54 protein-coding genes (1 of these 54 running past the window's edge) are annotated in these 57671 nt (G+C 29.4%); 47 read left to right on the top strand and 7 right to left on the bottom strand.

All coding sequences use genetic code 11. The features are described from left to right. Together KGF50_RS01790 and KGF50_RS01785 are read right to left on the bottom strand one after the other, a co-directional pair. A protein-coding gene (locus KGF50_RS01790) for a PucR family transcriptional regulator (RefSeq protein ID WP_227846537.1) crosses the window boundary here: on the bottom strand, positions 1-617 show its 5' portion. Its footprint begins 151 nt before the window's first position; the window shows 617 of its 768 coding nt (coding positions 1-617); its start codon is at positions 615-617; its stop codon lies beyond the left edge, outside the window. Between the two features lie 29 nt (positions 618-646). Further along, positions 647-1756, bottom strand: coding sequence for a sn-glycerol-3-phosphate ABC transporter ATP-binding protein UgpC (locus KGF50_RS01785; protein ID WP_227846536.1), 1110 nt, complete (start codon positions 1754-1756; stop codon positions 647-649). 339 nt (positions 1757-2095) lie between these two features. On the opposite strand from KGF50_RS01785, the gene prmA reads away from it, so the two are divergent. The 21 genes from prmA to glyS all read left to right on the top strand — a co-directional run bounded on the left by prmA (position 2096) and on the right by glyS (position 19330). Continuing rightward, complete coding sequence (gene prmA / locus KGF50_RS01780) at positions 2096-3043, top strand: 50S ribosomal protein L11 methyltransferase (protein WP_227846535.1); 948 nt, start codon at positions 2096-2098, stop codon at positions 3041-3043. Between the two features lie 18 nt (positions 3044-3061). Further along, complete coding sequence (locus tag KGF50_RS01775; protein WP_227846534.1) at positions 3062-3817, top strand: 16S rRNA (uracil(1498)-N(3))-methyltransferase; 756 nt, start codon at positions 3062-3064, stop codon at positions 3815-3817. A gap of 4 nt (positions 3818-3821) precedes the next feature. Beyond that, positions 3822-5120, top strand: a complete 1299-nt coding sequence (gene mtaB / locus KGF50_RS01770) for a tRNA (N(6)-L-threonylcarbamoyladenosine(37)-C(2))-methylthiotransferase MtaB (RefSeq protein WP_227846533.1) — start codon at positions 3822-3824, stop codon at positions 5118-5120. Between the two features lie 43 nt (positions 5121-5163). Then, positions 5164-5514: a histidine triad nucleotide-binding protein gene (locus KGF50_RS01765; RefSeq protein WP_227432586.1), complete on the top strand. Its 351-nt coding sequence runs from the start codon at positions 5164-5166 to the stop codon at positions 5512-5514. Between the two features lie 162 nt (positions 5515-5676). Continuing rightward, positions 5677-5856: a 30S ribosomal protein S21 gene (rpsU, locus tag KGF50_RS01760; protein ID WP_003416618.1), complete on the top strand. Its 180-nt coding sequence runs from the start codon at positions 5677-5679 to the stop codon at positions 5854-5856. Positions 5857-5885: 29 nt separating this feature from the next. Next, positions 5886-6329, top strand: a complete 444-nt coding sequence (locus KGF50_RS01755; protein ID WP_227828215.1) for a GatB/YqeY domain-containing protein — start codon at positions 5886-5888, stop codon at positions 6327-6329. Between the two features lie 110 nt (positions 6330-6439). Next, positions 6440-6937: a TspO/MBR family protein gene (locus tag KGF50_RS01750; protein ID WP_227846532.1), complete on the top strand. Its 498-nt coding sequence runs from the start codon at positions 6440-6442 to the stop codon at positions 6935-6937. Positions 6938-7129: 192 nt separating this feature from the next. Then, positions 7130-7693 (top strand): ribosome hibernation-promoting factor, HPF/YfiA family, encoded by a 564-nt coding sequence (gene hpf / locus KGF50_RS01745; protein ID WP_227846531.1) that lies wholly within the window; start codon positions 7130-7132, stop codon positions 7691-7693. Between the two features lie 215 nt (positions 7694-7908). Beyond that, positions 7909-8145 (top strand): YabP/YqfC family sporulation protein, encoded by a 237-nt coding sequence (locus KGF50_RS01740; protein WP_227432590.1) that lies wholly within the window; start codon positions 7909-7911, stop codon positions 8143-8145. A 12-nt stretch (positions 8146-8157) separates the two neighbouring features. Next, a complete protein-coding gene (gene yqfD / locus KGF50_RS01735) occupies positions 8158-9501 on the top strand; it encodes a sporulation protein YqfD (RefSeq protein WP_227846530.1) in 1344 nt (447 codons plus the stop codon). A 37-nt stretch (positions 9502-9538) separates the two neighbouring features. Then, positions 9539-10555: a PhoH family protein gene (locus tag KGF50_RS01730; protein WP_227482837.1), complete on the top strand. Its 1017-nt coding sequence runs from the start codon at positions 9539-9541 to the stop codon at positions 10553-10555. Between the two features lie 56 nt (positions 10556-10611). Continuing rightward, positions 10612-11073, top strand: a complete 462-nt coding sequence (ybeY, locus tag KGF50_RS01725) for an rRNA maturation RNase YbeY (RefSeq protein ID WP_227432593.1) — start codon at positions 10612-10614, stop codon at positions 11071-11073. 5 nt (positions 11074-11078) lie between these two features. Next, complete coding sequence (locus KGF50_RS01720) at positions 11079-11798, top strand: diacylglycerol kinase (RefSeq protein ID WP_227846529.1); 720 nt, start codon at positions 11079-11081, stop codon at positions 11796-11798. Between the two features lie 118 nt (positions 11799-11916). Beyond that, positions 11917-12318, top strand: coding sequence for a cytidine deaminase (locus tag KGF50_RS01715; RefSeq protein WP_227846528.1), 402 nt, complete (start codon positions 11917-11919; stop codon positions 12316-12318). 64 nt (positions 12319-12382) lie between these two features. Beyond that, entirely contained in the window at positions 12383-13276 is an 894-nt protein-coding gene (gene era, locus KGF50_RS01710) for a GTPase Era (protein ID WP_227846527.1), read from the top strand. Positions 13277-13287: 11 nt separating this feature from the next. Next, on the top strand, positions 13288-14667 hold the full coding sequence (gene mgtE, locus KGF50_RS01705) for a magnesium transporter (protein ID WP_227846526.1): 1380 nt from the start codon (positions 13288-13290) through the stop codon (positions 14665-14667). A gap of 72 nt (positions 14668-14739) precedes the next feature. Then, on the top strand, positions 14740-14895 hold the full coding sequence (locus KGF50_RS01700; RefSeq protein WP_227432598.1) for a YqzL family protein: 156 nt from the start codon (positions 14740-14742) through the stop codon (positions 14893-14895). Continuing rightward, positions 14861-15634: a DNA repair protein RecO gene (gene recO, locus KGF50_RS01695; protein ID WP_227846525.1), complete on the top strand. Its 774-nt coding sequence runs from the start codon at positions 14861-14863 to the stop codon at positions 15632-15634. Before KGF50_RS01700 ends, recO begins: the two co-directional genes overlap by 35 nt. Beyond that, entirely contained in the window at positions 15627-16226 is a 600-nt protein-coding gene (locus KGF50_RS01690) for a DUF4342 domain-containing protein (RefSeq protein WP_227846524.1), read from the top strand. Before recO ends, KGF50_RS01690 begins: the two co-directional genes overlap by 8 nt. Positions 16227-16385: 159 nt before the next feature. Continuing rightward, the gene (gene glyQ, locus KGF50_RS01685) at positions 16386-17264 is read left to right on the top strand and encodes a glycine--tRNA ligase subunit alpha (protein ID WP_227846523.1); all 879 of its coding nucleotides are present in this window, start codon (positions 16386-16388) and stop codon (positions 17262-17264) included. Continuing rightward, positions 17264-19330 (top strand): glycine--tRNA ligase subunit beta, encoded by a 2067-nt coding sequence (glyS, locus tag KGF50_RS01680; protein WP_227846522.1) that lies wholly within the window; start codon positions 17264-17266, stop codon positions 19328-19330. Before glyQ ends, glyS begins: the two co-directional genes overlap by 1 nt. 71 nt (positions 19331-19401) lie before the next feature. Here glyS and KGF50_RS01675 read toward each other — a convergent pair whose 3' ends face one another. Next, entirely contained in the window at positions 19402-20964 is a 1563-nt protein-coding gene (locus tag KGF50_RS01675) for a nitrite/sulfite reductase (RefSeq protein WP_227846521.1), read from the bottom strand. Between the two features lie 277 nt (positions 20965-21241). Here KGF50_RS01675 and KGF50_RS01670 point away from each other — a divergent pair, with 277 nt between their 5' ends. The 24 genes from KGF50_RS01670 to KGF50_RS01555 all read left to right on the top strand — a co-directional run bounded on the left by KGF50_RS01670 (position 21242) and on the right by KGF50_RS01555 (position 48466). Next, positions 21242-22009, top strand: a complete 768-nt coding sequence (locus KGF50_RS01670) for an IclR family transcriptional regulator (RefSeq protein ID WP_227846520.1) — start codon at positions 21242-21244, stop codon at positions 22007-22009. Between the two features lie 302 nt (positions 22010-22311). Then, a complete protein-coding gene (locus KGF50_RS01665; RefSeq protein ID WP_227432605.1) occupies positions 22312-22509 on the top strand; it encodes a 4Fe-4S dicluster domain-containing protein in 198 nt (65 codons plus the stop codon). A gap of 29 nt (positions 22510-22538) precedes the next feature. Beyond that, a complete protein-coding gene (gene vorB, locus KGF50_RS01660) occupies positions 22539-23615 on the top strand; it encodes a 3-methyl-2-oxobutanoate dehydrogenase subunit VorB (protein ID WP_227828227.1) in 1077 nt (358 codons plus the stop codon). Positions 23616-23617: 2 nt separating this feature from the next. Next, on the top strand, positions 23618-24337 hold the full coding sequence (locus tag KGF50_RS01655) for a thiamine pyrophosphate-dependent enzyme (RefSeq protein WP_227846519.1): 720 nt from the start codon (positions 23618-23620) through the stop codon (positions 24335-24337). Between the two features lie 12 nt (positions 24338-24349). Beyond that, positions 24350-24889, top strand: a complete 540-nt coding sequence (locus KGF50_RS01650; RefSeq protein WP_227846518.1) for a 2-oxoacid:acceptor oxidoreductase family protein — start codon at positions 24350-24352, stop codon at positions 24887-24889. Between the two features lie 158 nt (positions 24890-25047). Beyond that, positions 25048-26106 (top strand): butyrate kinase, encoded by a 1059-nt coding sequence (buk, locus tag KGF50_RS01645; protein ID WP_227846517.1) that lies wholly within the window; start codon positions 25048-25050, stop codon positions 26104-26106. A 17-nt stretch (positions 26107-26123) separates the two neighbouring features. Next, positions 26124-27017 carry a bifunctional enoyl-CoA hydratase/phosphate acetyltransferase gene (locus KGF50_RS01640; protein WP_227846516.1) on the top strand — a complete coding sequence of 298 codons (894 nt, stop codon included), beginning with the start codon at positions 26124-26126 and terminating at the stop codon, positions 27015-27017. A 29-nt stretch (positions 27018-27046) separates the two neighbouring features. Beyond that, positions 27047-28255 (top strand): PLP-dependent aminotransferase family protein, encoded by a 1209-nt coding sequence (locus tag KGF50_RS01635; RefSeq protein ID WP_227846515.1) that lies wholly within the window; start codon positions 27047-27049, stop codon positions 28253-28255. 23 nt (positions 28256-28278) lie between these two features. Beyond that, positions 28279-29541: an MFS transporter gene (locus tag KGF50_RS01630; protein ID WP_227846514.1), complete on the top strand. Its 1263-nt coding sequence runs from the start codon at positions 28279-28281 to the stop codon at positions 29539-29541. 660 nt (positions 29542-30201) lie between these two features. After that, positions 30202-31665, top strand: coding sequence for an alanine/glycine:cation symporter family protein (locus KGF50_RS01625; RefSeq protein ID WP_227846513.1), 1464 nt, complete (start codon positions 30202-30204; stop codon positions 31663-31665). A gap of 377 nt (positions 31666-32042) precedes the next feature. Next, complete coding sequence (locus KGF50_RS01620; RefSeq protein WP_227846512.1) at positions 32043-33179, top strand: M20 family metallopeptidase; 1137 nt, start codon at positions 32043-32045, stop codon at positions 33177-33179. A gap of 24 nt (positions 33180-33203) precedes the next feature. Next, complete coding sequence (locus KGF50_RS01615; protein WP_227846511.1) at positions 33204-34622, top strand: YfcC family protein; 1419 nt, start codon at positions 33204-33206, stop codon at positions 34620-34622. Positions 34623-34937: 315 nt separating this feature from the next. Next, on the top strand, positions 34938-36056 hold the full coding sequence (locus tag KGF50_RS01610; RefSeq protein WP_227846510.1) for a C45 family peptidase: 1119 nt from the start codon (positions 34938-34940) through the stop codon (positions 36054-36056). A gap of 158 nt (positions 36057-36214) precedes the next feature. Next, on the top strand, positions 36215-37084 hold the full coding sequence (locus KGF50_RS01605) for an AraC family transcriptional regulator (RefSeq protein WP_227846509.1): 870 nt from the start codon (positions 36215-36217) through the stop codon (positions 37082-37084). Between the two features lie 379 nt (positions 37085-37463). Next, positions 37464-38009 carry a PTS glucitol/sorbitol transporter subunit IIC gene (locus KGF50_RS01600; RefSeq protein ID WP_227846508.1) on the top strand — a complete coding sequence of 182 codons (546 nt, stop codon included), beginning with the start codon at positions 37464-37466 and terminating at the stop codon, positions 38007-38009. A gap of 12 nt (positions 38010-38021) precedes the next feature. Further along, a complete protein-coding gene (locus tag KGF50_RS01595; protein WP_227846507.1) occupies positions 38022-39035 on the top strand; it encodes a PTS glucitol/sorbitol transporter subunit IIB in 1014 nt (337 codons plus the stop codon). A 220-nt stretch (positions 39036-39255) separates the two neighbouring features. Next, positions 39256-41229, top strand: coding sequence for a BglG family transcription antiterminator (locus KGF50_RS01590; RefSeq protein ID WP_227846506.1), 1974 nt, complete (start codon positions 39256-39258; stop codon positions 41227-41229). Positions 41230-41280: 51 nt separating this feature from the next. Then, entirely contained in the window at positions 41281-41640 is a 360-nt protein-coding gene (locus tag KGF50_RS01585; RefSeq protein WP_227846505.1) for a transcriptional regulator GutM, read from the top strand. Positions 41641-41668: 28 nt separating this feature from the next. Further along, on the top strand, positions 41669-42025 hold the full coding sequence (locus tag KGF50_RS01580; RefSeq protein WP_227432624.1) for a PTS glucitol/sorbitol transporter subunit IIA: 357 nt from the start codon (positions 41669-41671) through the stop codon (positions 42023-42025). A 38-nt stretch (positions 42026-42063) separates the two neighbouring features. Continuing rightward, positions 42064-43356 (top strand): NAD(P)-dependent oxidoreductase, encoded by a 1293-nt coding sequence (locus KGF50_RS01575; RefSeq protein WP_227846504.1) that lies wholly within the window; start codon positions 42064-42066, stop codon positions 43354-43356. 457 nt (positions 43357-43813) lie between these two features. Next, a complete protein-coding gene (locus tag KGF50_RS01570; protein ID WP_227432626.1) occupies positions 43814-44452 on the top strand; it encodes a helix-turn-helix transcriptional regulator in 639 nt (212 codons plus the stop codon). A 6-nt stretch (positions 44453-44458) separates the two neighbouring features. Next, on the top strand, positions 44459-45301 hold the full coding sequence (locus tag KGF50_RS01565) for a pyruvate, water dikinase regulatory protein (protein ID WP_227432627.1): 843 nt from the start codon (positions 44459-44461) through the stop codon (positions 45299-45301). 63 nt (positions 45302-45364) lie between these two features. Then, positions 45365-47992 carry a pyruvate, phosphate dikinase gene (ppdK, locus tag KGF50_RS01560; RefSeq protein WP_227846503.1) on the top strand — a complete coding sequence of 876 codons (2628 nt, stop codon included), beginning with the start codon at positions 45365-45367 and terminating at the stop codon, positions 47990-47992. Between the two features lie 228 nt (positions 47993-48220). Next, the gene (locus tag KGF50_RS01555) at positions 48221-48466 is read left to right on the top strand and encodes a hypothetical protein (protein WP_227432629.1); all 246 of its coding nucleotides are present in this window, start codon (positions 48221-48223) and stop codon (positions 48464-48466) included. 67 nt (positions 48467-48533) lie between these two features. Here KGF50_RS01555 and KGF50_RS01550 read toward each other — a convergent pair whose 3' ends face one another. Continuing rightward, positions 48534-49763, bottom strand: a complete 1230-nt coding sequence (locus tag KGF50_RS01550; protein ID WP_227846552.1) for an ROK family transcriptional regulator — start codon at positions 49761-49763, stop codon at positions 48534-48536. Positions 49764-49969: 206 nt separating this feature from the next. Between KGF50_RS01550 and KGF50_RS01545 the strand changes: the two genes are divergently transcribed. After that, complete coding sequence (locus KGF50_RS01545; RefSeq protein WP_227846502.1) at positions 49970-51001, top strand: proline racemase family protein; 1032 nt, start codon at positions 49970-49972, stop codon at positions 50999-51001. A gap of 150 nt (positions 51002-51151) precedes the next feature. Here KGF50_RS01545 and KGF50_RS01540 read toward each other — a convergent pair whose 3' ends face one another. From KGF50_RS01540 to KGF50_RS01530, 3 genes are read right to left on the bottom strand one after another with little or no spacing between them, the layout of a single operon-like run. Continuing rightward, entirely contained in the window at positions 51152-52468 is a 1317-nt protein-coding gene (locus KGF50_RS01540) for a TolC family protein (RefSeq protein WP_227846501.1), read from the bottom strand. A 22-nt stretch (positions 52469-52490) separates the two neighbouring features. Then, positions 52491-55622, bottom strand: coding sequence for an efflux RND transporter permease subunit (locus KGF50_RS01535; protein WP_227846500.1), 3132 nt, complete (start codon positions 55620-55622; stop codon positions 52491-52493). A gap of 4 nt (positions 55623-55626) precedes the next feature. Continuing rightward, on the bottom strand, positions 55627-56850 hold the full coding sequence (locus KGF50_RS01530) for an efflux RND transporter periplasmic adaptor subunit (protein WP_227846499.1): 1224 nt from the start codon (positions 56848-56850) through the stop codon (positions 55627-55629). A gap of 250 nt (positions 56851-57100) precedes the next feature. On the opposite strand from KGF50_RS01530, the gene KGF50_RS01525 reads away from it, so the two are divergent. Continuing rightward, the gene (locus KGF50_RS01525) at positions 57101-57586 is read left to right on the top strand and encodes a MarR family winged helix-turn-helix transcriptional regulator (RefSeq protein ID WP_227432633.1); all 486 of its coding nucleotides are present in this window, start codon (positions 57101-57103) and stop codon (positions 57584-57586) included. The last annotated feature ends 85 nt before the right edge of the window (positions 57587-57671 follow it).

Raw genomic sequence — 57671 nt, 5'->3', positions numbered from 1 at the left:
TTAGAGATGTTTAAGTCATTATTTATAAATTTTATTCCTGTAGATAGAAGCTCTTCATCAATAGATTTTATCTTATTGAAGTCTATCAGTCTATTAAGTACATCGTCTTTGTTAATTAGGTCTAAAGTTTTATACCTAATGAGGTCAAATAAATTTAAAAATTTATCTTTAGCATTATCTTTTACAATATGAGGTAGTAAATCAGAGCATAACTGCACTCTAAAATTAAAATCAGATTTGTTATCCAACTCACCAAGATAAAAAATATAAGTACTTTGATAGGTTTCAGTTTCAATTATATTTTGTGTAGTTACATTAATATCTAAGTTATATTTAGAGTTTACTACAAAAAAACTACTTTGTTGCATTATATTTATATCATCATATAAGTTATAAAAAATACCTTTTAGATATTCAAAATCTATATGTGGCTGATAAATTAAATAAAAGTGACCATTTAGATTATCTAAGTTATTTTCATCTAAAAAATCAATAACATAAACAGTATCATTAAAAGTAACTAAATGACTATTGGCATCTAAACTTTGATTTTTATAAGGGTAAATATTTATTTTTTTATTGAGTTGTTTTTCAAAAAAACTTTTCAAGTCTTCCATAAAGTCTCCTTAGAAATAAGATTATACTATTATCTTATAGCTAAGTCAGTTTCTTTGTCAAATAAGTGTATTCTATTATTATCAACTGAAAGAGTTAAACTATCACCAACATCAACTCTATTTTTGCTGTCAAATCGAATTGTTATTGTATTTACATCTAATTTTAAATGAGCATAAGTCTCTGCACCCATAAGTTCTTTTATTTCAACTGTTGATTTAAAGCAAGTATCTTGATTAGCTTTAACAAAAGTATCTTCTATATGTATATCTTCTGGTCTAATACCCATAATAACTTCTTTTCCAATATAGTTGTCTTTTATTAAATCATAGTGTTTTTCTCTATTTAATTTTATCTTAATGTATTCGTTTTTAGCATATATTTCTTCATTCTCTTCTATTAATGTAACATTAATAAAGTTCATTTGTGGAGCTCCAATAAATCCTGCAACAAACACATTAGCTGGATAGTTGTATACATCTTGTGGAGTTGCAATCTGTTGTACCACACCATCTTTCATTACCACTATTCTATCGGCCATAGTCATAGCTTCAACTTGGTCATGTGTTACATAAATAAATGTAGTTCCAAGTTGTTGATGTAACTTAGTTATTTCTGTTCTCATGGCAGTTCTCAGTTTTGCATCTAAGTTAGATAGAGGTTCATCCATTAAGAATACCTTAGGGTTTCTAACTATTGCACGTCCTAAAGCAACTCTTTGTCTCTGACCTCCAGATAATGTTTTAGGTTTTTTATCTAAAAGAGAGACTAAATCCAATATTTTAGCGGCTTCTTTAACTTTTTTATCTATCTCATCTTTTGGCATTTTTCTAAGTTTAAGTGCAAATGCCATATTTTCATAAACAGATAAGTGAGGGTATAAAGCATAATTTTGAAAAACCATTGCTATATCTCTATCTTTTGGTTCTATATCATTTACAAGCTTATCTCCTATATATAATTCTCCAGAAGATATTTCTTCAAGACCAGCAATCATTCTAAGTGTTGTTGATTTACCACAACCAGATGGTCCTACTAAAACGATGAACTCTTTATCATTGATATCTATATTTATATTTTTTACTGCATTAAATCCATTAGAATAAAGTTTTGATATATCTTTTAATATTACTTCTGACATTGTAATTCTCCTTAATAATTTAAATTTTAATTATATAATATCAGATGATTTTATTGTAGGGAACATATAAAATAACCAAAACTTTTTGTTTAAAATGTATATCTTGGCGGATTATATATAATAAATATAATGTGCAATATTTAAAATGTATTATATGGAAAAGTATAATCAAGTAAAGAGCTAAAAATAAGTTAGACAATTTATTATAAAGTAAGTAAATTTACTATAATATAGATGTAGACCAATAAAAAATTTATAAAACAAAAAAGTATGATATTTATGATATAATAAAAGTTATGGAAAAATAGGAAAATTAATATAGAAAAGAGAGGTAAACTTATGAATAATTGGATAGAAGTAACTATAAAAACAACAACAGAAGCAGTTGAACCAATAACAAATATACTATATGAACAAGGAGCTGGAGGAGCTGTAATAGAAGACCCAAAAGATTTCTTATTCCAAAAGAAAAATGAATTAGATTGGGATTATGTAGAAGAAGAAGTATTTAAAAAGAACGAAGAAGAGGATGTGCTAATAAAGACTTATGTATCCGAAGAAAAAAATGTAATGGAATTTGTCGAAATTATAAAGCAAAAAGTTTTAGGACTAAGAGATTTTGGTATAGATATAGGTGAAGGAAGTGTTTCATTAGACCAAGTAAATGAAGCTGATTGGGCAAATGCATGGAAAGCATACTATAAACCAACAAAAGTAGGACAAAGGGTAGTAGTAAAACCTACATGGGAAGATTATGATATGCAAGAAGGCGATTTGATAATAGAGCTTGACCCTGGTATGGCCTTTGGTACAGGAACACATGAGACTACTAGTATGTGTATTAGAGAATTAGAGAAATATGTAAATAAAGATTCTAAAGTATTTGATATTGGTTGTGGTAGTGGAATTCTTGCAATAGCAGCAGCTAAATTAGGAGCAAAAGAAGTTGTAGCTGTAGATTTAGACGAAGTTGCAGTAAAAGTTGCAAAAGAAAATGTGATTGAAAATAAAGTTGAAGAAAATGTATCTGTAATGCATGGTAATTTAACAGATGTAATAAAAGATAAAGCTGATGTTATAGTTGCAAATATAATAGCTGATATAATAAAAATACTTGCAAAAGATGTGCAAAATTTTATGAAAGAGGATGCTATATTTATATCTTCAGGTATAATTTTGGATAAAGTAGAGGAAGTTAAAGAAAGTTTAATCGAAAATGGATTTGAAATAGTTGAGGTTCAAAAACTAGGGGAATGGTCGGCAATAGTTTCTAAACTTAAAAAGTAAAAGGCAGGGTGGAATGTAATGGATAGATTCTTTGTTGAAAAAAATAATATAAATTCACAAGACAAAGCCTGCATTATAGAAGGTGAAGATGTAAAACATATTTCAAAAGTTTTAAGATGTAAACTAGGAGAAAAACTTGAGATATGTGATAAAGATAATAATGAGTACATTTGTGAGATAACAAATATAGAAAAAAATATGGTTAATTTAAAAATTTTAGAAGAAGTTGATGTAAATAGAGAATCTAAACTTAAGATAAAGTTATATCAAGGTCTTCCAAAAGCTCCAAAAATGGAAATGATACTTCAAAAATTAACTGAAGTAGGTGTAGATGAAATAATATTAGTTCAAACTAAGAGAAGTGTTGCTAAAGTTGATGATAAAAAAGAAGATAAAAAATTTGAACGTTGGGAAAGAATAATTTATGAAGCTGCAAAGCAAAGTAAAAGAGGCAAAATCCCAAAATTAAGAGGTGTTTTAAGTTTCAAAGAAGCTTTAGAAGATATGAAAAAAAATGATGTAAATATCTGCCCTTATGAAAATGAAAGAACTGTCTCAATAAAACAGGCACTTAAAAATTGTGATTCTAATATAGATAGGGTTGGAATTTTTGTAGGGCCAGAGGGTGGTTTTGCTGAGGAAGAAATAGAACAAGTTCAAAAAGATAATTGCAGTATTGTATCATTAGGACCTAGAATATTGAGAACTGAGACAGCTTCTGTTGTAGCATCAACAATAGCTTTGTATGAGCTAAGTGATTTAGGAGGAGAATAATAAATTGAAAAAAGTAGCTTTTTATACACTTGGGTGTAAAGTCAATCAATACGAAACTGAAGCTATGCTAGAACTATTTGAAAAAGATGGATATGAACAAGTTAATAGTGAAGAATATGCAGACGTTTATGTTATAAATACATGTACCGTAACTCATATGAGTGATAGAAAATCTCGTCAATATATAAGACGAGTTAAAAAGAAAAATCCAGATGCAATAATAGCTGTTGTGGGATGCTATTCACAAGTATCTCCAGAAGAAATTTTGGATATAGAAGAAGTAAACCTAGTCATGGGTACAAATGATAGAAGAAAGATTGTTGAAGAGATTAGAAAGATAGATGCAAGTAAAAAAGTTAGCACAGTTGACGATATAATGAAGGTAAAAGCCTTTGAAGAAATAGAAATCAGCCAGACTAATGGAAAGACTAGAGCATTTATGAAAATTCAAGATGGATGTGACAGATTTTGTACCTATTGTATCATTCCTTATGCCCGAGGACGTGTTAGAAGTAGGGATATTGATAGTATAGTTGATGAAGTGAAAAAATTGGCTAAAAATGGCTATAAAGAGGTCGTATTAACAGGAATACATGTAGCCTCTTATGGAAAAGATTTAAAAGATAAGGATATTAAACTTCTTGATGTAATAAAACAAATAAATGAAATAGAGGCAATAGAGAGAATTAGACTTAGCTCTGTTGAACCAATTTTATTTACTGATGAGTTTGTGAATGAAGTTTTAAAGATGGAGAAGGTTTGTCCTCATTACCATCTATCACTTCAAAGTGGATGTGATGAAACTCTAAAAAGAATGAACAGAAGATATACAACTTCAGAGTATAAGACTATTGTGGATAGATTAAGAGATAAAATGCCAAACGTAGCAATAACTACAGATGTAATAGTAGGTTTTCCAGGAGAAACAAATGAGGAATTTAAACAAACATACGAGTTCTTAAAAGATATAGAGCTTTCACAAATGCATATTTTTAAATATTCTCCAAGAAAAGGAACTCCAGCTGCAACTATGGAAAATCAGATTGACCCTCAAATAAAACACTTTAGAAGTGAACAACTTTTAAATTTAAGCAAAGAAAACTTTAGTAAATTTGCAACTAAATTTATTGGTAGTGAATTAGAAGTCTTATTTGAACAAAATATAGAGGGCAATAAGTTTGAGGGACTAACTTCAAATTATATAAGAGTTGTTGTTGAAAGTGACAAAAACATACAAGGTCAGATATTAAAAGTAAAAATAAATGATGTAAAAAATGAATATGTAGAAGGAATTTTGCTATAACGTGTAGAAATTATAATATTTATAAGATAGGAGGTGGAAGGAAATGGATTGTATATTTTGTAAAATAGCGAACGGAGAAATACCTTCAACTAAAGTTTATGAAGATGAAAGAGTATTGGCATTTAATGATTTGAACCCAGTTGCTCCATATCATATATTAGTTGTACCTAAAAAACATTATGATAGTGTAATTGATATTCCTGATATAGAAATGGATATTGTGTCACATATTCATGTTGTTATTAATAAAATAGCTAAAGAGAAAGGTTTTGACCAAACTGGATTCAGAATCATAAATAATTGTGGAAGCGATGGAGGGCAAGAAGTTAAACATTTGCACTATCATATTTTAGCAGGTAAAAAGCTTCCTAATTACGAAGCAGAACAAAACTAAACTAAATTATTGAAAAATTGAGTTCCTTCTTGATAAAAATACTTGATAAAAGTAAAAATTTAGTTTATAATAAACAAAGTGTTAGGTTGTAATGCATATTATGCAAAAAGAACATAGTTACAGTCCCAGCATAATTGCGCTATTGGAGGGAGGGAAAAAGAAATGTCAGAAGTAAGAGTTAGAGAAAATGAAACATTAGACAGCGCTTTAAGAAGATTTAAGCGTCAATGTGCAATGTCTGGCATCATGTCAGAAGTAAGAAAAAGAGAGCACTATGATAAGCCAAGCGTTAAGCGTAAGAAAAAAGCTGAAGCAGCAAGAAGAAAAAACGCTAAAAAATAGTAGTAAATAAGAATAAAGAGGTGAAGGGGATGTCCCTTAAGCAAAAGTTACAAGAGGATTTGAAATCTTCGATGAAAAACAAAGATACAGTGAGAAAATCTGTAGTAACTTTAATAAGAGCTTCCATAAAGCAGTATGAAGTTGATAATAGAACTGAACTTAATGAAGATGGAATTATCGATGTAATAGCAAAACAATTAAAGCAACGTAGAGATGCATTAGTTGAGTTTGAAAAAGCTGGAAGAGAAGACTTAATAAAAGAAACAGAAGCTGAAATTGAAGTTTTAAAAGAGTACCTACCTCAACAATTAAGCGAAGAAGAGTTAGAAGAAATTGTAAAATGTACTATATCTGAAGTAGGAGCAACATCTATGAAAGATATGGGAAAAATAATGTCAGTTATTCAACCAAAAGTTAAGGGTAGAGCTGACGGAAAACTTATAAATAAGTTGGTAAAACAAAACTTACAATAGATTGATATAGCCTAGAGAGAAATCTCTAGGCTTTTTATAATTTTTGAGAATAACAAGTCATATCTGAGCATATCTATAATCAAAGAAAATTTTGAAAGAAGGGGAAAAATTTGATTATATCGGTAAAGGAAATTAGAAATTTTTTGATAAACATATCAATACCATTAATAATAGGTTATTTAAGTAGTATTTTGACCATGTTGATTAGTGGAACAGATATTTCAACGTACTATTTACAACTTACAAAACCAAGTTTTGCACCACCAGCTTTTATCTTCCCTATTGTTTGGACTATATTGTACATATTGATGGGTATATCTTCATACCTAATATTAAAAAAAGGTTACAACTTGCCTAAAGTAAGAGATGCAGTATTTTATTATGGATTGCAACTTGCATTAAATTTTGTCTGGAGTATATTATTTTTCGGATTTGGACTTAGATTTACAGCTTTAATAGACATAATAATAATGATTATGGTTTCTATAATAGTTATTTTAAAATTTTCTAAAATAGATAAGAGAGCTGGATATATAAATTTGGTTTATCTGCTGTGGTTGGTTTATGCTGGATTTTTGAATTATTTTATATGGTTTATTAATAGATAGAATGTAAAGGTTTTGTAAATTACCCCGTACTTTTAATAATATCATATCAAATAAAAAATAAATAGACTATTAAAAATAATCATTTTCATATACAATTATATTAATTTAAATATAATAAATGTATCAAAAATATATTTAAAGATTAACATATTAAAGTATTAGAATTGGAAAGGCTCGAAGGGAGAGGTTTTTATGCAAATAATAGTATCTGGGAGACAAATGAAATTAACTGACGGAATAAAAGGATACGTAGATGGAAAATTAAGTAGGTTAGAAAAATACCTTGATCCTGAATCAGAAGTGAAAGTAACAGTAAGTGCGAAAAAGGATAGACAGAAAGTGGAGGTTACAATAATTCCTATTAATGGTCAAATAATAAGGGCAGAAGACGTAGAAGAGGACTTATATGCAGCAATTGACATTGTTTGTGACAAATTAAGTAGACAAGTTGTAAAGTATAAGACTAAGGTTAAAGACAAAATTCAAAATAATAAGAGTATAAGATTTGAAAATATTGACTTTATAGATAATAGTAGCGAATTTAATGATTATGATTATGATGATGAGGAAGATGAAAATATAGTTATAGAAAGAAGAAAGAAATTTAATGTAAAACCTATGAGTTCAGAAGAGGCAATTCTTCAAATGGAGTTGGTAGGACACAACTTCTATATGTTTAGAAATCAAGATAATTTTGAAATAAATATAGTATATAAGCGTAAAGCAGGTGGATATGGTTTAATAGAGCAAGACTAATAAAAAAATTGTATACTTTTTAGATTTTATATAAAAAAAAGTAAAAAGGTAATCATGTTGATTTTTATCAATATGATTACCTTTTTCTTGTTTAAATAATATATTAAATATTAGGTATTTACTGTCTAAAAAAATTTAAAACTACTTCATGATAGTATCAATAAAGTGCATAAATACCTATTTTAAGCATAAAATTAATTAAGGGGGTAATGCTTATGTTAGAAATATCCACTGATTTACAAGTAAATCAACCAGTTGTTACTGTTACAAGTAATACTTTTATGAGTATAGAAAATTATCTATCAATACTAGAATATGAAGTTGATTTAATAAAAATAAAGACTAAGGTAAAAACAATTAAAATATCTGGGGATAAACTTTCACTTAAGTATATTACTGACAGTGAGATAGGTATAAAGGGAATTATATACAATGTGGAGTATGTTGATTAGGAGGAGATACACTTGATAAGTTTTATAAGGGGATACTATGTTATAGTTGTGGAAGGAGTAGGACTTGAACAATTTTTAAATCATCTTATAAGAAATGGGATAAATGTTTACAATGTAACTAGAATAAAAAATACTAAAATCGAGTTTAATATAAATAGACAAGATATAAAAGAATTTAAGAATATTTATAGAGGGAGTAAATTTGATATTAAGGTAAAACAAAAAACAGGAGTTCCTTTTATTATTAAAAGAATTTATAAGCACAAAGGTATGTGGATTTGTGCTATTGTTTCTTTACTTTTATTGATGTCAACATCACAATTTGTAACGGATGTGTATATACAATCTCCAGAAGGTATAAAAAAAGAAGTTCTTAGAAGTGAACTTTATAAAGTTGGAGTAAGACCAGGAGTATATAAAAAGAGTATTGATAGAAAAGAAGTTAGAGACCATATGATGTCAAAATTTAATGATGTTGCATATTTATCTATTAATGTAAAAGGGACCAATATATTTGTTACTGTTACAAAAAAAGCTGAATCCTTAAAATCTACAGACCAATCAAATTATTGTAATGTAATTGCTTTAAAAAATGGTATAATAGAAAAGGTAATCCCTAGAAGTGGTAAGTCTGTTGTTAAATCTGGAGATATAGTCCAAAAGGGTGATGTTTTACTAAATGGTGCTAATACAAAATCAATACCAGAAGTATGGGCAAGTACTTTTTATGAATCTACTAAAAAGGCAAGCTATGTAGATACTGTAAATAAAAAAACTGGAGAAAAGAAAAAAGTACACACAATAAGTTTTTATGATAAAGAATTTACAATTAGAAAAAATATAAAATATAAGAATTATGTTGTTGAAAATAAAGAAAAAAGACTTTCAATAGGAGATTATACTTTTCCTATAAAAATAAAGACGAGTACTTTTTATGAAACCAAAAAAGTTGAAGTGAAAAAGAATAAAGAAGAGTTGAAAAAAGAATTATCTGAAAAAGCTTTAAAAGAATTAGAATACATAATACCAGCTTCGGCTAGAATAATAGATGTAAAACATAGCTATAAAGTTAATAAAAATATGTTAGAATATTTAATAACAGTTCAAACTAGTGAAAATATTGCTAAAATTTATCCTCTTAGTAAATCAGAGGCAGAAAGATTTATAAAGGAAGATAGTAAACCAAAAGAAGGAGAAGAGGAAGTTCCTTCTAATCCACAAAAAAGACCAATAAATGATATAAGAAATGAATTTAATGAGGATAATAAAGATAATAACGACCAAAATAATTCTGATGGAAATAATAGTAATCAAAATAGTAACAATAGTCAAAATAATAATAGTAACAACAATTAATAAAATTTAACCTAAAACTTGAGGAGGATTAATTCAATTGATAATACAAAAAAAATTTACGATAGCAGATGGCAATTTTGAAAGAGAGTTATTTGGCAATTTTGATGAAAATGTAAAATTGATAGAGAAAACTTTAAATATAGATGTAATACTTAGAGAAGGTAATATAATTTTAATAGGAGAAGAAAAAAATGTAGATTCTGCATTAAAACTTATGAATGAATTGCATCAAACTGTATCAAATGGTAAGCATTTAGATAAACAAAGCATTTCTTATTCATTATCTCTTTTACTTGAAGGTAGTGAGCAAAAAATAAAAGAACTTGAAGGTACAATTGTTATAACTCAAAGAGGGAAAGCTGTCCAACCTAAAACTTTAGGGCAAAAAGAGTATATAAAGCTTATAGAAAATAATGATATAACTTTTGGTGTTGGACCTGCTGGAACAGGAAAGACTTATCTTGCTGTGGCTATGGCAGTGAAAGCTTTTAAAAGAGATGAAGTTAGTAGAATTATACTTACAAGACCAGCAGTGGAAGCTGGAGAAAGTTTAGGATTTTTACCAGGAGATTTAAAAGATAAAGTTGACCCATATTTAAGACCATTATATGATGCGTTATTTGAAATGTTGGGTGCTGATAAGTTTAATAAATATTTAGAAAGAGGTACTATAGAAGTTGCACCACTTGCATTTATGAGAGGGAGAACTCTTGATAATTCTTTTATAATATTAGATGAAGCTCAAAATACAACTTCTGAGCAAATGAAAATGTTTTTAACTAGATTAGGATTTGGTTCTAAAGCTGTAGTTACAGGTGATATAACACAAACAGATTTGCCACAAAATAAAAAAAGTGGTCTTATACAAGCTACAGAGATTCTTAAGGGAGTTCAAGGGATAGGTTCTATAATGTTAACAGACAGAGACGTTGTCAGACATGAGCTAGTGCAGAGAATAATAAGAGCTTATGAGAAGCATGATAAAAAAGAAGAATTCAAAAAAGAAGAGCGCAAAAAAATGAAAATACAGGAAAAGACTTTCAAAAGAAAGTAAAAGTGTAGTAATATAGATGTATAGTATTATTAATGAATAAAAAGTAGGTGTAATTAATGGATTTGATATTAGATGATAGACAAGATAAATTAGAAGTGAATGAAGAGCTAATAGAAAAAATAAAAGATATAATTTTAGAGTGTTTGGATTATGAAGGATATGATGATAATTATGAAGTGAGTCTTTCTTTTGTAGATAATAAAGAGATTCATGAATTAAATAGAGAATATAGAGGAGTTGATAGACCAACTGACGTTTTATCATTTCCTCTTTTAAGTGATGATTTTGAAGATGTTGAATTGGAAGAAGAATCTTTAGGAGATATAGTAGTGTCTCTTGAAAGAGCTTTAGAGCAAAGCATAGAATATAATCATAGCTTTGAAAGAGAAGTATGTTTTTTAATATGTCATAGTATGTTTCATCTTTTAGGGTATGACCATGATACAGATGAAAATACAAAGGAAATGAGAGAAAAAGAAGAATACATATTAAATAAGTTAAACATAACAAGGGAGTAATTTTTATGAAACCAGGAAAAACTCGTCAAGGTATAATTAAAGCTTTTAATGCGGCCATAGAAGGAATATTATATACATTTAAATTTGAAAGGAATATGAAAATACATTACTTAGGCTCAGTTGCTGTGCTTATAATAAGTTTATTTTTTAACTTTTCAAAACTGGAAATGATAATGTTGTTAATGTCTATATGTTTAGTTGTAGTTGCTGAGATGTTTAATACAGCTATAGAAAAAGCAGTAGACTTGGTAACCGATGAATATCATGTACTTGCAAAAATAGCAAAAGATGTTGCAGCAGGGGGTGTACTAGTAGCAGCATTAAATTCAGTAGTGGTTGGATATATTTTATTTTATGATAAATTGACAGATATATCTGGGATGCTAATTTATAAGATAAGAGAATCAGAATTGCATATAACCTTGATATGTATATTGTTGGTTCTTATAGCTGTTGTAGTAGTAAAAGCGTTGACTTCAACAGGGACACCTTTAAAAGGAGGTATGCCAAGTGGTCATGCTGCTTTAGCATTTGCTATAGCAACTGCAATTACACTTATGACAGAAAGAGTAGTTGCATCTACTCTTGCATATATAATGGCTGTATTAGTTGCTCAAAGTAGGATTGAGGGAAAAATACATACATTCTGGGAAACCATAGCAGGAGCTTTGTTAGGCGTGTTAATAGCAATATTAGTATTTCAGCTTGGAATGTTTTATAATTAAAATGAATGTACATAAAATATTTAAAATGAAACAAATCTGTGATAATTAAATTTTTATGATATAATGTAGAGTATTAAATAAAAATAAATTCTAATAAGTGTATGCAGGAGGAGATGTTGTGGACAACAGAGAATTGTTAAAGTTGGCAGAAGATGCTAGACAACATTCTTATGCTCCTTACTCAAGTTTTAGAGTGGGTGCAGCTCTTTTAACTAAGAGTGGAAAAGTTTATACTGGATGTAATATAGAATGTGCATCATTAGGTGGAACAAATTGTGCAGAAAGAACAGCTATTTTTAAGGCTATTTCAGAAGGTGATAAAGATATATATAAAATAGCTATAGCAAGTGATAACTCAGAGAATAATGAGCAAACATATCCTTGTGGAATATGTAGACAAGTAATTATAGAGTTTGGTTCTGATATAAAAATAATAACAGGATATACTAAAGGAGAGGTGTTTGAGCATGATATAAAAGATTTGCTACCAAACTATTTCTCTGAAAATGATTTAAAATAAATTAAAAAACTAAAATGAATTTAAAATAGTTAAATACAAGAAGATAAAAGTTAGGAGACAGTTAATGTTCAAATCAGGATTTGTCAGTATAGTAGGTAGACCAAATGTAGGGAAATCTACTTTAATGAATAATGTAGTAGGGGAAAAGATAGCTATAATGAGTGATAAACCTCAGACTACAAGAAATACAATACAAGCAGTTTATACAGATAAAGAAACTCAAATAGTATTTTTAGATACACCAGGTATTCACAAACCTAAAAATAAATTAGGTGAATTTATGGTAAAGGCAGCAACAGAAGCTTTTAAAAATGTAGACCTAATATTATTTGTAGTTGATGACTCTAAAAAAATAGGTCCTGGAGATAGAAAAATAATAGAGGATTTAAAATCTGTTAAGACACCAATAATTCTAGTTGTAAATAAAATAGACCAACTAGGCCAAAAAGATGAATTATTTGATATAATAAAAATGTATGATAGAGAAGGTATTTTCAAAGAGATAGTACCAATATCAGCATTAAAAGGAAAAAATACAGATACTCTAATAAAAGTTATACAAAATTACTTAGAAGAAGGACCAAAGTATTTTCCAGATTATATGATTACAGACCAACCAGAGAGAGTATTAATAGCAGAACTTATAAGAGAAAAAGTTCTTCATTATCTTAATGATGAAATACCTCATGGTGTAGCTGTTGAAATTGAAAAAATGAAAGCAAGAAATGATAAAGAAATAGTAGATGTATCTGCTGTAATATATTGCGAAAGAGATTCACATAAGGGAATAATAATAGGAAAGAATGGTAGGAAGCTAAAAGGAATAGGTAAATCAGCAAGACAAGATATAGAATTACTTTTAGGTTCACAAATAAATCTTCAATTATGGGTTAAGGTTAAAGAGAATTGGAGAAATTTACAAAATTATATAAATAATTTTGGATATAATGATAAATAAAGGTGGGTTATATGGATAGGAAACTGGATGCTTCCCAAGATTTATTATATGAAGTAAAATCATTAATTGATAATAATAAAGTATTGGAGTTAAGAGAATTAATAGAGGAATATCATATAATTGATATATTCGATATAATGGAAAATTTAGAGGAAGACATGAAAATTCAATTATTTGAAGTTCTTCCTTTGGATATGGCATCTTCTATATTAGAAGAAGGTAGTGTAGAGTTTTTTATTAGTATTTTATCTAAGTTAGATGTAGAACATGCAAAAAACATACTTGAACTTATGTCTCTTGGAGATATGGCAGACAAACTTAGTGAGCTTGAAGAAGAAGAAAGAGAACATATAATAAATCTTTTAAATCAAGAAAACGCTGACTATGTAAAAGAATTATTATTCTATGATGAAGACTCTGCTGGTGGAACAATGACCACTGGATATATTTCTATAAATAAAGATATGACAGCTCTTGAGGCAATAGAACATATGAGAGAAGAAGCTGATGAAGCTGAGACTATTTACTATATATATGTAGTTGATGATGAAGAAAAGCTAGTTGGAGTATTATCATTAAGAGAGTTAATAATAGCGAGAGATGCAAATATCGTAGAAGATTTAATGAGTGAAAATATAATCTCTGTTTATGTAGATGAAGATAGAGAAGAAGCAGTTAGGCTAGTATCGAAATACAATTTAATAGCAATTCCAGTGGTAGATAGACAAGAAAAGTTAAAAGGGATAATAACAGTAGATGATATAATAGATGTTATGGAAGAAGAAGCAACTGAAGATATGTATAAGTTTGCAGGAAGTTCAGAACATGAAAGAGAAGTTGCTGAAAAGGAAAATCCTACATTGAAAGAGCAGACAATATCAGCTCTTAGAGGTAGATTGCCATGGTTAATTATTACATTAATTGGAGGTCTATTGGCTTCTTTAATACTTTCTAATTTAGATTATATAATGAATCCTATATATGCTCCGTTGGTATTTTTTATACCTGTAGTAATAGGTATGGGTGGTAATATTGGAACACAATCATCATCTGTTACAGTAATAACACTGTCTAACAAAGATTTGAATTTTAGCAATGTAGTAAGAGAAGGTATTGTAGGAATTATTACAGGTCTTTTGTGTAGTGTAATAACAGGTATTGTAATTTACTTTGTTATGAAAAAATTAGATATTGTATTAATTGTTTCAATATCATTATTTATAAATATGGTTTTGGGTGCAACAATAGGTGCATTTATGCCTGTTTTATTAAAAAAGATGGATGCAGACCCATCTACAGTTTCATCACCAATTATATCTACAGCTCTTGATATAACTGGTATAGCAGTTTATTTTATAATAACGACAGCATTATTGTCAAAAATTGTTTAATAACTTTATGTATGATTTATCCTCTTCTTACTAAAAATATAAGTATAAATGTAAGAAGGGGGTTTTTTAAAAATGAACAATATCAGTTGGGAAGTTTTTAAAAAAACAGGTAGTATAGATGCATATCTATATTTCTGTGATTGCAAAAACCTAAGTGAAGAAGTCGAAGAAGTAAGGGAGAAAAAAGAAGACGATGATAATCCTGAACACCCAGGGGATAGTACTTAAAGCTATAAGGTACAAGGAAAGTGATATAATACTTACTCTGTTTACGAGAAAGCTTGGAAAAGTATCTGCAATAGCAAAAGGAGCTAAAAAAAATAAGAGCTCTTTACTTTCATCATCACAGTTATTTTCTTATAGCAATTTTACTTTAAAAAAACAAGGAAATATGTACAAGGTTACTCAAAGTGAAATCATAAAAAGTTTTTATAATATATCCTACGATATAGAGGCATTTTCTTATGCTACATATATTACAAAATTAGTTGAAAATTCTATACTTGAAAATCAAACTAATAATAGGTTATTTATATTACTTGCACAAACGCTGTATTTATATACACAAGAGAATACAGATAATAGATTTATAACAGCTGCATTTGAGTTAAAGTTTTTGGACTATATAGGGTTTAAACCGATAGTAAATAAATGTATTAATTGTGGAAGTAAAATTTTGCAAAATTCTATGTTTAATGTTTATGAAGGTGGTATACTATGTAGTAAGTGTAATACACTTTTTGATAATAATATAAAATTGGATTTAACAACTGTTAGTCTCATGGAATATGTATTAAGGAATGATATTTTAACATGTAGCAAAGCTAAAGTATCAAAATATATAACACATGAACTCGAAAATATCTTAGAAAAATATTTGAAAGTTTATGTTGATAATATTAATCTAAAATCATTACACGTATTACAAAGTGTAAAAAACAATAAGGGAGTGGATAATAATGAGTAGTAATATAACTATTGAAATGGTTGATTCAGTCTTTGAAAGAGTTCCAGGAGCAACTTATGCAGAAGCAAAAGAAGCATTAGTGGAATGCAATGGAGATGTAATTGAGGCAGTAATATATTTAGAAAATAAAAAAAATACTTGTAATTGCAAAGCTAAATCTGCTAAAGAAACTATGGAAGAAGTATTTGGTAAAGATGGAGAAAATATAAAATATCAATTAAAAGAACTTCTTAAAAAAAGTAGTGTTGTAAGAGTAATAGTTGAAAAAGATGGAAAAACTATGATGAATATTCCTTTAACAGTAGGAGTTGTTGGCTTAGCTTTTGTACCACTAGCTACTCTAGTTGGTTTATCAGCAGCTGTTATAAGTAAATATCGTATAAAAGTTCAAAATGAAGAAGATGGAGAAATTGTAGATTTAGGTGAATTAAATGAAGAAAAACTTCATGTTTTGAAGAATATGATAACTAATGCAGCTAAAGATGTAAAAGATGTAGTAGTTGATAAAAAAGAAGATGATAAAGATGTAACTGCTGATCTTATGAAAGAAGAATCTGAAAAGAATAATGAAAACGAAGACGAAAATAAATAGATATAAAGTGACTTTTAAAAAATGAAAAGAAGATAATTATAAGAATTATCACTAACATTGACAAATTTTATAGAATTTGATATTCTAAAAGTTGTAGAAGAACTATTAAAATAGCCTTTCGTGTAGACGAGAGGCTTTATTGTTATAGGAGGGATTTTTATGAATTTTCAAGAAATGATACTGGCATTGCAAAAATACTGGTCAAAGCAAGGTTGTATCATGATGCAACCTTATGATGTTGAAAAAGGTGCTGGAACTATGAATCCTAATACTTTTTTAAGATCATTAGGACCTGAGCCTTGGCAAGTATGCTATGTAGAGCCTTCAAGAAGACCAGCAGATGGAAGATATGGTGAAAACCCAAACAGATTATATCAACATCATCAATTCCAAGTTATACTAAAGCCATCTCCAGATAATATACAAGAATTGTATTTAGAGAGCTTAAAAGAAATTGGAATTGACCCAAATGAACATGATATAAGATTTGTTGAAGACAACTGGGAGGCTGCTACAGTTGGTGCTTGGGGACTTGGATGGGAAGTTTGGCTAGATGGTATGGAAATAACTCAATTTACATACTTCCAACAAGTAGGTAATATTGAATGTGAGCTTGAGACAGGAGAAATTACATATGGATTAGAAAGATTAGCTATGTACATTCAAGAAGTTGATAGTGTTTACGATTTAAAATGGAATGATAAAATAACTTATGGCGAAGTGTTTAATAAAGCTGAGTATGAAAACTCAGTGTATGCGTTTGAATTATGTGATGCAGATATGTTGTTTAATCTGTTTGATATATATGAAAAAGAAGCACTAAGACTTATGGAAAGTGGTCTTGTAATACCTTCATATGACTATGTATTAAAATGTTCTCATGCATTTAATACACTGGATGCAAGAGGAGCAATAGGTGTTAGTCAAAGAGCATCATTTATAGGTAGAGTTAGAAATATGGCTAAAACTGTTGCAGAAACTTTTGTAAAACAAAGAGAAGAAATGGGATTCCCTCTTTTAAAGGACGGTGACAAATAATGAAAAATTATCTTTTATTTGAAATCGGTGTTGAAGAAATGCCATCAAGATTTATGGGTAGTACACTAGAACAATTAAAAAACAATCTTAATAAATTATTTGAGGAAAATAGAATATCTTTTAATAAAATAGATGCCTATGGAACACCAAGAAGATTGACTTTAGTAGTTGAAGGTTTAAGTGATAAGCAAAGTGATTTAGAAGAAGAAATAAAAGGTCCTGCCAAGAAGATTGCTGTTGATGCAGAAAATAATTTCACAAAACCAGCTTTAGGATTTATAAAAAGTAAAGGATTAAGTGAATCTGATATATATTTTAAACAAGTTGGAAAAGATGAATATATTTTTGCTACTATCAAGCAAGCTGGGAAAGACACTTCAGAAGTGTTAAAAGAGATATTACCAGAAACTATAAAATCTGTAGTATTCCCAAAAGCTATGCGTTGGGGAGGAAAAAACCTTAAATTTGCAAGACCTATAAGATGGATAGTTACATTGTTAAATGATAAGGTATTAGAATTTGATTTAGAAGGAATAATATCTTCTAATGTAACAAAAGGACATAGATTCTTAGGAGAAAGTACAATAGAAGTTAATTCTATAGAAGAATATTTTGAAAAATTAGAGAAAAATTATATAGTCTTAGACCAAAATAAGAGAAAAGAAATTATAAGAAAACAATGTATAGAAGTAGCTAACTCTTTAGGTGGCGAAGTTGAGCTTGATGAAGATTTACTTGAAGAGGTAACTTACTTAGTTGAATATCCAACTGCTTTTTATGGCGAATTTAATACAGATTATATAAAACTACCAAAAGAAGTTGTTATAACACCTATGAAACAACATCAAAGATATTTTCCAGTACTTAAAGAAGGAAAACTGTTACCTAACTTTATCGCTGTTAGAAATGGAGACTCTTACAGAATAGATAATGTTAAAGCTGGAAATGAAAAAGTTTTAGAAGCAAGACTTGCTGATGCTTTATTTTTCTATAGAGAAGACACTAAGAGAAACTTAGAAAGCTACATAGAAAAATTAAAAACTGTTGTTTTCCAAGTAAAATTAGGTACTATTTATGATAAAACTTTAAGACTTGAAAAACTAAGTGCTGATATACTTGATAGTTTAGGATTAGCAGATGAAAAGGCAGACACTATGAGAGCTGCTAAATTATCTAAAGCAGATTTAGTTACTGGAATGGTAGGAGAGTTTGACGAATTACAAGGTTTTATGGGAAAAGAATATGCAAAGGTTGGAGGAGAAAATGATGTTGTAAGTGAAGCTATTTTTGAACATTATTTACCAAGATTTGCAGGAGATATTCTTCCTAAAACTAATGCAGGGGTGGCTTTATCAATAGCGGATAAATTAGATTCAATAGCAGGATTTTTTGCTATAGGAATACAGCCAACAGGTTCTCAAGACCCATATGCTTTAAGAAGACAAGCTTTAGGTATACTTAGTATACTTATGGATAGAAAAGTAGCTGTAGACTTAAAAGTACTTATTGGACATGCTTTAGATAATTATTCTGAATTAGATTTTAATAAAGGAGAAGTTGTTGAACAAATAATGAACTTCTTTAATGAAAGAGTAAAAAATCTATTTAAAGATTTAGGTATAAGATATGATGTTGTTGATGCTGTTTTAAGTTCTGATATCAATGATATTTCTGATATGCATATGAGAGCTTTAGAGCTTAATAATTGGCTAGAAAAAGATGAATTAGTGGAAATGCTTACTGCATTTAATAGAGTTTCTACTTTGGCTCAAAAAGCAGAATGTGATAAAGTTGACGAAAATCTATTAAAAGAAGATGCTGAAATTAAGCTTTATAATGAATTTAAGCAAGTAAAAGTAAGGGTAGAAGAATTATTAAAAGACAAGAAATACGGTACTGCTTTAGATGAATTTGCATCTTTAAGACCTGTAGTTGATAACCTATTTGATTCAGTTATGGTTATGGATAATGATGAAGCAATTAAAAATAACAGACTTGGTTTACTTAAACAAATATATGATACTATGTTAGAAATTTGTGATTTATCAAAGATAGTTTATAAATAGTATAAAGACGTAATTAATTAAAAAAGTGAGATAGCTATAGCTATCTCACTTTTTTAATTAATTATGTTAAATTATATTTTATACTTAGCAGTTATTTTATCTAATAAATCATCATTTGAATTTATCCATTCATAAAAAGTTCCTGATGAAAGTTCGGCTATTTCATAAAGCATTTTTGGAAGGTCACTAGCTTTAAAATCTCCTAGAGATTTTCCTAGTCTAGTCTTACCTATTTCAAAACTACCTCCAACAAATAATTCAAATGCATCAGTAGATACACCATTGACATTTTTCTTTTTACCACATAATCCTATACTACCAATTTGGTGAACACCACATGAATTTAGACATCCCGAAATATACAGTTTAGGAGCTTTATTTAAAACTTCTTCATTGTTTTGTAATCTAAAATAATCTATTATCTCATGTAACATTTTTTGACTATTTTGTATACCCATCTGGCAAATAGGAACACCTATGCACGACACACTCTGTTCTAATTGAGAGTTACAACTTATAGTCTTGCTTATTTCTAATATCATTTTTGCTTCATTTCCATCTAAATTTAAGATGTACAATCCTTCTGTCATACCTAATCTAATCATAGGATTTTTAATATTATCTAACTTTTGAAGTAAAAATTTTAAATCTTTAGTATATAGTAAACCTCCAATCGGATGTATATATACAGTATATAAACCATCTTGTTTTTGAGCTATTAACCTAGAGTCATGTAAATTAGAATCATGTAAATCTATCTTAACTCCAGATTTAGAATAGTCAATTTGTTCAACATTAAGTTCAAGATTACCCTTTTCTTTTTCTAATTTATAGTATTCTTTAAATTTTTCTAAAAACATCTTCTCTCCAAGAGTTTCAACCATATATCTAACCCTAGCTTTGTTTTTATTCTCATAATTACCATGAGCCATAAAGAATTTAATCATTCCTTCTACACAATATAATGCATCTTTAGGTTTTATAACTTCATCAAGTTCTAAAGCAACTTTAGGTTGTTTACCTAAACCTCCACCTAAGAACACTCTAAAATATGGTTCGCCATTTTTTAGAGTAGCTACAAATCCTAAGTCTTGTATACTACAGTGGGCAGCATCTGTGTAACAACTAGAATAAGAAACTTTTAGTTTCCTAGGTAAGTGATATGTAGTAGCATTTTTGATAAAATATTTATCAGTAGCAACTGCATAAGGAGTAACATCAAAAGCTTCGTCAGGGTCAACTCCTGATAATGGAGATAAGCCTACATTTCTAGGATAGTTACCACCACCGCCTCTAGTGAAGATATCATTTTTTATTCCTTCTTCCATAATATCAACTATAGAGTCTATAGACAAGTCATGTAATTGTATAGCTTGTCTAGTTGTTAAATGTATTTTATCTAGTTTATGTTTGGTAGCCATTTGATAAATTTTTTCAAGTTGAGATTTCGACAATACTCCAGCAGATACTCGAAGTCTTATCATAAATGATTTTTTGTCTCTTTGAGCATAAACTCCATATCCACCAGAAAAACCTTTGTATTGCATTTTATTTATTTCTCCATTTAATAACTTTGAAGAATATTCTTTAAAATTAGGTAGTTCATTTAACAATGTCTCTTTTAAATTGTCCATTATTTCACCTCGTTATTAGACTTGTATAAAAATAAATATACTGTATAATTATATATATATTATTATCTAGAGAGGGCAAAAATATAACAGTAGAATACTATCAAAAGTCAAAATAAGGAAGATATACTGAGTATGACTCTTTATTTTGTTAAATAAGCATAATATTTTTGTTTTATAAAATATAATTAAGATAAATAGATAATTTTGTAATTTTAATATATAATATTTAGTATAGTGTTGAATAAACGCTTAATATTCGCAGGAGGAGTATTTGTATATGGGAGAAATAATAAATGCATTAGATAGAGCCCTAGACATAATTTTGCTATTATATCATGAAAAGAGAGAGATGGGAATAACTGAAATAAGTAAGGTTATGGGAGTATATAAGAGTACGATACATAGAACTTTAGTGACTCTTGAAAACAAAGGTTTTGTTATACAAAACACTGAAAATGGTAAGTATTGGCTGGGAATAAATTTATACGCAATAGGTATGGTTGTGGGAGAACAGATGTCATTGACTGAAATAGTAAAACCATATACGAAAAAATTAAATCAAGAATTTAACGAAGTGGTGAATGTGTCTATACTAGAAGAAAGAGCTCAAGATTCTCCAAGAAGTATCATAATACATAAAGAATATGGTTCAAATCAATTACTCTCAGTAAATCCGTCAGTTGGTTCTAGTAGCGAATGTTATTGTTCAGCGGTTGGAAAATGTCTTATGGCATTTAATGATTCTATAGATTTTGAAAAATACAGAAAAACTCCAATACACAAATATACAGAGCATACAATTGATAATTGGGATGATATGATGATTTTTTTGGCAAAAATAAAAGAACAAGGATATGCCCTAGATGACCAAGAACTAGAACATGGTTTAACTTGTATTGGAGCACCTATTTTGGATAAAAACAATAAAGCTATAGCAGCAATAAGTCTATCAGGTCCTACTATAAGGATGAGAGAGGGAGACTTTGAATATAAGATTAAAAGAGTTATAGAAACTGCAAAGAGTATATCTGAACTTTTTAGATAATTTTAAAAAATAAATTTAAAAGATAAATTTGAATAGAGAAAAGAGACTAAATTTAAATTGTTATTTGTAAATGCCAGTTTAGATAGGGTCTCTTTTTTATTAAATTAAAAATTAAATATTCTTAAAATTTAAAATGTTGTTGAAATATTTAAGCTAATGTGTTATCTTTTAATTAAGAAATAAAAACAGAACAGCGTTCTAAACAATAGAACAATAATGAAATATATATAATAAACCCACATAAATATTATATATTTAAAATTAAGTAAAAAAATTACTACATAAAAGGGGAGATTTGAAAAATGGAAAAAGTCAAGTTGAGTGTTGAAAGATGTAAAGGGTGTTATCTTTGTATTGAAGCTTGCAAAAAAGAAGCAATAAGTCTTTCTGATTACACAAATAAAAAAGGCTTTGTAACAGTCAAAGTCGATGAAGAAAAGTGTGTTCAATGTGGCGCTTGTTATACAATGTGTCCTGATTTAGTATTTGAGATATTATAAATAACTTTTTATTGGAAGGGAGAAAACGTATGCAAAGTTTATTAATTAAGGGAAATGAAGCCTTAGCAGAAGGAGCTATACGTGGTGGATGTAGATTTTATGCAGGTTATCCAATAACACCACAATCAGAGATATTAGAAATGATGGCTTGGAGACAAAAAGAGGTTGGAGGAGTATTTATTCAAGGTGAATCTGAAATAGCCAGTGTAAATATGGTTATGGGGGCAAGTGCACTTGGAGCAAGAGCTATGACATCTTCATCTGGACCTGGATTTTCATTAAAGCAAGAAGGAATTGCATATTGGGTATCAGCTGGTTTACCAGCAGTTGTAGCATGTGTACAAAGATATGGTATAGGAGATGGATTTATAGGAGCTGGTCAAGATAATTACTGGCAAGCTGTAAAAGGTGGAGGAAATGGAGATTATCATTTAATCGTATTAGCACCTAATAGTGTTCAAGAAAATATGGATATGGCATATGAGTCTTTTGAATTAGCTGAAAAATATATGCATCCAGTACTTATACTTTCTGATGCTACAATAGGTCAAATGGTAGAACCTTGTATGGCACCACCAATGAAAGAATATGATAAGGATAAAGCTCCATGGGCAGCAAAAGGAACTCCTGTTGGAGAAAAAAATAAAGTAATAACTGATATAACATATTTTGAAGACCAAGATACATGGCAAAAAGGTTATATAGAAAAAATGAGAAAAGTTCAAGAAAATGAGCAAAGATGGGAAGAAATAGAGATAGAAGATGCAGATGTGGTATTTGTTGCATATGGAATTTCTTCAAGAATAGCAGAAGGTGCAGTTAGAGATGCAAGAGCAAGAGGTATAAAACTTGGATTAATAAGACCAAAAACATTGTGGCCTTACCCAAGAAAAGCTTTCAAAAAATTAAAAGATTCATTAAAAGGGCTTGTAACAGTTGAAATGAACATGATGGCACAAATGAAGGAAGATGTAATTATAGCATGTAATAATAGATTCCCAGTATATTCAGTAGCAACAGCTCAATATATGGCAGAAGTAAATCAATTAATAGATTTTGCTCAAGAGATTATAGATGGAAAAGCTAAGCAAGAGGAGGTATTTTAATTATGGCTAAAAAAGCACCAGCAATAATGATGTGTGAAAATATGTTCTGTGGAGGCTGTGGACACTCTATAGTCGATAGAATTATTGGAGAAGTATTAACAGAAATGGATATATGTCAAGATACGATTATATGCTCAGATATAGGATGTAATCATATGTTTCAATTTAGTATGAATGTAGATGTTGTTGTTCCTCCTCATGGTAAAATGGGTGCAGCTATGGCAGCTATGAAAAGAGTTAGACCAGATAAATATATATTTACAATAGCTGGAGATGGTGGAGCTTATGCAATAGGGCTTGGAGAAACTATGTCAGCTGCTACTAGAAATGATAATGTAATATTTTTAGTTATGAATAATAATATGTTTGCAATGACAGGTGGACAAATGGCTCCAACTACTGTAGAAGGTCAACATACAGCTTCTACTCCAGCAGGTAGAACATATGAAGACCATGGTTCAACATTTGATGTTGTAAAGGTTATGGGAAATTTAGATATAGCATATTTGGCAAGAGGAACGATAACTAACCCTAAAGAAATAAATACAACAAAAAGATATATCAAAAAAGCACTTGAAAAACAAAAAGATAAGAAAGGCTTTTGCTTAATAGAAATACTTGTACCATGTCCAACAAACTGGGGATTAAAGCCAGTAGATGCTATGAAGAGAATAGAAAACGAACTTGTTCCAAAGTATCCACTTGGAGAATTTATTGATTAGGGAGGAAATAATATGTTAAATGAAATTATATGTGCTGGTTTTGGAGGACAGGGAGTTCTTACAGCAGGAAAAATTATAATGTATGTTGCATATAAGGCAGAAAAAAAGATTACATGGTTCCCATCTTATGGAAATGAGATGAGAGGAGGAAGTGCAAATTGTAATGTTGTTGTAAGTGATGAGAAAATTGCAAATCCTTGTGTAAAAAACCCAGATATATTATTGGGAATGAATAGTGTATCAGTAGATAAATATGAAAGTTTAATGAAAGTAAATGGTTATATGTTTGTCAATGAATCATTAGTAAATAAGGATAGAAAATATAGAGAAGATATTAATGTTATAAAAGTACCTGTTACTGAAATAGCTCAAAATTTAGGGAATGAAAAGTCTGCTAATATTTGTATGTTAGGTGCTATGGTAAAGAATTTAGATTTATTTACAAAAGAAGAATTTGAAAGTGGCATGTGTGAATACTTTGAAAATCAAGGTAAAGGAAAGTTTAATGCTAAAAATGTAGAAGCATTTGAAGCTGGATATGACTATGAGTGAATATTTTAAATATTTAAAATTATTATTGAAATACTCATTTTTATGTGTTAGTATTTAATTAATAAAATATAGAACGTCGTTCTGAGTGATAGGACGACAAAATTTTTAAAAATATAACAGAACGACGTTCTACAGTATGAAACCGAGGAGGCGTTGAAGTGAAAATTTTAGTAATTAATCCTGGTGGTACATCTACAAAGATTTCTGTATTTCAAGATAAAGATGAAGTTTTGAAAAAAAATATAACTCATACAAGAGAAGATTTAAAAAATTTTTCCAAGGTATTTGATGAATATGATTATAGAAAGCAATTAATAGTGGATGTTTTAAGTAGTGAAAATCATGATATAAATTCTTTTGATGCAGTAGTGGGTCGTGGTGGACTTATGAAGGCTATAAAAGGTGGTACTTATATCGTAAGTAAAGAAATGATTGAGGACATGAGAAATGAAATAAATGGAGAACATGCATCAAACTTAGGTGCATTGTTAGCTAAGACTATAGCAGATGAAATAGGAGTGAAGTCATTTGTAGTAGACCCAGTTTCTGTAGATGAATTTGATGATGTATCAAGGATTACAGGTATATCAGATATAGAAAAAGCTAGCTGGTTGCATGCACTAAATCATAAAGCTGTCTCAAGAAAAATAGCACAAAAACTAGGTGGAAAATATGAAGAGTATAACTTTATTGTAGCTCATCTAGGTTCTGGAATATCAATTGTAGCACACAAAAAAGGAAAAATGATAGATGGAAGTGGTGGAAGGTCTGATGGTCCATTTTCTCCAGAAAGAAGTGGAGGATTACTTGCATACCCTCTTATAGAATTATGTTACTCAGGAAAATATACTCATGATGAAATGGTTGCAAAAGTAAGCTCAATTGGAGGGATGTATGATTATTTGGGAACAAAAGATATGATAGAAATTGAAAATAGAATTAAAGATGGTGATGAAAAAGCTAAACTCATAATGGATGCATTTATCTATCAAACAGCTAAAGAAATTTCTATGTATGGAGCTTCACTTTCTGGAGATATAGATAGGATTATTTTAACAGGGGGAATATCACATTCGGAAATGGTAACTAAAGGAATAATAGAAAAAGTTTCATATTTAGCACCAGTAGAGATAGTGGCAGGTGAGATGGAAATGGAAGCACTTGCTCTTGGAGCTCTTAGAGTTCTTAATGGAGAAGAAATGGCAAAAACTTATTAATATTTAGGAGAAAAAATATGTTAAAAGATTTTAATAATTTATTAGAAGAAGCTAAAAAACTTGAACCTGTTATTGTAAGTGTTGCTGTTGCAGAAGATGAAGAAGTGTTAAAAGCTGTAAAATCAGCAACAGATTTAAATCTTATAAAGCCAATTCTCGTAGGCGATAAAGATAAAATAGAAAATATATCAAAAGAGATTGGACTAAAGGGGTATGAAATAATAGGATGTCAAAATCCTGATGAATCAGTTAAAAAAGCTGTAGAGATAGTTAAAAATAAGGATGCTAAAATTCTTATGAAGGGGTTAGTAAATACAAGTGTTTATATGAGAGCTATATTAAATAAAGAGTTTGGTCTTAGAACAGGAAGGCTTTTAAGTTTACTTGCAGTATATGAATTACCTCAATACCACAAACTTCTTTATTGTACAGATAGTGGGATAAATGTATCTCCAAATTTAAATCAGAAAAAAGATATAATGATAAATTCACTTCTTACTATGAAGAGTATAGGTATGGAAAATCCTAAAACTGCAATACTCACTGCAAATGAAATGGTAGACCCCAAAATACAATCTACAGTAGATGCTAATTCACTTGTAGAAATGGTGAAATCAGGAGAAATACCAAATTGTATAGTAGAAGGTCCAATAGCCTTTGATGTTGCATTTGACGCATATGCAGCAAAGCATAAAGGAATCAAAAGTAATATTGCTGGCGATGTTGACTTACTTGTATTTCCAAATATAGAGGCAGGAAACATATTAGGAAAGTCATGGCTTAGATTCAATAAAGCTAAGTGGGCAGGTATAGTTTTGGGGGCAACAAATCCAATAATTTTAGGTTCACGTTCTGATACAGCCGAAATTAAAATAAATTCAATAGCATTAGCTTGCTTAGCATCACAATAAGAAAATTATTAAAAGGGGGATGAATTATTATGAAATATGCAAAAAGAATGGATATGGTAAAGGCTTCAGCTATAAGAGACTCTCAAAAGAAGATAGCTCAAAAGGTGGCAAGTGGTGGAACTGTTATATCTTTTGCAGCAGGGCTTCCTGACCCAAACTTATTTCCAATAAAAGAAATAAGTGAAGTAACTAAGCAAGTGCTTGATGAAAGAGGAAAATTTGCTTTAGCTTATGGACCTACTAAAGGTGAAGATGAGTTGTTAGAAATAATAGCTAAGAGAATGAAAGAAGAAGAAAATATTGACACAAAACCAGAAAATATTATAATAACTACTGGTTCACAACAAGGTATAGCTCTTAGTGCTATGATTTTATTAGAAAAAGGAGATATCGTAGTTACAGAGAATCCAAGTTACTTAGGTGCAATAAATGCATTTAGACCTTATGAATGTGACTTTTTAGGAGTAGACACAGATGAAGAAGGAATGGTAACAGAAGATTTAGATAAATTATTATCTGAAAATTCAAACATAAAAGTGATATATGTAATACCAACATTCCAAAATCCTACAGGAAAAACATGGTCTCTACAAAGAAGAAAAGATTTTATGGAAGTTGTAAACAAGTATGATGTCATAGTAATAGAAGATAATCCTTATGGAGAAATAAGATTTACACAAGAACCACTACCTACACTTAAATCACTTGATACTAAAGATAAAGTACTATATCTAGGGTCATTTTCAAAAGTGTTATGTCCAGGATTCAGAGTTGCTTGGATGTGTGGGAATATAGATATTATAGATAAAGCAGAACTTTTAAAGCAAGGTATCGATTTACAATCAAATCAATTTTCTCAAGTACAAGTAATAGAATTCTTAAAGAAATATAATTTAAATGAACATGTAGAAAAAATAAGAGCTGAGTATAAAAAAAGATGTTTCTTGATGTTAGAAACTATGAAAAAATATTTTCCAGAAGAAGCAAAATATACAAAACCAGATGGAGGTATGTTTATATGGGTTGAACTTCCTGAAAGTATAAATGTAGATAATTTATTAGATAAAGCTATAGATGCTGGAGTTGCCTATGTTTCTGGAGAATCATTCTTTGCAAATAATGGTCCAAAGAATACTATGAGACTTAATTATACAACAATGTCAGAAGAGCAAATAGTTGAAGGGGTTAAAATACTTGCAGAAGTTATAAAAAAAGAACTCAATTATGCTTGTGAATAAATATTAAAAGTGAGGGCTTAATTATGGGAGAAAAAGGGAACGGGATAAAGTTTGGAAAGTTAATGATTCAACTTGTTATCATAGCCATATGTTGGGAATTAGTTTATATTATACCATTTATCCAATACACATTGTATGATCCAATTTTAAAAGCATTACAATGTTCAAATACTCAACTAGGTTTTCTACTTACAATTTATGGATTAGGTAATATATTTGGAGCTCCTATAGGAGGATGGTTAGCAGATAGATTTGATTATAGAAAGATAATTTTAGGCTCTGTATTTCTTAATGGAGTAGTATCATTTTTATTTGCATTTAACATGAATTATACATTTGCTGTTGTAACTTGGGTAGGTTGTGCAATTACATCACTAGTTATGAACTACCCTTCTATGGTAAAGATACTTAGAGTTATAGGAAAAGAAAATCAAGGTAAAGTTTATGGATTTAATGAAGCTATGGTTGGAGTTTCTGGAGTAGTAATGGGAGCTATATTCTTATATATTTATACATTATTTTCAACTCCTGTTTTAGGTATGAGATGGGTAATGATATCTTTAGGAATATTATCTATAGTAATGTGTCCAGTATTATGGTTTGTAATTAAAGATGTAGATATTAGTGAAGAAAAAGAAGAAGGTAAAAGTGAAAAAATGGCTGCTAGTGACTTTATGGTAGTTTTAAAATCACCAAATACTTGGTTAGTAGGTATAAGTATATTCTGTGTATATTCATTTACAGTTACAATGTCTTACTTTACACCTTATATAACATCAGTACTTGGAGGTTCAGTCGCACTATCTGGAGCATTGGCTATAATAAGACAACATGGATTAAAATTATTTGGCGCTCCATTTGGAGGGTACTGTGCAGACAAAGTAAAATCACCTACTAAAGTGCTCTTACCAATATATGTACTTGGTATAGTAGTAATAGTTCTATTCTTAGTATTGCCTTCATCAACACCAATGACTTTATTTATAGCATTAACATTTGTAGTAGGTATATTAGGTTATATGGGAAAAGGTATATATTATGCAGTTCAAGAGGAAGTAAATGTACCAGTTAAATATTCAGCTACTACTATAGGTATAGCAGCAGCTCTAGGTTTTTCACCAGATGTATTCCAATTTGCATTAATAGGGCATTGGATAGACACTTATGGTAATAAAGGATACACATATACATTTATATTCCAAATAGCTATTTTAGTAATAGGAATATTATCTTGTTTATATATATTAAAAGTTAAAAAGAAAAGATTGGAGAAATTAAAAGTTTAAACGTTTCATTTGATAATAGAGTGTTTCTTTCAGTATAATCTACTGACATAAATACTGTATAAAAAGCAATACTAAATTAAAATTTATAGTTATATTTGATGAATAAAGTGTAGAAAAATTAAAATGTTATCAAGTGTTTTTAGTATAGTTTTAGCATAAAGTTACCCCTAAAAATATAAGATTGAGTAGCAATTATCACCTATTTGTATATTTACATAAACTTGTTTGATTTAAAAATTTTACCTGAATTTTAATAATAGATGATATTTGCACTCAATTTTATATCTAATAATAAATAAGAAAATTATAAAATCTAACTATATATTATCTAACTATATATTAATAGTTTCGTAATACACTGTTTCTGCTATTTATGTAGTGGCTTTGGGCTTTTCCTTATATGTATTTCAATTTATATTGTTTGATTGTTTGTCAAACACATATCGTTAAAAAGTTTATACATTTATGTTCATGTATCGATTGATATTCTTAATTTTGGTAATAATTGTTGTAGTTTACATATTAAAAGATAGAAATAAGATAAATAAAATAAAAAATAAGTCTATAAGATATGTTGAGTTAAATAAAGTTTATACAAAATATTAGTACATAGCTGTTTAAATTATTGTCTATAAATTAAAATGAATGGTGGTGAGTTGAGTGACCGATTTAGTTAACACCATTAATGGAATTGTTTGGTCACCTGTATTAGTTGCAATGTGTTTATGTATAGGATTGTATTTTTCATTGAAATTAAAATTCTTCCAAATAAAAGATATAAAAGAGATGCTGACTCTTTTACTTGAAGGAGATAGTTCTCAGGTTGGTATATCATCTTTTCAAGGATTTGCTACATCTATGGCTGGTAGAATTGGGACTGGTAATATAGCTGGTGTGGCTGTGGCAATAGCAATGGGAGGTCCAGGAGCATTAGTATGGATGTGTATAATGGCTACATTAGGCTCAGCGACTGCATTTGTAGAATCTACTCTAGCTCAAATATACAAAGATGAACATGATGGGCAGTACAGAGGAGGTCCTCCATATTACTTTGAAAAAGGTCTTGGATGGAAAAGATGTTCAATTTTATTTTCAGTAGTTGCAATTATAAGTTATACATTTTTTATGCCTGGGACGCAATCAAATACTTTATACTTAGCAATGAATCAAGCTTTTGGATTTTCAAGAATGACAATTGCAGTTGCATCTTCTATTGCATTAGGAATAATAATTTTTGGAGGAATTAAAAGAATTGGTTTATTTGCTGAAAAGGTAGTACCTATAATGGGTGGAGCATATCTTATTATGACAATAGTGATAATCATAGTAAATATAAATTTAGTTCCAGATGCTATTATAACGATGTTTAAATCTGCATTTGGATTTGGTTCAATGTTTGGAGGTATGTTAGGTGCAGCAATATCTTGGGGCGTTAAAAGAGGTATATACTCAAATGAAGCAGGTGAAGGTTCTGGAACTTATGGTGCAGCAGCAGCAGAAGTAAGTCATCCAGCTAAACAAGGATTGGTTCAAGCTTTCTCTGTTTATGTGGATACATTATTAATATGTATGGCTACAGGCATTATGATTATAATAACAGGAAAATACAATGTTACAGGAGTTTTAACTGTACTACCAGGTGTAGAGCCAGGTCCACAATATGTGCAGAGTGCAATAAATACATTACATCCTCAATTAGGTGATATTTTTATAGCAATAGTTTTATTATTATTTACATTCACAACATTATTAGCATTCTCATATATGATGGAGACAAATGTATCTTATTTGGTAACTAGAATTAAAGCACAAAAACATGAAAAGCACATAATAAATGTCTGTAGATTTATGCTTATAATATGTGCAGCAATGTGTTGTTTTATAGAACCACTTACAAGTTGGGCATTAGGTGATATATGTATAGGCGTTTTAACATATATAAATTTAATTGCTATCTTTACACTGCAAAAGCCAGCTATAAAAGCATATTACGACTACCTAAGACAGAAAAAATTAGGAATAAAAAGAGCTGATAGAAATTTTAATCCTGTTGAATTGGATATAAAAAATGCTGAATTTTGGGAAAATAAATACTTAAAAGAGAACAAGCAGAAGTTAAATTGAATTAATGGTTTTTATAGTATTTTATATAGATGTTTCAATTGGACTTTCAAAATAGATATCAAAGTTATATGAATTCAATATAATGTATAATAAATTATAATTTTTAATGTATATGTTTATATTTTTACTTATTAGTTATTTGATTTATACATGTAGAAATACATATTTATATTTAAAACTGTTATTTTAAAGGTTAGTATATATAGTAAGATTGTTTATTTTAATAGATAAAATAGTAGATAGAAAAATTTGTACTGTTGAATAAGTCATTAGGTTTTACAATAAGTGTAGAAATAGTTTCAATGTAATAAATATAAGTTTGTTTTATCTTATATGAATAAATATATAAATTAATTTCAATGGGAGGTAAGATTGATATGAAGGAAAAAATAATACAAGTGGCGGATTTAAAGAAAGAAAAAATTTTGGAGCTATGTCAATCTTTGTATGATGAACCAGAAATTGCTCTACAAGAGTATAAATCTGCTAAAAAGATATCAGAATTTTTAAGAGAAGAAGGTTTTGAGGTTGAGGAAAATTTAGCAGGTATGGCTACAGCTTTTAAAGCAACTAAGAAAAATGGTGATGGTCCAAGAATAGTTTTTATAGCAGAATATGATGCTCTTCCAGGAAATGGTCACGCATGTGGTCATCATCTGATAGCATCTATGGGAGTTGGAGCTGGAATAGCTCTTGCAAGTATACTAGATACTTACAAAGGAGAAGTGAGTATAGTTGGAACTCCTGCTGAAGAAACTGGGGATGGAAAGCCTTACTTGATAGAACATGGTGTATTTGATGGTTATGATGCGGCAATGATGATACACCCAAATTCAAAAACTTGTGTAACTCCAGAGATTATAGCAATAGGAGGATTAGATTTCATATTTACTGGGAAAGCATCTCATGCAGGAGCTAAACCATATAATGGAATAAATGCACTAGATGCAGTAGTTTTATTATATAACAATATAAATGCACTAAGACAACAATTGATAGATGGAACTAGAATACATGGTATTATACTAGAAGCAGGAACTGCTGCTAATGTAATACCTGATATGGGAAAAGTAAGATTAGAGATACGAGCAAAAGAACAAGATTACTTCGATGAAGTGGTTGAAAAAGTAAAAAATTGTGCTAGAGGAGCTGCGATAGCTACTGGATGTGAACTTGAATTTTACCATTTTGAACCAACTTGTCAAGGATTAAATGCAAATAAAGTTTTAGTAGATATATTTACAGAAAATATGGAAGAGCTTGGTATATATGAAGATGAACAAGTAATGTTAGGTTCAACAGATATGGGTAATTTAAGTCAAATAATGCCATGTATACATCCTTTGATGAAATTTTCAGAAAACGGAGAAGAATTACATACAAAAGAATTTTTAGAAGCGTCTATAAACCAATATGCAAAAGATAGAGTAATTGATGGTATAAAAATATTGGCTTTAACAGGATTTGATTTATTTGAAAATCCAGAGCTAATTAAACGAATGAAAGAAGAGTAGACTTTATATAAAGGGGATTGGGTTATGACTAATAAAACTAAAAGCAAAAGTAAAAAATTAACATTCCCGGATGCGTATGTTTTGATGATAGGTCTTATTATATTTGCAGCCATAATGACCTACATTGTTCCTTCTGGAACATATAATAGAGTTGAAGATTTAAGTACTGGAAATATGATTGTGCAAGCTGGAAGTTTTACGTATGGAGAACAACATCCAGTTAGTATAATGGATGTATTTAGAGCTATACCAAGTGGGCTTGGGAAAAATTCCGTAACAGTTTTCTTTGTACTTATTATTGGGGGTGCATTTGGTATAGTAAATTCTACTGGTTCGCTAGATGCCCTTATTAGTAGAGTTATCTCCAAAAGTAAAGGAAGCAAAAAAGGTGAGATTATAATTACGTGTCTAGTATTGACTTTTGGATTAGCTGGTGGCGTTGTAGGCATGTATGAAGAATGTATTGCATTTTTACCTATATTGATGACCTTATGTATTGCTTTGGGATATGATGCATTAGTTGCTTCAGGAATTTTATTGTTAGGACTTGCATCAGGATATGGTTCAGCTACAATTAATCCTTTTACAGTAGGATTAGCTCAAGGTATTTCTGGATTACCACTTTTTTCAGGAATGTGGTTTAGATGGATATTTTGGATTTGTACAATGATTTTACTTTCTGCATATATAATTTTTTATTGTAAAAAGATAAAAAAAGACCCAAGTAAAAGTTTAGTATCAGATATTGATTATAGTCACTGGCAAATTGATGAGTCTTCTGTTGGCGATAAGTTGTCTTCTGGAAATATTAGAGTATTAGTTACATTCTTTGGAGGAATACTTGTTCTGATGATATTGATTGTAAAATTTTCTTTAGGAATGTCAGATTTATCAGCTTATTTCTTTGCTCTAGGAATTCTATGTGGAATAGTCTATGGTATGAGTCCAAATAAAATTGCCTCTGGATTTGTAAAAGGGATGCAAGAAATGGTCTATCCAGCTATTTTGATAGGATTTGCATCTAGTATAGTAGTTATATTAGAGCAAGGAGTAATTTTAGATTCGATAGTTCATGGATTGTCATTAGTGTTAAATTATGTTCCTAGGATTTTTAGTGGAGGAGCAATGATGATTATGCAGTCTGTAATCAATTTCTTTATACCTTCAGGTACAGGTCAAGCTATGGTAACTATGCCACTTATGGCTCCACTTGCAGATGTTATTGGAATACCTAGACAAGTTGCAGTTTTAGCTTACCAAATGGGTGATGGATTTGCAAATGGAATAGTACCAACACTAGGAGTTCTTATGGCTGGAATATCTATTGCTCATATCCCTTATACAAGATGGTTTAAATTTGCATCAAAGATAATACTTATGGAATTAGTTTTGGGGTTTGTATTTTTGATGATTGCAGTACAGATTAATTTAGGGCCTTTTTAGATAATAAATATTTTTATAGAGGATTTAAAGAAAGAATATATTAAAAATGAAGTATTTTAAATTAAAATATATTTTATTAAATTTGAATTAAATATAGTATCGAAAATAAACGGTGAACTTTGTATAGTTCACCGTTTTAGTTTACTATTTTTTATTTAAATATGTATTTATAACTTTAAATAATTTAGTAATGTCTATTAATTCAGAAATATGTTCATTTATTATTTATAAACTTGTTATAGCAAAAAATATCATGAAAAGTTACATTTTAGATGCTAAAATCAAATACACATAGATACTAGAGGAGGAAGATATATGGAAACTTTAAAAGTAAGAAATATTGAATTATGTGGAACAAATTATGAAATAGGATATGAACTTGGAAAATCAATTGTAGATATACCAGAATTAATAGAAAGTCAAATTGGTAAATCTAATGCTCTAACTGAAGAAGAAGAAAAGTACATGATAGAGTTATTTGATAAATATTGTCCAGGTCTTAATGAAGAATTACAAGGTTTTGCTGATGCTATTCATGTAAATCAGAATCAAATTTTATACTATACTATGACATATCTTAGACCAGGTTGTAGTCAATTTGCATTAGCACCAGAATTAACTGAAAATGGTCATGTACTGTTTGCACGTAATTTTGATTTTTCACACAAGATGGAGGATTTTGTATTATGCAAAACTAAGGTAACTGGGAAATATGCACATATTGGGACTACAGTAATGCAGTTTGGTAGAACTGAGGGAATGAATGAATGTGGTTTAGGTGTGAGTCAGTCATCTTGTGGTTTTCCTGTAGGTAATTCAGAGGGACTGAGAAAGCCAGCTATTGTAGGTTTACAATTTTGGGCTGTTATTAGATATTTGTTGGAAAACTGTAAGGATGTAGAGGAAGCTTTGGTATATATAGAAGACATGCCAATAGCATATAATATTAATTTATTGATTGCAGATAAGTCTGGAAATATTGCACTTGTAGAAACTTTAGATGGAAGAAAAGAAGTAAATAGAATAAATAAGGCAGAAAGTAAAAGGGAATCATTTTTACATTCTACAAATCATGTCCATATTGAGGAACTTCATAAATTAGAGCCACAATCAATGAGCAATTCTATTCATAGATATAAATTAATTAAAGAGTATATAGAAAGTTCTAAAAAGATTGGTGAGAAAGATTTAATCAATTTATTGACTTCAAAATATCCACAAGGTCTATCTTGTAATTATTATAATGATTTCTTTGGAACTTTAAAAAGTATAGTTATGGACTTAACTATGGGAAAATTTAATATTTTATGGGGTGGATTGGAAGAGAATGGTTGGAATAGTTACTATTTAAATGATAACTTTAAGTATACAACACAACTTGTAAATATAAATATAGAGAAATCACCATCGGATTTTTTTAAATTAATTGAATAAAAAATATTCTAATTATCTTAGATAGTCAAAGTATACAAAATAAACTGAAAGTGTTATATCATGTTGAATTGTTTATGATATTTTAGTATAGTAAACAAAATAGTATTACTTGAAATATTATAATACTTGAGAATATTAAAGAGGATAGGGGTATAATATTGGATTACTTAAAATATTTTGAAAAAGCTATAATATATATTGAAAATAACTTAAAAGAAGATATAAGTGTAAATGATGTAGCAAAAGAATCTGGATACTCTTATTATCATTTAACACGTTTATTTAAGTCTATGTTTGGTGAAAGTGTAGGAAGTTATATAAAAAAAAGAAGATTAGTTAATAGTTCTAAAGAACTTTTATACAGTGATAAAAGGGTACTAGATATAGCCATTGATAGTGGTTTTGAATCTTCAGAAGCATTTAGTAGAGCATTTAAATCTATATACAAGGTTAGTCCCATAGAATATAGAAAAAATAGAATAGATGTATTTGTTGGAAAGAAGAAAAAGCTAGAATTAGATTTTATGAAACACTTAGTTGAAAATGTAACAATCAAACCAGTTATAAAAGAGATAGATTCAATAAAAGTAATTGGTATAAGAGATAAAGTAATACTAGAAGATGACTCATTACCTAGTTTGTGGGAAAGATTTAGAGAAATACATCATATGGTACCAAACACTTTGCCATCAAGTAGAGCATTTGGAATTTGTGAAGCAGCTCCACAAATACATTTACTTAGTGAAACTATGGAATTTAACGAAACAATAGGGCTTGAAGTTAGTAGCTATGAAAGTATACCAAGTTTATTTGTTTCAAAAAATATTGATGGAGGAAAATACGCTGTATTCACTCATACTGGTAGCTTGGACAAGTTAGATAAAACTTATGAATATATATGGGGAACTTGGTTCTTAAGCACAAATGAAGAAATTGATATAAGAGATGATTTCGAGATATATGATGAAAGATTTTTAGGACCTGATAATGTAGATTCACAGATTGATATTTGTATACCTATAAAATAACTGCCCATAAAACTAAAAATAAACTGAAATAGAAAATAGATGCTTAGAAAAGAGCATCTATTTTTTTATTTATAGTAGCTATAGACGGTTTTGATAATAAAATAAATAAAAATAAGTTCTTAAATTTCTAAGAAAAATTTAAAATATAGTCGAAATAAAATTTGTATATTTCTGAAAATTCTAATTAGTACAACTTTTTCCTTTGTAAAGTTGAAAAAAGATGTATTAATTTATCAAAAATATTATATTAAAATGATATTAATCAAACAAAAACATTTATAATAATAGTATATCTTACAGAAAAAGGATGTAATTTGTAGAATTAAAGCTAGTTAATCAAATTAAAAATTTAAAGAAATTATAGGGAGGTTATAATCTTATGGAAAACGTTATTACAGGTCTAAGTAAAGGTGCAGAGTGGTTTATTGGTTTATTTCAAAAGGGAGGAGAACAATTTGTAGGTCTTATTTCGGGGACTCTTCCAACATTAATTGTTTTAATGGTAGCTATTAACTCATTGATTAAAATAGTTGGTGAAGAAAGAGTAAATAAATGGGCTTCTAAACTTGGAAGAAATGCTTTTACAAGATATACTTTACTTCCATTAGTGTCAGTATTTTTCTTAGGAAATCCTATGTGTTATACATTTGGTAGATTTCTAAAAGAGGAACATAAAGCAGGATTTTATGATGCAGCTGTTTCATTTGTACATCCAATTACAGGACTTTTCCCACATGCAAATGCAGGAGAACTTTTTGTATGGCTAGGTATTTCAGCAGGTTTAACTACATTAGGTAAGGAAACAACTACATTGGCATTATGGTATTTTATAGTTGGTATAATTGTCATTTTTATAAGAGGTGTAGTAACAGAAAAAATGTATGCATTTTTAACAAGAAAAAATAAAGTAACAAATAAGGCTTAGGGGGGATTTAAAATGGATGAAAATAGAATATTAAAAATAGAAAAAGGAACTTCTGGTTGGGGAGGGCCTTTATACATAAAAAAAGAAGCGACTAGAAATAAAATATTATCAATGACTGCTGGTGGTATTCATGAAGTGACATTAAAAATAAAAGAATTATTGGATTGTGAGGTTATAGATGGATTTAAAACTGGAGTTCCTGATGAAGAGGTGGCAGTAGTTATTATTGATTGTGGGGGAACAGCAAGATGTGGAGTTTATCCAAAGAAAAAGATACCTACAATTAATGTAAACCCAGTTGGAAAAACAGGTCCTTTAGCAAAATTTATAACTGAAGATTACTATGTATCAGATGTTAATACTAATTGCATAAGTGTTGTAGATAAGGAAGAAACACCAAAAAAATCTCAAGAAAATAAAAACGAAAGTCAAAGTTCTATTAGAAAGCCTGATAATTATAATGAAGTAAAATCAAAAGCTCAGCAAGAATATGCAAAGAAAAACATAATACTTTCTATTGGACAAGGAGCAGGGAAGGTAGTATCAAAGTTTTACGATGCAGGTAGAGATACTATTCAAATGATAATGAATAATGTAATACCATTTATGGCATTTGTAAGTATGCTTATGGGAATTATCTTAGCATCTGGGTTAGGGGATTGGATTGCAAAGGTAATATCACCACTTGCAGGAAATATTGGTGGTTTGTTAGTTATATCAATAATTTGTACACTTCCATTTTTATCACCTATATTAGGTCCTGGAGCAGTTATAGCACAGGTAGTAGGTACTCTTGTAGGAACACAAATTGGTCTTGGTGCAATACCAGCATATTTAGCACTTCCTGCTTTATTTGCAATAAATGGGCAAGCTGGTTGTGATTTTGTCCCAGTAGGATTAAGTTTAGGAGAAGCAGAACCAGAAACCGTGGAATATGGTGTACCAGCATTATTTTACTCTCGTTTAATAACTGGCCCAATATCTGTCATTATTGCGTATGGAGTTGCAGTATTTGCATTGAGATAGTATTTAATATTACTATGAGATTTAAACTTAATTAATAAAATTGTAAATATAAACTTAAGCTAGTCAAAATTTTAGTTAATGAAAGACTAGCTTTTGTATTATTAACTAGGAGTGATTATTGATTTAGATTAATACTAAATTTTCCTTTAGCAAAGTGAAATTTTATGTATTAATTTGGTTTCAAGTTTGTACTAGAATGAAATCAAGGAGGAGATACAAAATGAATGTAACTGAGAAAATTCCTTCTATTGACCACAAAATATTTAGGATATTGATTATGTGTAGTAAAAAAGAGTTTGTAAGTATTAATTCAATAGCAGACGAATTGAATGTTACAACTAGAAGTGTAAGAACATATATAAAGCAATTAAATAAAGATTTGGGAAGTGACATAGCAATAATAAAATATATAAAAGGTCAAGGCTATAAACTAGAGATAAAAGATAAGCGAGTACTAAATAAGATTATTGATGTGAATAAAAAAAGTGTATTTTCACTAAATTCAAAGGAAGATAGGGCAGAGTTTATACTAAATTATTTGATAGAACTAGATGGATTTATTACACTGGATAGTCTAGCAGATGAGATGTGTATAGGAAGAACTACCTTGGTAAATGACTTTCAATATGTAGAAAAGGTATTAAATTCTTATAATTTGAATTTAGTAAAAAAGCAAAATACGGGGATGAAATTACATGGCAGTGAACTTGATATTAGGTTACTTATATTAAATCAGCTGTATAAAGACTCAAGAAAAGATTTAAATAATTCTAAGTATTTCAAATGTATCAAAAAAGAAGAAATTGTAAATTTAGAAGAAGAATTATTGACTTTATTTAAAAATAATAATTTTTATGTTACAGATGAAATGCTCAGAGAAATTTTTAATTACATAGTAGTTTTGATGTATAGAGTAAAAGAACAGAAGATAGTAAAAGAGTATGATGTAAAATTTGATTTACTTAAGTCATATGATGAGTATCTCATTGCTGGGGAAATAAAGAATATTTTATCAGAAAAAATTGAATATATTTTAAATGATGAAGAAATTATTTATTTAACTATACCATTAGTAAGTGGAAATGCACCAGCATCAGAATGTGCTTTAAATAGTAGTAGAATCAATAAAAATATTGATGATTTAATGGAAAGTATATTCAATCAGATATATGTTGATATGGGTATTTTTATAAATGAGGATGAATTAAGGGTAGGACTTGGATATCATCTTAGTTTTACACTAAACAGGCTATTATTTAATATAAAATTAAAAAATGTCTTGCTAGAAGAAATCAAACAAAACTATATACTTCCATTTAAGCTGGCACAAATAGCAGGAAAAGTAATAGAGAAAAAATATAATCTAGAAGTTTCGGAGGATGAAATTGGTTATATAGCAATTCATTTCAGTGGATATTTAGAAAGAAATAGTAGTAGATTTTATTCAATTAAGAAAATAGCAATTATATGTGGGACAGGTCTTGGAACAGCAAAACTGTTAAAAATAAGAGTTGAAAAATTGATAGGAAATAATCCTAAAATTGATACTCTTTCAAGTTTTAATTTGAGAAATATTAATTTAGATGAATACGATATAGTTTTTACAACTATTGATTTAGATACATCAAATATAAATACAATAGTATTAAAAATTAATACAATATTTGATGAAAATAAATTGAGAGAACAATTAAAGACCGTATTATGTTTAAGAGATGGCAACATAGATACTACTGATTCTCCAAATTTACTAATAAATAATTTGTTAAATGAAAATAAATTTATGATATTAAATGAAAAAACTATACTTGCTTCATTAGAAAAAATGATGGACAATCTTATGGATTTAGGATGTATTGATGATAATTTTAGAAAAAACATAATCAAAAGAGAAGAGAAATCTCCTACAGTTTTTGATAAAGGTCTATTATTTCCTCATGCTGTGAATGAAAAGTCAGATAAATTTTTAATGGCAGTTGGTATTTTAGAAGAGCCAATAGTTTATGCAAATAGAAGTATAAAAATAATACTTATGACAATGTTTCCATGTGAGGATAAGGTGGATTCAGATTTATTGGTAAAAATTTATGAAGAAGTTTTAAAAATAGGTCAAAATGTAAAGTTAACAAATAAGATAAGCAAATGTAGAAGCTTTGTAGAATTTAAAAAAGTGTTAATTGAGAACATTATATAGGTTTTGTATAGGAGTTAAAAAAACAAATTAATTTATGAAAGGTGTGTAAATATGAAACTACTTATAATTTTATTTGTTGTTTATGTTTTAAATACTTTATTTGTAATGAAACAGAATAAACTATATTTCAAAGCTTTAAATAAAGCTAAAAAAATGGGCGATATAGTGTCTACAGGAAAAAAGAAAAGTTATTTTTCTAAAGGAAGTATAGCTATTATATCTTCAGATTCAGATGGATTTATAAAGTGTGGAGAAATTTTAAAAGGTCGCACAGTGATAGCTAAGTTTAAAGAGATTGAAGATATAAAAGGATTGGATATATATAGTGCAGAGCAAAAATTTAAAGATGAAGAAAGTATTGTACAAGCTATAAAATTTATAAAAGAAAAAATAAATGTTTCTTTTAATTAATCTAATATAAATTATCAGGAGGGATATCATGAAGTATGAAGTTAAGATAAGTGGGATAGGCAGTTTAGTTGAAGAATTAATAAACGAAAGCAACTGTCTTATTATATACGATGAAACTATTAATGATGAAGATTTGAAAGATATATCTGTAATTCATTCAATATCAACATTAAAAAGCAATGTTGAAATAGGGGATACACTTACAATAGGAAATCGAGATTATTGTATAGTTTCAGTTGGTGATATTGCTCAAAATACTCTTAGAGAAATTGGTCACTGTACAATCAAATTTGATGGAGAAGATAAAGTAAATTTACCTGGAGAAATACATGTAGAAATTGGAAAACCAGATATAAAGATTGGAGATTTAATAACTATTTATTAATTTGAAAAAATAAAATTATTATAACAGGAGGAATTGAAATGTTAGATTTAAACAGAAAACTTGCAAAGTTAGAAGAAGAAGGTAAAAAAATAAAAGTAGCTCTTATAGGTGCTGGTCATATGGGTAATGGAATGGTAAGTCAAATGGCAAATATGAAAGGAATGGAAGCATCTATTGTTGTAGATATAAATTTAGAATTAGCTCGTAAAGCATTTACTGATGCAGGTATAGAAGAAGACATTATAGACAATGTAACAAATGAAACAGATGCAGAGTTAAAATTACAAGAAGGAAAAGTATTAACTTGTAATGACTTTCTTGTGGCTTGCAAAACAAAGTCAATAGATGTAGTTATAGATGCAACAGGAGGTATTGCAATTGGTGCAGAAATAGCACTAAATGCCATTTTAAATAAAAAACATATAGTAATGTTAAATGCTGAAACTGATTGTGTTGTTGGGCCAATACTTAAAAAATTAGCAGATGACGCAGGAGTAATATTTACAGGTTCTGCAGGAGATGAACCAGGGGCAGTAATGGGTCTATTTGATTTTGCAGATGCAATGGGATTTGAAGTTAGAGTAGTAGGTAAAGGTAAAAACAATAAATTAGATTTAGACTGTAATCCTGATACAGTTAAAGAAGAAGCAGAAAGAAAAGGAGCTTCACCTCATATGATAGCTTCTTTTAAAGAAGGTACTAAAACAATGGTAGAAATGGCTTTAATGTGTAATGCAACTGGATTTGTACCTGATGTAAGAGGTGGTCATGGTATTGAAGCTACAGTTAATGAAGTACCTAAGAAATATGCATTAAAAAGCGAGGGTGGAGTATTAGATAATTATGGTGTAGTTGATTTTGTAAATGGTATAGCACCTGGTGTTTTCGTTGTAGTTGCTCATAAATTAAAAGCAGTTAATGATGAATTAAAATACTTAAGTATGGGTGATGGACCTAATTACATATTATATAGACCATATCATTTATGTAGTTTGGAAACTCCTTTATCAGCAGCAATGGCAGTTTTAGAGCATAAGGCTACAATAGTGCCTAAAGCTGGATTAGTTGCAGAAGTTATGACTATAGCTAAGAAAGACTTGAAAAAAGGTGAGTATATGGATGGGTATGGTGCATATACATGCTACGGGACTATAGAAAAATACGATGTTGCAAAAGAAATGAATGCTGTACCTATTGGTTTAATTAGCAAAAAGACTAAAGTTGTTAAAGATATTAAAAAGGGTGAAGTTATAACATATGATATGGTAGAGATAGAAAAAGATACTACTTTATATCATTTAAGACAATTACAAGAAAAAATATTTGGATAAAATTTATTGTAGAATAATATAATATAAATGTTATTTAAAAGAGGGTTGATGGTTATTTTAAAATCAGCCCTTTTAAATTTTTTGAGACGATGTTTTACTAAATCTTATTTTAGAGTTTATTTATAGTTTGTTTACAGTTAAAAATCTTAATAGTAGGTTTAATTTAAATTAATTCTGCAATTTTATATTCATATTTAAGATAATATAATTAAAAATTTTAATATAAAATGAATTAAAATAGCCAATTATGTATTATAATATTAACTGTAATACTAATATAGTTCTATTAATTAAAGAAATATCCCCCATTAATATATAATAAATATCTTTAAGCAAAAGAACTTAGTAAAAAATATATCGTATTCAATAAAAAATCTGTTTACAGAATGGTATATATAGTTATATAATATACTATATAAGATACGAAAAGATAAAAAGTATAGCACAATGAAAGAAGGTGATTATTATTCAGCTTAATGAAAGACAACTAAAAATAATAGATATAGTTAAGGAAAATGAACCAATAACGAGTGAAAGTATTGCCTCCAGCTTGAATGTGACTCGTGCTACACTTAGATCTGATTTAGCTATATTAACAATGACAGGAATACTAGACGCAAGACCAAAAGTTGGATATTTTTATTCAGGAGTTAGTGAAATTAATTTAATTGGCAAAAGTATAAAAGAAAAAACAGTGGAAGATATAATGAGCATGCCTGTACTAGCTAAGAAAGACGAAAGTATATATGATGTAATAGTCACTATGTTTTTATCTGATGTAGGTAGTATAGTTATTATAGATGAAAATGAAGAATTATGTGGAGTTGTTTCTAGAAAGGACTTATTAAAAGCAACTATAGGAGGTTCTGATATAAACAAGATGCCAATAGGTATGATAATGACAAGAACTCCAAATGTAGTTACTTTGACTAAGGGAGCGAGTGTTTTATTGGCTTCAAAAAAAATAATAGAACATGAAGTAGATTCGATTCCAATTGTTGAATATAAAGAAGAAGACAAAAACCATATGAGAGTTGTTGGGAGAATATCAAAAACCAACATAACTAAGCTATTTTTAGAAATAGTTGACAATTAAGGAGGTATGCTGGTGAAAAACCTAATTATATATGCAGTATCAGACTCAGTAGGGGAGACTGCACAACAAGTTGCAAAAGCATGTATGTCACAATTTTATGTAAATGAAACTTATGAAATAAAAAGATTTCCATATATGATTAATAAGGGAGTATTACTTGAAACGTTAGAAAATGCAAAAGCTGAAAACGCTTTGATTGTATATACATTAGTTGATGAAGAATTATGCAGTATTGTTGAAAGATATTGCGAAAGAGAAGGTCTTAGTTGTATAGACTTGATGACTGATATATTAAGAGAAATAAGTAAAAGAACTGGAAGAAAACCTAAAAGAGAAGCTGGTATAATCAGAAAATTAGATGAATCTTACTTTAAGAGGGTTGAGGCTATAGAATTTGCAGTAAAATATGATGATGGAAAGGACCCTAGAGGAGTTCTTCAAGCAGACATAATTTTAGTGGGAATATCAAGAACATCTAAAACTCCTTTAAGTATGTATTTAGCTAATAAAAATATAAAAGTAGCTAATGTACCATTAGTTCCAGAAATACCAATTCCTAAAGAAGTATTTGAAATAGAAACTAAGAAGATAATAGGTCTTACTAATTCACCTGAAAAGCTAAATGAAATAAGAACTCAAAGGTTAAAAGCTTTAGGGTTATCTAGTAAAGCTAATTATGCTAACTTAGAAAGAATACTTCAAGAATTAGACTATTCAGAAGAAATAATGAAGAAAATAGGATGCCCAGTAATAAATGTTTCAAATAAAGCAATCGAAGAAACTGCAGGTATAATTTTAGACATAATGAAAGAAAATGGTCTAAAAATATATAAAGAAATAGAAATTTAATAAAATGTTTAATAATAAAAATGATATAAATTAAAATAAAAAAGATTAATGGGGGATTTAACAATGGAAACTAAGTATGTTTATAGTTTTGGTGAAGGAAGCAAAGACATGAAATCTTTACTAGGAGGTAAAGGTGCCAATTTAGCAGAAATGACTAAGATAGGCTTACCTGTCCCTCCTGGGTTCACTATAACAACAGAGGCATGTAATGACTACTATGTTAATAATGAAAGTATAAGAGCAGAAATAATAAAAGAAATAGAAGCACATTTAGCTACTTTAGAAAAAGATTTAAACAAAACATTAGGATGTAATAAGAATCCACTATTAGTATCAGTTCGTTCTGGTGCAGTATTCTCTATGCCAGGAATGATGGATACAATACTTAACTTAGGTCTTAATGACAATAGTGTTATTGGCCTAGCAGAAGCTACACAAAATGAAAGATTTGCATATGATAGTTACAGAAGATTTATACAAATGTTTTCTGATGTTGCTATGGAAGTGCCAAAATACAAATTTGAAAATGTACTAGATAGAGCAAAAGAAGCAAAAGGATACACAGTTGATACAGAACTTACAACTGATGACTTAAAAGAAATAGTAAAAGAGTTTAAGGCAATATACAAAAAAGAAATAAAAAGTGATTTTCCACAAGACCCAAAAGAGCAATTAATGCTTGCTATAGAGGCAGTGTTTAGATCATGGAATAATCCTCGTGCAATCGTATACCGTAGATTGAATGATATAGCTCACAATTTAGGAACAGCAGTAAATATTCAATCAATGGTATTTGGTAATATGGGAGAAACTAGTGGTACAGGTGTTGCATTTACTAGAAATCCAGCTACAGGAGAAAATAAATTATTTGGTGAATTCTTAATGAATGCTCAAGGTGAAGATGTTGTTGCAGGTATAAGAACTCCTCAAAATATATCAACTCTTGCTGAAGTAATGCCAGCTGTATTTGATGAATTCGTAAAAATTACTCATATACTTGAAGGTCACTATAAAGATATGCAAGATATAGAGTTTACTATAGAAAATGAAAGATTATATATATTACAAACTAGAAATGGTAAAAGAACAGCAGCAGCAGCAATAACTGTAGTAGTTGATTTAGTTGAAGCTGGAATAATAGATGAAAAAGAAGCTATAATGAGAATTGAGCCTAATCAATTAGACCAGTTATTACATCCAAAATTTGAAGATAAAGCTTTAAAAGAAGCTAAAGTTATAGCAAAAGGTTTACCAGCATCACCAGGTGCAGCAAGTGGTAGAGTTTACTTCAATGCTGATGATGTAGTAAAAGCAAATGAAAAGGGAGAAAAAGTAGTTTTAGTTAGACTAGAAACATCTCCAGAAGATATAGAAGGTATGGTTAAGGCTGAAGGAATTCTTACAGCTAGAGGTGGAATGACATCACATGCAGCGGTTGTTGCTAGAGGTATGGGTAAATGTTGTGTTGCTGGATGTGGAGAAATAAAAGTTGATGAGTTTAACAAAGAAGTAAGAGCTCTTGATGATATAGTTATAAAAGAAGGAGAGTATATTTCTATAGATGGTTCTACAGGAAATGTTTACTTAGGAGATGTTAAGAAAACAGAAGTTTCTTTAACTGGAAATTTTGAAAAACTAATGCAATGGGTAGATAAGCATAAATGTATGATGGTTAGAACTAATGCAGATAATCCTAGAGATGCTCGTGCAGCTATAGAATTTGGTGCTGAAGGTATAGGTTTATGTAGAACTGAGCATATGTTCTTTGATGAAGATAGATTACCAGCAGTTAGAGAAATGATATTATCTAATACAGTAGAGCAAAGAGAAAAAGCTCTTGAAAAAATATTACCAATGCAAAGAGAAGATTTTGTAGAGTTATTCAAAGTTATGGATGGAAAGCCAGTTAATATAAGATTACTAGACCCACCACTACATGAATTCTTACCTCATGATGATGAAACTATAGGAGAACTTTCAAAATCTATGGGAATAAAAGTAAGTGATATTAAGAAGAGAATAGTTGATTTAGATGAATTTAACCCAATGCTTGGACACAGAGGATGTAGACTTGCAATAACTTATCCTGAAATATGTGTAATGCAATCTAAAGCGATAATACAAGGTGCTATAGAATCAATAAGAGCAGGTGTTAAAGTTTCTCCAGAAATAATGGTTCCATTAATTGGAGAAGTAAATGAGTTAAAGATAATAAGAAAAATGATAGTAGAAACTGTTGATGCTATAATCAAAGAAGAAGGAGTAGAAGTTCCTTATACTGTAGGTACTATGATAGAAATACCTAGAGCTTGTTTAACAGCTGATGAAATAGCACAAGAAGCAGACTTCTTCAGTTTTGGTACTAATGACTTAACTCAAATGGCATTTGGATATTCAAGAGATGATGCTGGTAAATTCTTAGGTCAATATGTAGATGAAGAAATATTAGAAAAAGACCCATTCCAAGTACTAGACCAAAATGGTGTTGGTAAGTTAGTTAAGATGGGAGTTAAACTAGGTAGAGAAGTTAAACCAGAATTAAAACTAGGAATATGTGGCGAACATGGTGGAGAACCATCTTCAGTGGAGTTCTGTTATAATGTAGGACTTAACTATGTATCTTGTTCACCATTTAGAGTGCCAATTGCTAGACTTGCAGCAGCTCAAGCATCTATAAAAAATCCTAGATAATAATATATTATAAATATATATAATTAAACTAAAATATTGTATCCCCTATATATCAATGTATCAAATAGAGTATTTGTAAATTGAGTATAGGGGATTTTTATTTTATATTATTATAAAAAACCGAATTTATATTATAGTAGGTGAAACGTATTTAATTATGTTGCATACATTATTGTAAGAGAGAAATTTCAACTAATAATTAAATTGAGTTTACTGGAGGGGATAAAGTTGACAAAGTGTCCTAAATGTGGAAAAGAAGTATCATCACGTCCAGGTAGTATATGCCCACGATGTGGATTTAAGGTGGTAGAAGAGAGTCTTAAAATGAGATGCCCAGAACCTAGCTGTAGAGCATTAGTATCTAGGAAGTTAGACTATTGTCCTAAATGTGGATGTAAGCTGAAAGGATATAATATTTCAGAATTTGTTAATATGGTCAGATGTAAAATAGATGAAACATTTGATAAAAAGTAATTAAATCCAGCTTCAAACTATAGAGCCATCAGATTTGGATGGCTCTATAAAAGTATGTCTTTTTTATCTATTCTTTATTTTCCTTATTGGAGCCTTCATAAAACACAGGATTTTCAAAAAATTTCTCTGTCAACACCTGATATCCTCCTGCTTTCTGAAGTTCTCTTAATGGTCTTGTATCGTAATAAACTACAGATGCGGTTTCTTCAGGGAAAAATCTCGCTTTTTTTCGTTCTTCTTTCAATTTAGACTTAAAATATTCTCCTGCGTAAGCATATTGTCCCAGTAAAACTACAATTTCTGGGTCAAAGTTAATTGCCACATTTTTTAACATCAATGAGAACATTTCTGCCAGATAGCTGACCTCCATCTTTGCTAGTTCATCCCCATTATCAGCTTCTTTAAATACATGTTTAAGTAAATCCTTGGATTCTATCCACTGATTTATAGAGGATTCTAAAAGTTTTCTTGGATTTTTCTTTAGCCTACAGCGAATCCTGTCTGCACTAACCATACGTTCAAAGCATCCTCTGCTTCCACATGAGCAAATTTCTTTGTCGCTGTAATCGATAGTCATATGTCCAATTTCTCCAATTAGAGCATTTCTACCAGTAAGTACAACATCATCAATATAGCATGAAGAAATTCCTGCTTCTGCATACATTACTACTGTTCTTTTTTTACGAAACTTTTCTTCTAGAAGAAGTGCATTTCCTACAACTCTTACTAGATTTTCTACTACAATCTCCTGTTTGTTATATAATTTTTCAAGCCATGCCTTTATATCAATGTTTCTTCCCCAATGTGGAGCCATCATGCAAAATCTGACAATGCCACAGCTTCGGTCTACAAATCCTGCAATTGCAAGACTTATACCATATAATTCATTATGGGAAACTTTTGCGTTTTCCAGAACATCCTCAATATGGCCTGCTAGCTCTTTCTTAAATATCTCCAATGTATTATGGTAATCAGAAGGAATTTCCACTTCTAGAATACACTCATTTTTCATGGTTAGAACTACAAAATGAATGTGATTCTCCTCAAGTGATATACACAGTATTCTTTTATTACAAGAAAACGAATACAATTCTGGACGTTTTCCACCAATATTCGTTGAACTTCCTTTACCTACTGATACTAAAAGACCTATTTCTTCAAAACTATGAATTGCTTTTTTTACCGTAGGACGGCTAATTTTTGTTGCCTCACTAATATCATTAACCGAAACTTCCGTTGAATTTCTGATAATATCAAGTATTCGTTTCCGGTTTAAATATTTTAAGTCTGACGGCATAGATGCGCTTTTGATGTGTTTCTCTCTATTTTCCATATAGACTCCTTTTTCCTTTCTTGTTACATTTCATTAGTCGTTACTTCCATTTAAATATACGATATCATATTTTCTCAATCTTTTCTAGTTCTCTAAGTTGACAATTATAAAATAAAGTTATAAAATAAAGTTACATAACTATATTTTATAATATTAAGGAGGTTTTCAAAATGAAATTAAAACCAAATGTAAATCTTAGTATTTACGAAAAATGTTTTACAGCAGTTGACACACATACAGTTGGTGAATTTACACGTGTTATATTATCTGGATTTCCAGAACTGCCAGGAAATACAATGATTGAGAAGAAAAAATATTTAGAAGAGAACTGTGACAAGTACCGTCAAGCGTTAATGTTTGAACCTCGTGGTCACCATGACATGTTTGGTTCTATTGTTACTGAGCCAATTCATTCAGAGGCAGATTATGGAGTCATCTACATGGATACTGGTGGATATTTGAATATGTGTGGACATGGAACTATTGGAACAGTTACTGCAATTATAGAAGCCAGACTGGTAGAAGCAAAAGAACCATATACAGAAGTTGTGTTGGACGCACCTGCTGGACTAATCCGTACAAAAGCAGAAGTAAAGGATGGTAAGGTTGTGAATGTAACATTAACTAATGTTCCTGCATTTCTGTATAAGGAAAACTTAAAAACTGTCATTGACGGAAAAGAGATTACATATGATATTTCATTTGGAGGAAGTTTCTTTGCATTGTGTGATGTTACACAATTTGGAATGGATGTAACACCTGAAAACATTCCAGATTTAACAGATTTTGGTATGAAATTGATTGAACATGCTAATAAGGAAAATCAAATACAACATCCTGAATGTGATATTACTTCTGTTGACCTTGCGGAGTTGTATTGTCCTACTTCTACACCAGGATGCAGTATGAGAAATGTCGTAATCTTTGGTGACTATATGGCTGACCGTTCTCCATGTGGAACTGGAACTAGTGCTAAACTTGCTACACTTTATCAAAGAGGTAAAATTGGTATTGGAGAACCATTTGTGTATGAAAGTTTTATTGGTACTACATTTACAGGAGTAATCAGGGAAGAAGCAAAGGCTGGAGATTATCCTGCAGTAATTCCAGAGATTACAGGAAGTGCTTATGTAACAGGAGTGTCTACTTATATTATTGATAACGATGACCCATTAAAATATGGATTTCAAGTTGCCAAATAATATTCACTTCTTTTAATTTACCAATTTTGTATACTAAAAAGACTGTAGGTAAACTTGTTTTTACACAAATTTATCTACAGTCTTTTACTTAATAATGAGTAAACTCTTTGTCTCCTTTTATTAAATTATTTTAATAGTAGGTAATAAATATTACTTTTTACTTCCATCACTAAGTATCCATGGTTTTTCTATACCATTTTTTAATGAATTGTAGTTTACAATAAGTGTATCATAGCTATTTTTAGCATCCTCATTGCTTACTACTTGTTTTTTATAGTCAGTTAGAGTAATCAATCCTAAATCATATCTTAGCTTAGTGTTTTTTAATTGTTTTTCTGATAATTCAAGCTGTTTTTTAGTTGTTCCAATTGTATCTTCTAAAGCAAGTAATTGTGCATAGCTATCAATTAAGCCTTTTTTTAGAGCTTTTTTACTATCCTCTAGTGTAACTAAACCATTTTCAGTATTATACTTTTGTTGAAGATAATTTGCATATGTAGTAAGTCCAGCAGCATAAGTTTGTCTTTCAAGATTGTATGCTTCAACTGCTTTTTCATATTGCTCATAATCTTTTTTATACTTATCTAGAAGAACCTTATATTGGTCATCAGTTAAACTACCTTGTTCTGGTCTTGTAGGAGCAACTGGTCTTGTAAGGTTAGGTCTGTCTGGTAAATCTGCTTTATTTTCATCGTCATCATTAAAGCTTTCTTCTGTACGTTCTAAAATCAATTGGTCGTACTTTAAGTATTCATTAACTTTACCTTCCATGTATGAATCAACTGAACCACCCACTCTAAAAGACTCAAATCGATACTCTTTATCTAATTGATAGTTGTCTAAATTTATATTGGTTAACAACTTAAAATAATCTTGATTATTTTTTAGTTCTTGAAGTTTAGCTTTTTGATTATTTTGCAATGTCTGAAGTTCAAGCTCAGCTGACTCAGTTTCTAATGTTGTCACTAGACCTAAATCCTTTTTTAGTTTCATATCTTTAATTTCTTTAGTTTTTATCTCAAGATTATTTTTTATTTTATCTAACTCATTTTCTCTTGAGACTAAGTCATTGTACTTATTAGTAATATCATTAGCTATTTGGTCTTCCATAAAATATTTGGCCTGTTCGCTTTGATTTTTAAGAAGTCCAATTTGGTCATATGGAAATGAGTTATCACTTCCAGTAAAACTATCAAATTCATCCTGTACTTCTAGTTTTTCTTTTAACATTTTTATTTCTTCTGATTTCATCTTTAATTTTTCACTATTTTTAAGCGCAGCACTGACAGCATCTCTAGCTGTTAAAAGTTCTTTTTCAGCTGTTCTTTTAGTCGAGTCACTTAAAGTGGTATTATCAACTTTATTTATAGAAGAAGTATTATCATTTGCATAGGCTGGCATTAAATTAGCTGTTATTATACCAACACCACATCCAATTGCAATTATTTTACTAACTTTTTTCTTCAATACAATCGCCCTCCATTTATATTTAAATTTTAGCTTTTAGTTTTGGTTTCTTAAATATTTTTCCTTTTATATCTCCTATTTTATCTGTTATTTTACCAAATATTTTAGGCATCTTATCTGAAAACTTATTTTCCCATCTATCAAATATTAAGTATATAGTAGGGATAAGTACTAGAGTTATTAGTGTCGATACAGTAAGACCACCCATTATAACTATAGCTAGTGGTTGCATTGTTTCGCCACCTTCGCCAAGAGATAATGCTGTTGGTAACATACCCAAAATTGTCGTTGCTGTTGTCATTAAAACGGGTCTTAATCTCGCAGCGCAACCAATTGAAACCAATCCAATTAAATCATTGCTACGATTTGCTTTTCTAAGTTGCTCTATGTAGTCAATAAGAACTATACCATTGTTAACAACGATACCGATAAGTAAGATTATACCTAGCATACCTACAGTACTTAAACTTTGACCAGTTACTAAAAGAGAAAGTACAACTCCAACAAATGCAAATGGTACACAGAACATTATTATAAATGGTTTACTAAATGATTCAAATTGAGCTACCATTACCATATAAACAAGTGCTATGGCTATAACCATTGAGAATCCAAGGCTGGCCATAGATTCATTCATCATTTCTGTTTCTCCACCAACACCAATAGAGTAGTCTTTAGGGATTAGCATCTTGTTAGTTTTTTCTAATGCTAATTTTGTAGCTGTACCAGCATCTAAATTATCAAGAGTTGCAGTTATACTTACAGAAAAATCACCATCAGTTCTTGATATAGATTGTAGACCATCTACCATTTTTATGTCTGAGAAAGCTCCAAGAGGTACTTCTTTTCCAGTTGCAGAACTTACTTTTAATTGTTTTATATCTTCTAGATTATCAATACTGTCTGCTTTAAACTTTAGGTTTACATCTACTTTGTAGTCATCAATAGTAGCAGTAGTAACTGAATCACCGTTTATTGCAGTACGTAATAATCCTGCAATTTCTGCTGTATTTACACCATATTCTTGAGCTCTATGTTTATCTATTGTAAATTGAGCTTCTTGTGTTGTATCTGCAAGGGAAGTCTCAACATTTCTAAATCCTTTTATAGAACTGAATTCTTTTTCGACTTCTTTTCCTAGTATCTTTAATACATCCAAATCAGGACCCTTCATCTCTAATGTAAAGTCTGCTCCTGAAGTTCCGCCCATAACACTACTATTTTGACTTACGTTTATTTTACAATCTGGAACAGTAGCAACTCTATCAATTATTTCTTTTTCTATTTCATCAGTAGTTCTCTTTCTATTTTTTTGAGATTCTAATTCAATTGCTATACTTGCACTATTATTACCTGAGTCTGGTGCTAAAGTTGTTATTAATGTTTTAATTTCTGGAATATCTGAAACTTTTTTCTCTGTCATAGACACATAATAATCATTGGCTTCTAAGCTAAGACCTTTTGGAAGTTCTATAGATATAGATAATGCGCCCTTATCTGCTGCAGGCATAAAGTCCATACCTATAAAGCTCATTCCAAATAGGGAAGCTATAAATATAAGTAAACTTGATATTACTACTAATCGCTGATGTCTTAAACATATACTTAGCAATTTTTTATATCCTTCACTTACTTTATCAAATATAGGACTATCTTTTTCCTTCATTTTTTCACTACTTTTACCTCTACTTAGTTTTGCAAATACACTAGGAACAAGGGTAATTGCACCTATAAAAGAGAAGGCTAGGGCAGCTATAAGTGTTTTACCCAAAGCTCCAAATGTTATCTTTGCGATACCTTCTGTAAACATAATAGGTAAGAATATAGCTATAGTAGTCAATGTTGATGCTAATATTGCATTGGTAACAGTTCTTGTACCTTCAATAGCACATTCATCAATACTCAAACGGCCATTTTTCCTATATTTAAATATATTCTCAATTACAACTGTAGCATTATCAACAACCATACCAACTGAAATTACCAATGAACTTGCAGTGATAAGGTTTAAGCTTTCACCTGTAAAATAGAGAACAGCTATTGTTCCTATTATAGAAATTGGTATTGCCACTGCAACAACTAAGGAAGCTCTTACGCTCTTCAAGAAAGCAAATATTACTATAAATGAGATAACTGCACTTATAAGTAAATTGCTCATTACGCTGTTTATTGATTCGCTTATGTAAGAACTTGTATCATTAGCAATTTTAATTTTAAATTGTGGGTTTTCTTTATTCAATTCATCCACATATTTATATGCATCTTGCATAACTTTTACAGTATTTGCATCTTGTTGCTTAGAAATATCTATTACTAAACTGCTTTTTCCATTGTATCTATAAATACTATCTTTGTCTGCATATCCATAATCTACACTACAAAGAGTATCTAAATTAACTGTGTTTCCTCCTTTTACAGGAATTTGAATCTGTTTTATATCATCCAAAGATTCTAATTTATCAATTGATCTTAAGACTATCTTATCTTCCCCTTGAGTAATTGAACCATAAGGGAATGTTTTATTACTAGATGATAAAATACCTTTTATAGTTGATAAACTAACTCCATAATTTGAAAGAACTGATGGGTCAGCTATTACATTAACTTGAGCTTTTTCTCCACCCTTGATGTCTGCTGATGTAGTACCATCTATAGATTCTATTTTAGGCTGAATTACATCTTCAGCGTATTTTCTTAGTGCTTGTGCATTATTGTTTCCACCAGATATAACAAGCTGGCCTATAGCTTGTGCATTCATATCTAATTTTAGTACTGTTGGCTTAGCTGCATCATCTGGCAAACTAGTTTGTAGTGCATCTACTTTAGACCTAACATCGTTCATTATTTCGTCCAAGTTGGTTCCAAATTCAAATTGAGCTACGACCATAGAAACACTTTCTTGTGAACTTGATATAGTAGATTTTACATTTGAAACAGCTGATAAACTTTCATCAACTTTTTGGCTAACTTGTTCATCAACGTCTTGAGGACCTGCACCTGTCCAAGTAGTCATAACCATTACAACAGGTATTTCTATGTCAGGCATTAGATTTATTGACATTTTCTTATATCCAATACCACCAAAAACTATTAATACTAAGAAGACCATTATGATTGTGAGAGGACGCTTAACGGAAGTATGTGTTAAATTCATAATACTATTTCTCCTTTTCTACAGGAAATATCTTAGTTCCATCAGAAATAAGACTTATCCCCCCAATAACCACTGTATCTTTTTCACTTACACCGCTTTTGATTGCTATTTTATCCTCTGTTACAATTCCAGTTTGAACTAATGTTTTCTTTGCTATGTTATCTTTAGTTGCTATGTATACATATTTTTTTCCATTTTCTTCAAATATTGCTTTTTTAGGTACTGTAACAGCTCCATTTTCTTTTTCAACACTTAAGTTTACTTGTGCAGACATTCCTGCCTTAAATTTGTTGTTAGTATTAGTAACAAGTATTTTAACAGGGTATAAAGATGTCTGAGGGTCAACTACTGAAGGAACATAATCTATCTTTCCTAAAACTCTTTGGTCTTCAATAATAACATCTACATTGCCATCTTTTTTAAATTTAGCTATATCTGCTTCTGCTACATTTAAGTCTACTTCTAATATATTAGGATTAGAAATAACAAAAGCTGGTTGTGATTGTGTTATCATCTCTTTTGAGTCAAAGTTCTTGGCTGTAATTGTTCCATCTACTGGAGCTTTTAATGTCAACTTATCTAAGTTACTCATTGCTAAATTATATGATACTTGAGCTTGGTCAAGTTGTTTTTTAGCAAGTGATTTAGCTTGAGGTATACTTTTTGAAGTTGCTGTATTATATGCCCTTTGTGCAGAATCTAGTTGTTGTTTTGATTGTTCTAAAGCAACTTCTATTTTTTTAAATTGGTCTAAACTAATTACTTCCTGCTCATAAAGAACTTTATTATTGTCATAATTTCTTTGGGATTCATCATATTGAAGTTTTGCACTATCAAGAGCTGTTTTTGCTTGATTTACTTGAGCTTCTAATGCACCTCCAGTGGCACTTGCATAACTTGCTTTTGCTAAATCCAGTGATGCTTTAGACTGTTTTACACTGTTTTCTAAATCTTCACTAGTTATACTCAATAAATCATCACCTTTTCTTACATTTTGCCCAAGTTTTACATAAACTTCTTGAACTGTTCCAGCAGTTTGAGCAGTAACTGATGTCTCATCTTTAACTTTTGTAGTTCCTGAGAAAGCATTTGTATTTTCTATTTCTCCACCTACTGCTTTTTGAACAGAGACTGCTATAGGTTTTTCCGGTTCAGGTTCATCTGTTTTTCCACATCCAACTAAGAACAGTGAACTACACATTAAAAAAACTACTAAATATCTTTTCATATCTCCTCCTATTATATTTTACACTAGCTTGTTGTAGAATTTAAAGTGTCTTATAATTTAAGTTTAGTTTTAGGCTAATTAAAAAACTTCCCTTTTTTGGCATTTTATAATTCTCTAATTTGATTATAAATTTATAATTATTATGAGTCAATAACTTTTTCTTGTTTTAAATTTATTAATAGTTTATAATTTATACTATAATAAATAATGAATATTTTATTACAGTATTTATTGAAGGGATGTTACAAATATGGATAACGATAATATACTTAAAATAGCGGACTCTTTTTTAGACTTTTTATTTGTACTTCAAAATAATATATTCAAAGAAAACGATTTGTTAAAAAAATTTCAAAACAACTCAGATATGATGAAAGAGTATTTTGGAGAATGTCCAATGGCTCCGTCACATGCAAAGGTAATTCTTTATCTTATGACATCAAATTCATCATCAATTTCTCAAATAGCTTCTAATTTAGGAATATTAAAATCAAATATGACACCAATTATTGATAGATTGGTAGAGCATAATTTAGTCAATAAGTTTCCTGACCCAAAAGACAGAAGAGTTCTTAGAGTTGAATTGACAGATAAAGCATTTGAATTATTTGATATTGTACAATCTATTCTTAAAGAGTCTATAGTGAAAAAACTATCAAATCTTTCTGATGAAGAGCTAACTTTATTAGATGAACATACACTTAAGCTATCAGAAATAGTAAAAAAATTAGTTTAAATGTACATATGTGAAGTCATTATTATAAAGTTGAATTTTTACACAAAGCAGAAATAGCAGTAGTATAATATATCTAATATTATAC

Origin of the sequence: Clostridioides sp. ZZV15-6598 (assembly GCF_020657705.1) — a bacterium.
Lineage (GTDB): Bacteria > Bacillota > Clostridia > Peptostreptococcales > Peptostreptococcaceae > Clostridioides > Clostridioides difficile_F.
The sequence above is the reverse complement of the archived record's forward strand: the minus strand, read 5'-3'. Positions and strand labels throughout refer to the sequence as shown.

Bases quoted from the DNA above. Each gene is read 5' to 3' on its own strand.
- KGF50_RS01785 (WP_227846536.1), bottom strand. From the start codon at position 1,756: ATGTCAGAAGTAATATTAAAAGATATATCAAAACTTTATTCTAATGGA.
- prmA (WP_227846535.1), top strand. From the start codon at position 2,096: ATGAATAATTGGATAGAAGTAACTATAAAAACAACAACAGAAGCAGTT.
- KGF50_RS01775 (WP_227846534.1), top strand. From the start codon at position 3,062: ATGGATAGATTCTTTGTTGAAAAAAATAATATAAATTCACAAGACAAA.
- KGF50_RS01765 (WP_227432586.1), top strand. From the start codon at position 5,164: ATGGATTGTATATTTTGTAAAATAGCGAACGGAGAAATACCTTCAACT.
- rpsU (WP_003416618.1), top strand. From the start codon at position 5,677: ATGTCAGAAGTAAGAGTTAGAGAAAATGAAACATTAGACAGCGCTTTA.
- KGF50_RS01755 (WP_227828215.1), top strand. From the start codon at position 5,886: ATGTCCCTTAAGCAAAAGTTACAAGAGGATTTGAAATCTTCGATGAAA.
- hpf (WP_227846531.1), top strand. From the start codon at position 7,130: ATGCAAATAATAGTATCTGGGAGACAAATGAAATTAACTGACGGAATA.
- KGF50_RS01740 (WP_227432590.1), top strand. From the start codon at position 7,909: ATGTTAGAAATATCCACTGATTTACAAGTAAATCAACCAGTTGTTACT.
- ybeY (WP_227432593.1), top strand. From the start codon at position 10,612: ATGGATTTGATATTAGATGATAGACAAGATAAATTAGAAGTGAATGAA.
- KGF50_RS01720 (WP_227846529.1), top strand. From the start codon at position 11,079: ATGAAACCAGGAAAAACTCGTCAAGGTATAATTAAAGCTTTTAATGCG.
- era (WP_227846527.1), top strand. From the start codon at position 12,383: ATGTTCAAATCAGGATTTGTCAGTATAGTAGGTAGACCAAATGTAGGG.
- mgtE (WP_227846526.1), top strand. From the start codon at position 13,288: ATGGATAGGAAACTGGATGCTTCCCAAGATTTATTATATGAAGTAAAA.
- KGF50_RS01700 (WP_227432598.1), top strand. From the start codon at position 14,740: ATGAACAATATCAGTTGGGAAGTTTTTAAAAAAACAGGTAGTATAGAT.
- recO (WP_227846525.1), top strand. From the start codon at position 14,861: ATGATAATCCTGAACACCCAGGGGATAGTACTTAAAGCTATAAGGTAC.
- KGF50_RS01690 (WP_227846524.1), top strand. From the start codon at position 15,627: ATGAGTAGTAATATAACTATTGAAATGGTTGATTCAGTCTTTGAAAGA.
- glyQ (WP_227846523.1), top strand. From the start codon at position 16,386: ATGAATTTTCAAGAAATGATACTGGCATTGCAAAAATACTGGTCAAAG.
- glyS (WP_227846522.1), top strand. From the start codon at position 17,264: ATGAAAAATTATCTTTTATTTGAAATCGGTGTTGAAGAAATGCCATCA.
- KGF50_RS01675 (WP_227846521.1), bottom strand. From the start codon at position 20,964: ATGGACAATTTAAAAGAGACATTGTTAAATGAACTACCTAATTTTAAA.
- KGF50_RS01670 (WP_227846520.1), top strand. From the start codon at position 21,242: ATGGGAGAAATAATAAATGCATTAGATAGAGCCCTAGACATAATTTTG.
- KGF50_RS01665 (WP_227432605.1), top strand. From the start codon at position 22,312: ATGGAAAAAGTCAAGTTGAGTGTTGAAAGATGTAAAGGGTGTTATCTT.
- vorB (WP_227828227.1), top strand. From the start codon at position 22,539: ATGCAAAGTTTATTAATTAAGGGAAATGAAGCCTTAGCAGAAGGAGCT.
- KGF50_RS01655 (WP_227846519.1), top strand. From the start codon at position 23,618: ATGGCTAAAAAAGCACCAGCAATAATGATGTGTGAAAATATGTTCTGT.
- KGF50_RS01650 (WP_227846518.1), top strand. From the start codon at position 24,350: ATGTTAAATGAAATTATATGTGCTGGTTTTGGAGGACAGGGAGTTCTT.
- KGF50_RS01640 (WP_227846516.1), top strand. From the start codon at position 26,124: ATGTTAAAAGATTTTAATAATTTATTAGAAGAAGCTAAAAAACTTGAA.
- KGF50_RS01635 (WP_227846515.1), top strand. From the start codon at position 27,047: ATGAAATATGCAAAAAGAATGGATATGGTAAAGGCTTCAGCTATAAGA.
- KGF50_RS01630 (WP_227846514.1), top strand. From the start codon at position 28,279: ATGGGAGAAAAAGGGAACGGGATAAAGTTTGGAAAGTTAATGATTCAA.
- KGF50_RS01620 (WP_227846512.1), top strand. From the start codon at position 32,043: ATGAAGGAAAAAATAATACAAGTGGCGGATTTAAAGAAAGAAAAAATT.
- KGF50_RS01615 (WP_227846511.1), top strand. From the start codon at position 33,204: ATGACTAATAAAACTAAAAGCAAAAGTAAAAAATTAACATTCCCGGAT.
- KGF50_RS01610 (WP_227846510.1), top strand. From the start codon at position 34,938: ATGGAAACTTTAAAAGTAAGAAATATTGAATTATGTGGAACAAATTAT.
- KGF50_RS01600 (WP_227846508.1), top strand. From the start codon at position 37,464: ATGGAAAACGTTATTACAGGTCTAAGTAAAGGTGCAGAGTGGTTTATT.
- KGF50_RS01595 (WP_227846507.1), top strand. From the start codon at position 38,022: ATGGATGAAAATAGAATATTAAAAATAGAAAAAGGAACTTCTGGTTGG.
- KGF50_RS01590 (WP_227846506.1), top strand. From the start codon at position 39,256: ATGAATGTAACTGAGAAAATTCCTTCTATTGACCACAAAATATTTAGG.
- KGF50_RS01585 (WP_227846505.1), top strand. From the start codon at position 41,281: ATGAAACTACTTATAATTTTATTTGTTGTTTATGTTTTAAATACTTTA.
- KGF50_RS01580 (WP_227432624.1), top strand. From the start codon at position 41,669: ATGAAGTATGAAGTTAAGATAAGTGGGATAGGCAGTTTAGTTGAAGAA.
- KGF50_RS01575 (WP_227846504.1), top strand. From the start codon at position 42,064: ATGTTAGATTTAAACAGAAAACTTGCAAAGTTAGAAGAAGAAGGTAAA.
- KGF50_RS01565 (WP_227432627.1), top strand. From the start codon at position 44,459: ATGCTGGTGAAAAACCTAATTATATATGCAGTATCAGACTCAGTAGGG.
- ppdK (WP_227846503.1), top strand. From the start codon at position 45,365: ATGGAAACTAAGTATGTTTATAGTTTTGGTGAAGGAAGCAAAGACATG.
- KGF50_RS01550 (WP_227846552.1), bottom strand. From the start codon at position 49,763: ATGCCGTCAGACTTAAAATATTTAAACCGGAAACGAATACTTGATATT.
- KGF50_RS01545 (WP_227846502.1), top strand. From the start codon at position 49,970: ATGAAATTAAAACCAAATGTAAATCTTAGTATTTACGAAAAATGTTTT.
- KGF50_RS01535 (WP_227846500.1), bottom strand. From the start codon at position 55,622: ATGAATTTAACACATACTTCCGTTAAGCGTCCTCTCACAATCATAATG.
- KGF50_RS01530 (WP_227846499.1), bottom strand. From the start codon at position 56,850: ATGAAAAGATATTTAGTAGTTTTTTTAATGTGTAGTTCACTGTTCTTA.
- KGF50_RS01525 (WP_227432633.1), top strand. From the start codon at position 57,101: ATGGATAACGATAATATACTTAAAATAGCGGACTCTTTTTTAGACTTT.